The sequence below is a fragment of the Alteraurantiacibacter aquimixticola genome, from assembly GCF_004965515.1.
GTDB lineage: Bacteria > Pseudomonadota > Alphaproteobacteria > Sphingomonadales > Sphingomonadaceae > Alteraurantiacibacter > Alteraurantiacibacter aquimixticola.
Genome location: NZ_SSHH01000004.1, coordinates 223,280 through 279,945, shown reverse-complemented (window position 1 = coordinate 279,945; position 56,666 = coordinate 223,280). Strand labels below are relative to the sequence as shown.

53 protein-coding genes and 1 tRNA gene (2 of these 54 running past the window's edge) are annotated in these 56,666 nt (G+C 64.4%); 29 read left to right on the top strand and 25 right to left on the bottom strand.

Annotation, left to right across the window (positions count from 1 at the left end; all coding sequences use genetic code 11):
• From E5222_RS14970 to E5222_RS14945, 6 genes are all read right to left on the bottom strand, one after another.
• On the bottom strand, positions 1-254 hold the start of the coding sequence (locus E5222_RS14970; RefSeq protein ID WP_136694603.1) for an N-acyl homoserine lactonase family protein. The gene continues 556 nt to the left of window position 1, outside the view; only the first 254 of its 810 coding nucleotides appear in the window; it begins with the start codon at positions 252-254; the stop codon falls past the left edge of the window.
• A gap of 4 nt (positions 255-258) precedes the next feature.
• On the bottom strand, positions 259-1,440 hold the full coding sequence (locus E5222_RS14965; RefSeq protein ID WP_136694602.1) for a cytochrome P450: 1,182 nt from the start codon (positions 1,438-1,440) through the stop codon (positions 259-261).
• A 4-nt stretch (positions 1,441-1,444) separates the two neighbouring features.
• A complete protein-coding gene (locus tag E5222_RS14960; protein WP_136694601.1) occupies positions 1,445-2,338 on the bottom strand; it encodes an MBL fold metallo-hydrolase in 894 nt (297 codons plus the stop codon).
• Positions 2,339-2,446: 108 nt separating this feature from the next.
• A complete protein-coding gene (locus E5222_RS14955; protein WP_169053627.1) occupies positions 2,447-4,111 on the bottom strand; it encodes a GMC family oxidoreductase in 1,665 nt (554 codons plus the stop codon).
• A gap of 94 nt (positions 4,112-4,205) precedes the next feature.
• The gene (locus tag E5222_RS14950; RefSeq protein ID WP_136694599.1) at positions 4,206-4,616 is read right to left on the bottom strand and encodes a hypothetical protein; all 411 of its coding nucleotides are present in this window, start codon (positions 4,614-4,616) and stop codon (positions 4,206-4,208) included.
• Entirely contained in the window at positions 4,603-5,385 is a 783-nt protein-coding gene (locus tag E5222_RS14945; RefSeq protein ID WP_136694598.1) for a citryl-CoA lyase, read from the bottom strand. The genes E5222_RS14950 and E5222_RS14945 overlap by 14 nt, the downstream gene beginning before the upstream one ends.
• Positions 5,386-5,472: 87 nt before the next feature.
• On the opposite strand from E5222_RS14945, the gene E5222_RS14940 reads away from it, so the two are divergent.
• The 9 genes from E5222_RS14940 to E5222_RS14900 all read left to right on the top strand — a co-directional run bounded on the left by E5222_RS14940 (position 5,473) and on the right by E5222_RS14900 (position 14,283).
• Positions 5,473-6,603, top strand: a complete 1,131-nt coding sequence (locus E5222_RS14940; protein ID WP_136694597.1) for a CaiB/BaiF CoA transferase family protein — start codon at positions 5,473-5,475, stop codon at positions 6,601-6,603.
• A gap of 74 nt (positions 6,604-6,677) precedes the next feature.
• Positions 6,678-7,223, top strand: a complete 546-nt coding sequence (locus E5222_RS14935; RefSeq protein ID WP_136694596.1) for a VOC family protein — start codon at positions 6,678-6,680, stop codon at positions 7,221-7,223.
• 128 nt (positions 7,224-7,351) lie between these two features.
• The gene (locus E5222_RS14930; RefSeq protein ID WP_136694595.1) at positions 7,352-8,383 is read left to right on the top strand and encodes a 5-methyltetrahydropteroyltriglutamate--homocysteine methyltransferase; all 1,032 of its coding nucleotides are present in this window, start codon (positions 7,352-7,354) and stop codon (positions 8,381-8,383) included.
• Positions 8,380-9,501 (top strand): cobalamin-independent methionine synthase II family protein, encoded by a 1,122-nt coding sequence (locus E5222_RS14925; RefSeq protein ID WP_136694594.1) that lies wholly within the window; start codon positions 8,380-8,382, stop codon positions 9,499-9,501. The genes E5222_RS14930 and E5222_RS14925 overlap by 4 nt, the downstream gene beginning before the upstream one ends.
• A gap of 36 nt (positions 9,502-9,537) precedes the next feature.
• A tRNA-Leu gene (locus E5222_RS14920) sits at positions 9,538-9,624 on the top strand.
• A gap of 159 nt (positions 9,625-9,783) precedes the next feature.
• Positions 9,784-10,437: a PilZ domain-containing protein gene (locus E5222_RS14915; protein ID WP_136694593.1), complete on the top strand. Its 654-nt coding sequence runs from the start codon at positions 9,784-9,786 to the stop codon at positions 10,435-10,437.
• Positions 10,438-10,520: 83 nt separating this feature from the next.
• Entirely contained in the window at positions 10,521-12,110 is a 1,590-nt protein-coding gene (locus E5222_RS14910; RefSeq protein ID WP_136694592.1) for an NAD(P)/FAD-dependent oxidoreductase, read from the top strand.
• Between the two features lie 16 nt (positions 12,111-12,126).
• The gene (locus tag E5222_RS14905; protein WP_136694591.1) at positions 12,127-12,528 is read left to right on the top strand and encodes a GtrA family protein; all 402 of its coding nucleotides are present in this window, start codon (positions 12,127-12,129) and stop codon (positions 12,526-12,528) included.
• 12 nt (positions 12,529-12,540) lie between these two features.
• Positions 12,541-14,283 carry a hypothetical protein gene (locus E5222_RS14900; RefSeq protein WP_136694590.1) on the top strand — a complete coding sequence of 581 codons (1,743 nt, stop codon included), beginning with the start codon at positions 12,541-12,543 and terminating at the stop codon, positions 14,281-14,283.
• On the opposite strand, the gene msrB is transcribed toward E5222_RS14900, so the two are convergent.
• From msrB to E5222_RS14885, 3 genes are read right to left on the bottom strand one after another with little or no spacing between them, the layout of a single operon-like run.
• Positions 14,280-14,777: a peptide-methionine (R)-S-oxide reductase MsrB gene (msrB, locus tag E5222_RS14895; protein WP_136694589.1), complete on the bottom strand. Its 498-nt coding sequence runs from the start codon at positions 14,775-14,777 to the stop codon at positions 14,280-14,282. The two genes, E5222_RS14900 and msrB, sit on opposite strands and share 4 nt — an antisense overlap.
• A 21-nt stretch (positions 14,778-14,798) precedes the next feature.
• Positions 14,799-16,052, bottom strand: a complete 1,254-nt coding sequence (locus E5222_RS14890) for an ABC transporter permease (protein WP_136694588.1) — start codon at positions 16,050-16,052, stop codon at positions 14,799-14,801.
• A complete protein-coding gene (locus E5222_RS14885) occupies positions 16,052-17,020 on the bottom strand; it encodes an ABC transporter ATP-binding protein (RefSeq protein WP_136694587.1) in 969 nt (322 codons plus the stop codon). Before E5222_RS14885 ends, E5222_RS14890 begins: the two co-directional genes overlap by 1 nt.
• Positions 17,021-17,064: 44 nt before the next feature.
• Between E5222_RS14885 and queG the strand changes: the two genes are divergently transcribed.
• Positions 17,065-18,138, top strand: a complete 1,074-nt coding sequence (queG, locus tag E5222_RS14880) for a tRNA epoxyqueuosine(34) reductase QueG (protein WP_136694586.1) — start codon at positions 17,065-17,067, stop codon at positions 18,136-18,138.
• On the opposite strand, the gene E5222_RS14875 is transcribed toward queG, so the two are convergent.
• The 5 genes from E5222_RS14875 to E5222_RS14855 all read right to left on the bottom strand — a co-directional run bounded on the left by E5222_RS14875 (position 18,122) and on the right by E5222_RS14855 (position 26,773).
• A complete protein-coding gene (locus E5222_RS14875) occupies positions 18,122-19,348 on the bottom strand; it encodes an NAD(P)/FAD-dependent oxidoreductase (protein ID WP_136694585.1) in 1,227 nt (408 codons plus the stop codon). The two genes, queG and E5222_RS14875, sit on opposite strands and share 17 nt — an antisense overlap.
• 52 nt (positions 19,349-19,400) lie before the next feature.
• Positions 19,401-24,116, bottom strand: a complete 4,716-nt coding sequence (locus E5222_RS14870; protein WP_136694584.1) for an NAD-glutamate dehydrogenase domain-containing protein — start codon at positions 24,114-24,116, stop codon at positions 19,401-19,403.
• 132 nt (positions 24,117-24,248) lie between these two features.
• Positions 24,249-25,253, bottom strand: a complete 1,005-nt coding sequence (locus E5222_RS14865; RefSeq protein ID WP_136694583.1) for an LLM class flavin-dependent oxidoreductase — start codon at positions 25,251-25,253, stop codon at positions 24,249-24,251.
• On the bottom strand, positions 25,250-26,020 hold the full coding sequence (locus tag E5222_RS14860; protein WP_136694582.1) for a tetratricopeptide repeat protein: 771 nt from the start codon (positions 26,018-26,020) through the stop codon (positions 25,250-25,252). The genes E5222_RS14865 and E5222_RS14860 overlap by 4 nt, the downstream gene beginning before the upstream one ends.
• A gap of 15 nt (positions 26,021-26,035) precedes the next feature.
• Complete coding sequence (locus E5222_RS14855; RefSeq protein ID WP_136694581.1) at positions 26,036-26,773, bottom strand: alpha/beta hydrolase; 738 nt, start codon at positions 26,771-26,773, stop codon at positions 26,036-26,038.
• A 300-nt stretch (positions 26,774-27,073) separates the two neighbouring features.
• On the opposite strand from E5222_RS14855, the gene thrS reads away from it, so the two are divergent.
• Complete coding sequence (gene thrS, locus E5222_RS14850; protein ID WP_136694580.1) at positions 27,074-29,074, top strand: threonine--tRNA ligase; 2,001 nt, start codon at positions 27,074-27,076, stop codon at positions 29,072-29,074.
• 14 nt (positions 29,075-29,088) lie between these two features.
• A complete protein-coding gene (locus E5222_RS14845) occupies positions 29,089-29,814 on the top strand; it encodes a sulfite exporter TauE/SafE family protein (protein WP_136694867.1) in 726 nt (241 codons plus the stop codon).
• Here E5222_RS14845 and E5222_RS16860 read toward each other — a convergent pair whose 3' ends face one another.
• The 3 genes from E5222_RS16860 to E5222_RS14835 are packed head-to-tail and all read right to left on the bottom strand — an operon-like array spanning position 29,815 to position 32,658.
• The gene (locus E5222_RS16860; protein ID WP_281276787.1) at positions 29,815-29,937 is read right to left on the bottom strand and encodes a hypothetical protein; all 123 of its coding nucleotides are present in this window, start codon (positions 29,935-29,937) and stop codon (positions 29,815-29,817) included. It lies immediately after the preceding gene.
• Between the two features lie 59 nt (positions 29,938-29,996).
• Positions 29,997-30,977: an agmatine deiminase family protein gene (locus E5222_RS14840; protein WP_136694579.1), complete on the bottom strand. Its 981-nt coding sequence runs from the start codon at positions 30,975-30,977 to the stop codon at positions 29,997-29,999.
• 4 nt (positions 30,978-30,981) lie between these two features.
• Entirely contained in the window at positions 30,982-32,658 is a 1,677-nt protein-coding gene (locus E5222_RS14835) for a M28 family metallopeptidase (protein WP_136694578.1), read from the bottom strand.
• A gap of 80 nt (positions 32,659-32,738) precedes the next feature.
• Between E5222_RS14835 and E5222_RS14830 the strand changes: the two genes are divergently transcribed.
• From E5222_RS14830 to E5222_RS14815, 5 genes are all read left to right on the top strand, one after another.
• Positions 32,739-35,156, top strand: coding sequence for a [protein-PII] uridylyltransferase family protein (locus E5222_RS14830; RefSeq protein WP_342773189.1), 2,418 nt, complete (start codon positions 32,739-32,741; stop codon positions 35,154-35,156).
• The gene (locus tag E5222_RS16895) at positions 35,134-35,397 is read left to right on the top strand and encodes a hypothetical protein (protein WP_342773188.1); all 264 of its coding nucleotides are present in this window, start codon (positions 35,134-35,136) and stop codon (positions 35,395-35,397) included. Before E5222_RS14830 ends, E5222_RS16895 begins: the two co-directional genes overlap by 23 nt.
• Positions 35,394-35,867 carry a peroxiredoxin gene (locus E5222_RS14825; RefSeq protein WP_136694577.1) on the top strand — a complete coding sequence of 158 codons (474 nt, stop codon included), beginning with the start codon at positions 35,394-35,396 and terminating at the stop codon, positions 35,865-35,867. The genes E5222_RS16895 and E5222_RS14825 overlap by 4 nt, the downstream gene beginning before the upstream one ends.
• A gap of 18 nt (positions 35,868-35,885) precedes the next feature.
• Positions 35,886-36,674: a ferritin-like domain-containing protein gene (locus E5222_RS14820; RefSeq protein WP_136694576.1), complete on the top strand. Its 789-nt coding sequence runs from the start codon at positions 35,886-35,888 to the stop codon at positions 36,672-36,674.
• A 156-nt stretch (positions 36,675-36,830) separates the two neighbouring features.
• Complete coding sequence (locus tag E5222_RS14815) at positions 36,831-37,517, top strand: M23 family metallopeptidase (RefSeq protein ID WP_136694575.1); 687 nt, start codon at positions 36,831-36,833, stop codon at positions 37,515-37,517.
• Positions 37,518-37,601: 84 nt separating this feature from the next.
• On the opposite strand, the gene galU is transcribed toward E5222_RS14815, so the two are convergent.
• Positions 37,602-38,477, bottom strand: a complete 876-nt coding sequence (galU, locus tag E5222_RS14810; protein WP_136694574.1) for a UTP--glucose-1-phosphate uridylyltransferase GalU — start codon at positions 38,475-38,477, stop codon at positions 37,602-37,604.
• A 134-nt stretch (positions 38,478-38,611) separates the two neighbouring features.
• On the opposite strand from galU, the gene E5222_RS14805 reads away from it, so the two are divergent.
• Positions 38,612-38,851 carry a hypothetical protein gene (locus E5222_RS14805; RefSeq protein WP_136694573.1) on the top strand — a complete coding sequence of 80 codons (240 nt, stop codon included), beginning with the start codon at positions 38,612-38,614 and terminating at the stop codon, positions 38,849-38,851.
• A 63-nt stretch (positions 38,852-38,914) separates the two neighbouring features.
• On the top strand, positions 38,915-39,418 hold the full coding sequence (locus E5222_RS14800; RefSeq protein ID WP_136694572.1) for a DUF305 domain-containing protein: 504 nt from the start codon (positions 38,915-38,917) through the stop codon (positions 39,416-39,418).
• Positions 39,419-39,427: 9 nt separating this feature from the next.
• Here the strand turns inward: E5222_RS14800 and E5222_RS14795 are convergent, their stop codons facing one another.
• Positions 39,428-39,670, bottom strand: a complete 243-nt coding sequence (locus tag E5222_RS14795; RefSeq protein ID WP_136694571.1) for a ribbon-helix-helix domain-containing protein — start codon at positions 39,668-39,670, stop codon at positions 39,428-39,430.
• A 113-nt stretch (positions 39,671-39,783) separates the two neighbouring features.
• Between E5222_RS14795 and E5222_RS14790 the strand changes: the two genes are divergently transcribed.
• Positions 39,784-40,554 (top strand): helix-turn-helix domain-containing protein, encoded by a 771-nt coding sequence (locus E5222_RS14790; RefSeq protein WP_136694570.1) that lies wholly within the window; start codon positions 39,784-39,786, stop codon positions 40,552-40,554.
• 37 nt (positions 40,555-40,591) lie between these two features.
• Here E5222_RS14790 and phbB read toward each other — a convergent pair whose 3' ends face one another.
• On the bottom strand, positions 40,592-41,314 hold the full coding sequence (phbB, locus tag E5222_RS14785) for an acetoacetyl-CoA reductase (protein ID WP_136694569.1): 723 nt from the start codon (positions 41,312-41,314) through the stop codon (positions 40,592-40,594).
• Positions 41,315-41,435: 121 nt separating this feature from the next.
• Positions 41,436-42,173 carry a hypothetical protein gene (locus E5222_RS14780; protein WP_136694568.1) on the bottom strand — a complete coding sequence of 246 codons (738 nt, stop codon included), beginning with the start codon at positions 42,171-42,173 and terminating at the stop codon, positions 41,436-41,438.
• Between the two features lie 415 nt (positions 42,174-42,588).
• Between E5222_RS14780 and E5222_RS14775 the strand changes: the two genes are divergently transcribed.
• From E5222_RS14775 to E5222_RS14755, 5 genes are all read left to right on the top strand, one after another.
• The gene (locus tag E5222_RS14775; RefSeq protein ID WP_136694866.1) at positions 42,589-43,044 is read left to right on the top strand and encodes a DUF3576 domain-containing protein; all 456 of its coding nucleotides are present in this window, start codon (positions 42,589-42,591) and stop codon (positions 43,042-43,044) included.
• A gap of 25 nt (positions 43,045-43,069) precedes the next feature.
• The gene (leuS, locus tag E5222_RS14770) at positions 43,070-45,616 is read left to right on the top strand and encodes a leucine--tRNA ligase (protein ID WP_136694567.1); all 2,547 of its coding nucleotides are present in this window, start codon (positions 43,070-43,072) and stop codon (positions 45,614-45,616) included.
• On the top strand, positions 45,616-46,116 hold the full coding sequence (gene lptE / locus E5222_RS14765; RefSeq protein WP_136694865.1) for an LPS assembly lipoprotein LptE: 501 nt from the start codon (positions 45,616-45,618) through the stop codon (positions 46,114-46,116). Before leuS ends, lptE begins: the two co-directional genes overlap by 1 nt.
• The gene (holA, locus tag E5222_RS14760) at positions 46,113-47,147 is read left to right on the top strand and encodes a DNA polymerase III subunit delta (protein ID WP_136694566.1); all 1,035 of its coding nucleotides are present in this window, start codon (positions 46,113-46,115) and stop codon (positions 47,145-47,147) included. The genes lptE and holA overlap by 4 nt, the downstream gene beginning before the upstream one ends.
• 130 nt (positions 47,148-47,277) lie before the next feature.
• Complete coding sequence (locus tag E5222_RS14755; protein WP_136694565.1) at positions 47,278-48,726, top strand: sugar transferase; 1,449 nt, start codon at positions 47,278-47,280, stop codon at positions 48,724-48,726.
• 13 nt (positions 48,727-48,739) lie between these two features.
• On the opposite strand, the gene fcl is transcribed toward E5222_RS14755, so the two are convergent.
• Both fcl and gmd read right to left on the bottom strand, forming a co-directional pair.
• Positions 48,740-49,666: a GDP-L-fucose synthase gene (gene fcl / locus E5222_RS14750; RefSeq protein WP_136694564.1), complete on the bottom strand. Its 927-nt coding sequence runs from the start codon at positions 49,664-49,666 to the stop codon at positions 48,740-48,742.
• The gene (gene gmd, locus E5222_RS14745; protein ID WP_136694563.1) at positions 49,666-50,736 is read right to left on the bottom strand and encodes a GDP-mannose 4,6-dehydratase; all 1,071 of its coding nucleotides are present in this window, start codon (positions 50,734-50,736) and stop codon (positions 49,666-49,668) included. Before gmd ends, fcl begins: the two co-directional genes overlap by 1 nt.
• A 219-nt stretch (positions 50,737-50,955) precedes the next feature.
• On the opposite strand from gmd, the gene E5222_RS14740 reads away from it, so the two are divergent.
• Complete coding sequence (locus E5222_RS14740; RefSeq protein ID WP_136694562.1) at positions 50,956-51,990, top strand: nodulation protein NodZ; 1,035 nt, start codon at positions 50,956-50,958, stop codon at positions 51,988-51,990.
• A gap of 103 nt (positions 51,991-52,093) precedes the next feature.
• Positions 52,094-52,696, top strand: a complete 603-nt coding sequence (locus E5222_RS14735; protein ID WP_169053626.1) for an FkbM family methyltransferase — start codon at positions 52,094-52,096, stop codon at positions 52,694-52,696.
• A gap of 15 nt (positions 52,697-52,711) precedes the next feature.
• On the opposite strand, the gene welK is transcribed toward E5222_RS14735, so the two are convergent.
• Both welK and E5222_RS14725 read right to left on the bottom strand, forming a co-directional pair.
• The gene (gene welK / locus E5222_RS14730) at positions 52,712-53,755 is read right to left on the bottom strand and encodes a beta-1,4-glucuronosyltransferase WelK (RefSeq protein WP_136694560.1); all 1,044 of its coding nucleotides are present in this window, start codon (positions 53,753-53,755) and stop codon (positions 52,712-52,714) included.
• Positions 53,752-54,291 carry a hypothetical protein gene (locus tag E5222_RS14725; protein WP_136694559.1) on the bottom strand — a complete coding sequence of 180 codons (540 nt, stop codon included), beginning with the start codon at positions 54,289-54,291 and terminating at the stop codon, positions 53,752-53,754. Before E5222_RS14725 ends, welK begins: the two co-directional genes overlap by 4 nt.
• Before the next feature lie 265 nt (positions 54,292-54,556).
• Here E5222_RS14725 and E5222_RS14720 point away from each other — a divergent pair, with 265 nt between their 5' ends.
• Together E5222_RS14720 and E5222_RS14715 are read left to right on the top strand one after the other, a co-directional pair.
• Positions 54,557-55,222, top strand: coding sequence for a polysaccharide biosynthesis/export family protein (locus E5222_RS14720; RefSeq protein ID WP_136694558.1), 666 nt, complete (start codon positions 54,557-54,559; stop codon positions 55,220-55,222).
• A gap of 13 nt (positions 55,223-55,235) precedes the next feature.
• On the top strand, positions 55,236-56,666 hold the 5' portion of the coding sequence (locus E5222_RS14715) for a GumC family protein (RefSeq protein ID WP_136694557.1). It continues 765 nt past the right edge of the window; the window shows 1,431 of its 2,196 coding nt (coding positions 1-1,431); the start codon lies at positions 55,236-55,238; its stop codon lies off the right edge, out of view.

The following is a 56,666-nucleotide window of genomic DNA, read 5'->3' as shown; positions in this document are numbered from 1 at the left end:
TGATCGATTCCCGCATCGCGCAGTCCCTGCTCGACCGGGCGGATCATTGTGCGCCCGCGCGCCGCCGCTGCCGCCTCGCCAAAACCGGTATCGACGATAACCGGCGGGCACCCCTCGCGATGGATGGCCCAGACGAAATAGTCGAGCGGCATGGGCAGGTCGTGATCGTCCACCGGCTCGGTGAAGTTGGCCGCGGCGGTCCGCTCATGCCGGGCGTATCGGATCGCCTGGATCTTGGTGACGGGCGCAGCCATCGGCTCAGGCGAAGTTGAGCTTCACGGGAAGTTTGATCGGGCCGTGACCGACCGTGGTCATCCATGGCTCGTACTCGCCCGCCAGTTCGAAACTCTCCACCTCACGGACGATCGTGCCGAGGAAGGCCTGGGCTTCGGTCTGCGCCAGCATCCGGCCGACGCAGCCATGCACGCCATAACCCCAGCCGAGCGAGTGCTTGGTGTCGCGCTCGATGTCATAGGCTTCGGGGTCGGACCAAAAGCGCGGATCGCGATTGGCAGCGGCGAACATCAGCCCGCAGCGCGTGCCGGCGGGGACCACGTAATCGTCGATTTCGACATCGCGCGTGGCGATGCGGCCCGCCATGCGGCTGGGAGAGTCCCAGCGCAGCGATTCATCGAAGGCATTGCGCAGCAGCTTCGGATTGGCGCGCAGCTTGGCATATTGGTCCGGGAACATGGCCCAGGCGCGGATGGCATTGGCCATGGTGAGATAGGTCGTGTCGGCCCCGGCGCTGAGGATCGTCTGCAGCAGCAGTTTGGCCTCATCCATCGTCACCTGGCCGTTGTCGGCGGCGGCGAAGATCGACTGGCCGATGCCGTCGGGTGAGAGCGCGTCGCGATCGCAGGCAGTGCCGAGCCATTCGATCACGGCGGAGTAATCGTGGCTCATCGCCTCGTCGAACAGCTCTCCCGGCGGGCCCATCGTGGCCCAGACCATTTGCGAAAAGCCGTGCATGTGATGCCGCCCTTCCCTGGGCAGGCCGAGCACTTCGGGCAGGACTTCGAAGATCCACGCCTGGGTGATCTCGCCCACGGCATCCACGGGCTCGCCTTCGCGGGTGCGCAGGCGCTCGACGAATTCCTCGGCGGACTTCTGGAAGGTCGCCTTCGCCCCCTCCAGCGCGCGCGGGCTGAGCGCGTCCTGCACCACCTTGCGCACCTGCGTGTGGCGGGGCGGATCGTCGGTGAGGAGGATTTCAGGGCGGGGCGAGTTGGGATCGTGCCACGGGCGGCTGGCGGAGGAAAAGCTCTTCCAGTCGAGCAGCCCGCTCGTCACATGCTCGTGCCGGGCGATCATCACCACGCCATCATGCAGGCGCACGGCGGGGGCGAATTCGCGGACCTCATCATCCACCGCGCGGGCATTCCTCACCGCATCGGGAGTGAAGATGTCATAGCCGAATTCGGGGATGTCCTTTGCCATGGCGCTACAGGCCCAGCCCGTGGAACCAGGTTTCGCCGTCGTCGCCCGTCTCGATATGGCCGGCGGTGGGATCGAAGAAATGCGCGCCGATCACCACCACGCCGCTGTCCTTGTACTTTTCGACAAAGCCCATGCGGGTGGCCTTGCCGCTGTCCTTGTCCATGTCGAAAGTCGCATGGCGGTGCGGCATGGCGCATTGCATCGGGTGGTGCATCAAATCGCCGGTAATCACCGCGCGCTCGCCCCTGCTCTCGATGCAGACATGGACGTGGCCCGGCGTGTGGCCGTGGCTGGGCTCGCAATGCACGCCCGGCGCGATCACGTGGTCGGCTTCGATGAACTCGGCGAGACCCAACTCCACGATCGGGTCGACGCATTCGACAAGATGGTTGTCCGAATGGTGCCCGTCATGGCGGATCACTTCCTGCCAGGCTTTGTATTCCTTCGCCCCAAACAGGTATTTCGCATTGGGGAAGGTCGGCTTGTATTCGCCCGTTTCCGGGTCCTTGTAGGTGTTCCAGCCGACATGGTCGAAGTGGAGATGCGTGCACATCACCGTGTCCACATCGTGCCGCGTGATGCCGAGGCTTTCCAGGTCCTCCAGGAATCCTTCGGGCAGATCGCAGAAGACATCGAAGTCCCGCTCCCGCCCCGCGCCGATGCAGCTGTCGACCACGATATTGCGATCCGGAGTCTGCACCACGAAACCCTGGAAGTTCATCCGCTGCAGCCCCTCGGGCGTGGCGTAGTGCGGATGCAGCCATTTCATCGCGATCACCTCCTCGGCGGTCGCGTCGGGCATGGTCATGTTGATGTTGTCGGTGAAGTTGTAGATCTCGACGATGCGGGTGATTTTCACGTCGCCCACCTGCCAGCTCATCATCGTGTCCTTGGCCATGGGCCTTCTCTCCCAATTATCCGTTCGTCATTGCGAGCGACCGAAGGTCGCGCGGCAATCCAGCTCCGGGACTGGATTGCTTCGCTTCGCTCGCAATGACGATGTAACTCATGCTGCCTTCGCCTTGTTCGGTTTGTAGCGCGCGACGCTTTCGGGTGGCAGCTCGGCTGCGGGCAGCGGAGGTTTGCCGAGGATGAAATCGGCGCAACGCTCGCCGATCATCACGCAGGGCGCATTGGTGTTGCCGCCGATGACCGTGGGCATGACGGAAGCGTCCGCCACGCGCAGGCCCTTGATGCCCTTCACGCGCAATTGCGGATCGACCACCGCCGTATCGTCCGTGCCCATCTTGCAGGTGCCGACCGGGTGGTGGACGGTATAGCCGGTCTCGCGGATATAGGCGTCCCACTGCTTGTCCGTGGTGCATTCCGGACCGGGCGCGATTTCCACGCCGTTGTACTTTTCGAAGGGTCGGGAAGCGAAAGCCTCCCGCGCGATCTTCAACGCACGGATCAGGGGCTGGATATCCTCAGGCTCCTCCAGCAGATGCGGGTCGATCAGCGGCGCGGCTGTCGGGTCATTGCTGGCGAGGCGGATGGTGCCGCGGCTCTTGGGATAAAGCGCCACCGGGCTGATCGCATAGCCATGGCCGACCGGGAAGGGCACGCCCTTCACCGTCAGCCGCTTGGCCGGCTGGAACACGAACTGGACGTCAGGCCGCGCAAGGCTCTTGTCGGTGCGCAGGAAGGCGACGCTTTCGAAGACGTTGCCCGCCAGCGGTCCCTTACGGGTGGCGAGGTAGTAGAAGAACCACATCACATCGCGCGGCATGGCCTTCCAGCTGATGCCGTAGCTGGTGGAATCGGAGGTCTCCATATGGATCGGGCTGGCGACATGGTCCTGGTAATTGCCGCCCACGCCGGGGAGGTCGTGCACCACCTCCACGCCCATGTCCTTCAGATGCGCGGCAGGGCCAATGCCGCTGAGCATCAGGATCTGCGGGCTCTGCACCGTGCCGGCAGAGAGCACGACTTCATGCCGTGCGCGGATCACGCGGCCATCGGTGAGTTCCACTCCGGTCGCGCGGCCATCCTCCACGATAATCCGCGCAACCTGCGCATTGGTCTGCACATGCACATTGCCGCGCTCCATGGCGGGGCGGAGCATGTTCTTGGCGGTGCTTTCGCGCTGTCCGTCGCGGATCAGGCCCTGGCGGCGGCCATAGCCTTCGGGGTCCGGCCCGTTGAAGTCCGGACAGGCCGGGAATTGCAGCGAGGCGAGCGCGTGCATGAAGTCGTAATTGAGCTGGTTGGGGTTCTCCACCACCTTGGCATTGATGGGGCCGTCCTTCCCGTGGAACACGCTTTCGGGATGGTCCTCGTTGTGCTCGGTGCGGGTGAAGTAAGGCAGCACTTCGGCATAGGACCAGCCGGCGCAGCCCGCATCCGACCAGTCGTCATAATCGGTGGGGTGGCCGCGGAAATAGACCATGCCGTTGATCGAGCCGCTGCCGCCCAGCACCTTGCCCCGTGGCACGCCGATCTTGCGGCCCGCCATGCCCGCCTGCGGCACGGTCTCGAAGCCCCAGTTCGTCTCCTTGCGGCCTATCGCGGCGGCGACGAAGCTGGGGACATGGATGAAGGGATGGCTGTCATGCCCGCCCGCCTCCAGCACGCATGTGGTCTTGGTGGGGTCCTCCCCCAAACGCGCCGCGACGCACGCGCCGGACGAGCCGGCCCCGATGACGACGTAATCGAATTCGCCTGCGATCATTGCTGTCTCTCTCCCGCCGCGCATCCTGCGAAGGGGGAGGGAGCATTGCAAGGCTAATTATAACGGGGGTTAGGGTTGATCCTTGTTGCTTGGTTCAAAGGCGACCGAAATATCGGTCATAGCTTCCGCCGTAATCGCGGACGATCATCTCGTAGGAATCCCAGGCAAGCTCGGCAGGACCGATGTCGAAATCAGGGAAAGCACTGCGGATACACTGGTCCGCCTCCCGGTTCGCCAATTCCTTGTCATGATCCGAAACCAAACCAAGGTCTTTGTCGCTTTTAAGATAGATGGTTCCCAGAGGTGAATCGAGCGTAGTTGGGTTAAAGAAGATGCTATGTACCCTGAGGCCCGAAGCGACCAAGCGACGGCGCAACTCTTGGGCTGCCTGCTTGAAACGGCTCGATTTCTCGTCTGGATAATTGCGTCCGAGCAACTCCATCTCTTTTTCAATGCGAGCCAATCGGGCCTTCCAAGCCTCGGGCGGCGAACTACTCCCCGTCATACTCGATCACCTTCGCCGCAGCGCCTGACATCACGAAGCCGATGGGCCGTTCCGCCTCTTCGGTCAGATGGCCGATCAGGCCGCCGGTGCGGCAGAGCAGGCCGATGCCTTTCAGCGCCGCGACGGGCCAGCCGAGGTCGAGCATGATCGCGGGGATCGGGCCGTTGACGTTGAGGGGCAAGGCTCGTCCGATGGCCTCGGGCAGCGCGGCCTGCAATGCGCGCATCATGGCGACGTGTTCGCCGCTCACCCCACGTTCGTCCGCTAGCTTGAGCAGCAGGTTCGCACGCGGGTCGCCTTCGGAATGTTGCGGGTGGCCGAAGCCGGGGACCGCCTTGGTATGCGTGCGCCATTCGGCGATCTTGCGCTTGGCGACTTCGTCAACCGGATCGCCGTTCTCACGCTGGTCGGCGACGCAATCGGCGTAGAACTTGCCGGCGATCTCCGCACTGCCCAGCACCACCGATCCGCAGCCGAGCAGTCCTGCCGCCACGGCGCCCTGCACCGCCTCCGGCGCGGCGGCGAGCGTCATGCGGGCGGCGACCACGGAGGGCACCAGTCCGTGCTCGGCCAGTGCACAGAGCACGGCGTTCAAAAAGAAGCTCTGGTCCTCGTCCGGCTCCTGCCCCGTCACCAGGAACCAGAAGTAGGAGCTGAAATCCATCTTGCCGATGATATCGCCCACCAGGTCCTTGCCCCTCACCGTGATGCTCTCTGCATCCGATGTGCAGATGGCCGAATAAGGCTGGTCCTGTTTGCCGATACGCATTTTGGTCTCCCTTGTGGTCCTGCTCGCTCAGGGGTTATGGCCAAGGCCAAGCGAGTGACACACAGTGTGTCGGGGAGAGAGTAGATAATGGCAAGACCGCTCGAAGGCGTACGCGTGCTCGACATGGGTACATTCATCACCGGGCCGGCCTGCGGCATGCTGCTGGCGGATCTGGGGGCCGAGGTGATCAAGGTGGAGATGCCCGAAACGGGCGATCCCTTCCGCGCTTTCAAGGGCGATCTCTATTCGCCGCACTACCAGACCTATAATCGCAACAAGAAGTCCATCACGCTCAACACCAAGACAAACCCGGAGGACCTTGCGGCGCTGGATGAGCTGGTGAAGACCGCCGACGTCTTCATCCAGAACTTCCGTCCCGGCGTGGCCGAGCGGCTGGGCGTCGATGCGGAGCGGCTGCAGGGCATCAACCCGCGCCTGGTCTATGCCGATATCTCCGGCTTCGGGAATGATGGCCCGTGGAAGGACCGCCCGGCTTTCGACACGGTGTCGCAGGCCTCCAGCGGTTTCCTGCGCCTGCTGGTCAATCCCAAGAACCCGCGTGTGGTTGGGCCCGCGATCGGTGACGCTGTGACCGGTTTCTATACCGCTTATGGCGTGCTCGCCGCGCTCTACGAACGCGAGAAGACCGGCAAGGGCCGCAAGGTCGAAACCTCCATGTTTGAGGCGATGAGCCACTTCAATCTCGACGATTTCACCCATTACCTCAGCGTCGATGAAGTCATGGGCCCGTCATCGCGCCCGCATGTCAGCCAGTCCTATGTCTTCCAATGCGCGGATGGCGGCTGGATCGCGCTGCACATGTCATCTCCGCCCAAGTTCTGGGAGAACCTCGCCACCGCCGTCGGCGAGCCCGACATGCTGCAGCGGCCCGAGTTCGAGAGCCGCCCGGCGCGGATCGAGAACTATGAGAAGGTGATCGACTTCCTCGCCCCGATCTTCGCCACCCAGCCGCGCGCATACTGGGAGGAGAAGCTGACCAGCCTCGAAGTCCCGCATTCGGCCGTCTACACCTCGAAGGAAGTGGTCGAGGGCGACCTTGCCAAACACCACCAGCTGGTGATCGAGGGCGAGGGCGCGCGCGGGAAGTTCCGCACGATCCGCAACCCGATCCGCTTCGATGGCGAAGTCGAAACCAGCGTGGTTCCGCCGCCCGAACTGGGCGCGGACAATGAGGAGATTCTCGGCCGAAAGGGCTGATTGCACCGGCGCGCGTCTTTGATAGACTGCACTCAAGAGAGGAGCCGGAAGACTCGGCCCGAGGGAGAGCAATGATGACCACCAAGCTGCCAAGCCGCCTGCATCACACCGCCTATGTCTCCAGTGACCTGGAGGCGACGCGCCATTTCTACGAGGACATTATCGGCCTGCCGCTGTCCGCCTGCTGGACGGAGATCGACCACCTGTTCGGCAAGGACCGCACCTATTGCCACCTGTTCTTCGACCTGGCGGACGGGTCCGCGCTGGCCTTCTTCCAGTTCGCCGATCCTGAGGACCAGGCGCTGTTCGGCCCCGAGCTGCCGCCTTCGCCCTTCCGCCATATCGCGCTGTGCGTCGACAAGGAAACTCAGGCCGGGATCGAGGAGCGGATCCAGAAGGCCGGGATACAGCCGCCCAAGACCTATGCGCTGGAACATGGCTATTGCCGCTCGGTCTATGTCGAGGATCCGGACGGGATGATCGTGGAATTCACCTGCGACGATCCGCGCGCCGCTTCGGGCGCCGAGGAACGCAAGGCAAAGGCCCATGCCGAGCTGAAGCGCTGGCTCGACGGTGATCATAGCAACAACAACCCCTTCCGCCACGAAGAGGCGGCCTGAGGGCTTTCCCGCATTTCCTCGTCATCGCGAGGAGTGAAACGACGAAGCGATCCAGGGGCCAAGCGCGCCGCCCTGGATTGCCGCGGGACCTTTGGTCCCTCGCAATGACGGTTTGAGAGGTTTCCTACATGTCACTCCCGCTCCTTCCGACCTCGCTGGTCGGCTCCTATGCCCAACCCGAATGGCTGATCGACCGGGCGAAACTCGCTGGCCGGTTCCCTCCACGAACCCGGCAAAAGGAGCTGTGGCGTATCCCCGAGGAATTCCTCGAGGAGGCCTGGGACGATGCCACGATCTACGCGATCCATGAGCAGGAGCGCGCCGGCCTCGACATCGTCACCGATGGCGAGATGCGGCGCGAAAGCTATTCCAACCGCTTCGCCACCGCGCTGAACGGCGTGGACATGGACAACCACGGCACCGCGCTCGATCGCTCGGGAGAGCCGGTTCCGGTGCCGCGTGTGACCGGCGAAATCAGCCGCCGCCACGCGGTGCAGGTGCGCGATGTGCAATTCATGAAGCAGCATACGGACAAGGCGACCAAGATCACCGTGCCCGGCCCCTTCACCATGAGCCAGCAGGCGCAGGACGATTACTATGGTGATCCCGAGGCGCTGGCGCTCGCCTATGCCGGTGCCGTGAACGAGGAGATCAAGGACCTGTTTGCCGCCGGGGCCGACGTGGTGCAGCTCGACGAGCCCTATATGCAGGCGCGGCCGGACAAGGCGCGCGCCTATGGCCTGAAGGCGCTGGAGCGCGCGCTTGAAGGTGTCACCGGCACCACCGCGCTGCATATCTGCTTCGGCTATGCGCACCTGATCCACGAACGCCCGGAAGGCTATTCCTTCCTGCCCGAACTGGCGGCGAGCAATGTAAAGCAGATCAGCATCGAGACGGCGCAGTCCAAGCTCGACACCAAGGTGCTGGAAACGCTGCCCGGCAAGACGATCATCCTCGGCGTGCTCGACCTCTCGACGCATGAGGTGGAAACGCCCGAGACGGTGGCTGCGCGCATCCGCCGCGGGCTCGAGCATGCGCCGAAGGACAAGATCATCGTCGCGCCCGACTGCGGCCTCAAATACCTTCCGCGCGAGGTCGCATTCGGCACGATGAAGGCCATGGCGGACGGCGCGAGAATCGTGCGCGAGGAGTTGGCGTGAGCGGTTTCAAGACGACACATACGGGCAGCCTGCCGCGGCCCGAATATTTGCTCCTGCTGATGTTCGCCCGCGAAAGCGGCGAGGATTTTGACGAGGCCGCGCTCGACGAAGCGATCGATCGCGCGACGGCGGAGGTCATTGCCGAGCAGGTCAAGGCGGGCATCACGGTGGTGGGCGACGGCGAGATGTCCAAGCCCTCCTATGCCACCTATATCAAGCACCGCCTGTCCGGCTTCGGCGGCGAGGCGGGGCAGTACGAGTTTCAGGACCTGGAGGATTTCCCCGGCGCCAAGGCGCAGGTCTTCGGCAATAAGGGACGCGCCAAGCGCTCCGCTCCCGCCTGCACCGCGCCGATCGAAGTGATCGACATGGACGCCCCGCGCGAGGATGCCGAAAGGCTCAACCGGCTGGCGGGAGAGAACGAGAAGTTCATGTCCGCCGCCAGCCCCGGCGTGACAGCGCTCTTCTTCCCCAACCAGTACTATGCCAGCGACGAGGAATATGTCTTCGCGCTGGCCGAGGGTCTTCGCCACGAATACGAGACCATCGCCAATGCCGGGATCACCTTGCAGGTCGATTGCCCGGACTTGGCCATGGGCCGACACGTGCAGTTCACCGGGCTGAGCCTGGAGGAGTTCCGCAAGCGCATCGGCATGAATATCGCTGCGCTCAACCATGCGCTGCAGAACATTCCGGCGGAGCAGTGCCGCATGCATCTGTGCTGGGGCAATTATCCCGGCCCGCATCATTGCGACGTGCCGCTCAATGACATTGCCGATATCGTGTGGAGCGCGAAGCCGCAGACCGTGCTGCTCGAAGGCGCGAACCCGCGTCACGCGCATGAATTCGCCTTCTTCGAGGAAAATTCCCTCCCCGAAGGGAAAATCCTCTGCCCCGGCATGATCGAGCCGCAGAGCACCTATATCGAGCACCCTGAACTGATCGCCCAGCGCATCGGCCGTTATGCCGACCTGCTCGGCCGCGACCGGGTGATGGCGGGCGTCGATTGCGGCTTCTCCGTCCATGCGGGCAGCAACAATCTCGATCCGCAGGTCGTGTGGGCGAAACTGGCTGCTCTGGCCGAAGGCGCCCTGTTAGCGAGCAAGCGCTACTGGTAAGCGTCGCTGCGCCGCGCTAGGCGCATGGCGCGCAATGCGGGCGTGGCGGAATTGGTAGACGCCGGGGACTTAAAATCCCCTGATCCACGGATCGTGCGGGTTCGAGTCCCGCCGCCCGCACCATCCATCCCGTTTCCGGGGCCGGCGGCCGCAATCTCCTGCCAAGGACAAATCGCAAGGTCAGGTTAGGCCTTCGGTAAGGTCGTTTCCGATATAGCGAAAGCTGTTCGAAGCAGCGGGCCGGTTGTTGGGGTAGCCACCTGCCACACTGATGGAGACACCATGGGCGACGTCCTTCGCCAAGAAGCCACTGTTTCACAGCCCGAAACTGGCACATCCATTCCCGACGATACCGGCCTCGCCGCGATCGAGCAGCGTGCCGCCCCGCGATTCACCCTGCTTATCCGCGCCGCGAAGCTGCTGACGAGCGAAGGTGAGTTCATGTGCGTGGTGCGCGATGCCTCCGAAACCGGCGTCAATGTGCGGCTGTTCCATCCCTTGCCCGATGTCGGGGATCTGGTGCTCGAGCTCCAGAATGGCGACCAGCACCGGCTGGAAGTTGTCTGGAAAGAGGATGACCGCGCCGGCATGCGCTTCCTCGATCCCGTCGATATCGTGCGGATCATCGAGAGCCCCAGCCGCTTTTCCAAGCGCCCGATCCGGGTCAATCTGCAGACCCCAGCCCGGCTCGCCGACCTGGAGCAGACTGCCCCGGCGGAACTTCACGATATTTCGCAACAGGGCGCGAAGGTCACCAGCGACACCCGCTTCGCCATCGACCAGCGCGTGCGCCTGTCCGCCGATGGGCTGCCCGAGGTCAATGCCAAGGTGCGGTGGCGGCGCGATGCCGAATATGGCCTGGTTTTCGAGGACACGTTCCAATTCGGCGACCTCGCCCGCATCATCGCCACGATCCAGCTTGGCCAGCGGGCCTGAAACGCCCGGCGCGGCCGCGCGAATTAACTGCCTCATAACCATTTTCGTTCACTCCCGGTCAGGACAGCAAATCGGGGGCATTCATGGACCAGCAGTCCACCGCTCAGACTGGTGAAATCGACGTAGACGTGGCAATCATCGGGGCCGGGCCGGCAGGCCTGACCGCCGGTTACCTGCTGACCAAGGCGGGCAAGCGCGTCGCTATCATCGAGAAGGACGCCACCTATGTCGGCGGTATCAGCCGCACGGTGGAACATGACGGCTATCGCTTCGATATTGGCGGCCACCGCTTCTTTTCGAAAAGCCAGCAGGTCGTCGACCTGTGGAACGAGATCCTGCCGGACGATTTCATCCAGCGCCCGCGGATGAGCCGCATCTATTACGAGGGCAAGTTCTACAGCTATCCGCTGCGCGCCTTCGAGGCGCTGCGTAATCTCGGCCTGTGGCGCAGCGCGCTGTGCATGGCGAGCTACCTTCAGTACAAGCTGTTCCCGATCGCGCATGTGAAGAGCTTCGAGGACTGGACCACCAACCAGTTCGGCAAGAAGCTCTATTCGATCTTCTTCAAGACCTATACCGAGAAGGTGTGGGGCATGCCGTGCGACGAAATGAGCGCGGACTGGGCTGCACAGCGCATCAAGGGCCTTTCGCTCTGGGGCGCGGTGGTCGATGGCCTCAAGCGCTCGCTCGGCCTCAACAAGTTGAATGACGGTTCGGGCAAGCAGGCGAAGACGCTGCTCGAAACCTTTCGCTATCCGCGCCTTGGCCCTGGCATGATGTGGGAAACCGCGCGCGACAAGATCCTCGCCACGGGCAAGGGGCAAGTGCTTATGGGCCATGGGCTGAAGCAGCTGGCATCTGACGGTCAGGGTGGCTGGCGTATGACCGCAAGCGGCCCCGATGGCGATGTGGTGATTAAGGCGAAGGATGCGATCAGCTCCGCTCCGATGCGCGAGCTGAGTGCGCGCCTCCATCCGCTGCCGCAGACGACGCTCAACGCCCAGGGCCTCAAATATCGCGATTTCCTGACCGTGGCGCTGATGATCCGTTCGGAGGACCTCTTCCCTGATAACTGGATCTATATCCATGACAGCAAGGTGCAGGTCGGCCGCGTGCAGAACTTCCGCAGCTGGTCGCCCGAAATGGTGCCGGACCAGGATATCGCCTGCGTCGGCCTCGAATATTTCTGCTTCGAAGGCGACGGCCTGTGGTCGTCCAGCGACGAGGACCTGATTGAACAGGCCAAGCGCGAGATGGACATCCTTGGCCTGTGCAAGCCAGAGGACGTGGTAGGCGGCGCGGTTGTGCGGCAGGAAAAGGCCTATCCCGTCTATGACGAGAGCTATGCCGACAATGTCGATGCGATGCGGGCCGAGCTGGAGGAGAAGTTCCCCACTCTGCACCTCGTCGGCCGCAATGGCATGCACCGCTATAACAACCAGGACCACGCGATGATGACCGCCATGCTGACGGCCGAGAACATCATCGCCGGCGAGCGCCTCTACGACACATGGTGCGTCAACGAGGATGCCGAATATCATGAGGCGGGCGATGAGGGTGACGAGAAGTCGCTGCCCGCGCGCGGTACGGTCAGCGAGGACCAGGCTGCAGCGCTGAATTCGGTGCGCGACGTTCCCGAACGGATTGCCGATGACGACCGCCGGGCTGCCTGAGCGAGGCGCGCGGTCCATGTCGGCCCTGCTGCTGCGCCTCAAGGATATCCGCTTCATCCGCTATGTGCTGGCAAGCGTCGGCGCACTGGCGGTGGATATGGGTTGTTTCCTCGCCCTGCTGTCCGCCGGCATGTGGGCCGCAAGCGCGAGCGCAATCGCCTATTGCGCGGGGATCATCGCCCATTGGCTGATGTCGAGCCGTGCGGTCTTCGTCGGCAATGTGGCGGAGCGCGGCGTGCAGCGTACGCGGCAGAAGGCGCTGTTCGTGATTTCCGCGCTGGTCGGCCTCGCGCTTACCACCGCCATCGTTTGGACGGGTGACGAGGCGGGGATGGACCCGCGTCTCGCCAAGCTGGTCGCGATCGCGGTGAGTTTTGCCGCCACTTGGGTGCTGCGCAGCAAGGTCGTTTTCCGCTAAAGCCCATTTCCGATGCCGGGTTCCGCTTCCTTCGACTGGAGAGCTTTCGCGTTCCGTCCCGCCGCCGTGTGGGCGGCATGGGGCCTGTGGTGCGTCGTCGTGCTCGTCCTGCTGCCGCTGCGCGGTTTCGAACCGCAAGGGCCGGATGACTATATGCGCCTGTTCGAAGTGCGCGACCTGCTCGCCGGGCAAGGCTGGTACGACGTCACCCAATATCGCGTGAACCCGCCCGAAGGCGCGAGCATGCACTGGTCGCGGCTGGTCGATATCCCGCTGGCGCTGGTGGCGCTTTTCGCGGGGGAGAGGGCGGCGCTGATCGTGGTGCCGTTGCTTTACCTGCTCGCCGCGCTGTTCGCCCTGCGCGCGATCCTGCGCAAGCTGGGCTTCGGCGCGCTGGCAACCGGCATCGGCCTCCTCATCATGCCGATGATGCCGCTGCTGGCAGAACAATTCATGCCGATGCGGATCGATCACCATGCGCCGCAGGCGGTGGTCGGGCTGGTGGCGGTGGCCCTGCTCGTTGACGGTGGCCGGGTGAAAGCAGCGCTGGCCGGTGTGCTGGGTGCTGCATGGGTGGCGATCTCGCTCGAAGGCCTGCCGATCATAGCCGCAATCGCGGGTGTGCTCGGCCTCGCCTATTGGTGGCATGACGACCGCAGGCTTGGCGCCTTCCTTGGCGCGCTGGCGATGGCCGCGCCTGCCTTCTCGCTCGCGACCCGGCCGGTCAGCGACTTCGCGCTGCCCTATTGCGATATCCTCATGCCTGGCCACATGGCGGCGTTCGCGGCGGCAGCGGTCACAGCTCTCGCCCTGCCGTTCGCTCCGGCGCAGCAGAGCCGCAATGGCCGGCTGGCGGGGCTGGCGATGATCCCGCTGGTCTGCGGGCCGCTCGCTTTCGTCATGCTGGGCGAATGCGCCGCCGATCCTTTTGCCCGGCTCGATCCCCTGCTGGAGCAATATTGGCATGGCTATATCACCGAAGGCCTGCCGATCTGGCGTCAGCCGCTCTCTGTGGCGGCTGTGCTCGCCTGGACCCTTGCTCTGGTACTTGTGGGCTGGCACAGGCTGCGTCTCGGCAAGAGTGAGGCGGAGGTGCGCCCGCTCGACACATTGGGCCTGATCGCCGTGCTCGCCTGCCTCTATTCCTTCATGCTGATGCGCGAGGGCGTGTTCGCGCAATGGCTGGCGATCCCCTTTGCGGCCTCCCTGCTGGCCGAATACCTGCCCAAGGCACGCGCACTCACATCACCCCTGCCGCGCATTGCTGCAACGCTTGCCTGCTTCGGTCTTGCGACGCCTATGTTCGTGAGCGCTTTGCTCAAACCGCTCGACCCGGTTTTCGCCAGCGACACCATGCGCGCCGGGATGGATGCGCCGATCGATCTGCGCGGATGCGACCTGTCGCAGCTCGCCCTGCTGGAGAAGGGACTGGTTCTCGCCCCGCTCGATATTGGTCCGGCCATCCTGGGCCAGACACCGCATAACATCGTGATGGCCAGCTATCACCGGAATGCCGAGGAGATGCACGACGTGCTCGCCTTCTATACCGGCAGCATGGAGCAGGGACGCGCTCTCGCGGATAAGATGCAGCCGGACTACGTCGTTGCCTGCGCCTCGAAAGCGGACCTCGCCCTCTATCGCACCGCCGCGCCGGATAATATGGCCAACCTGCTTGTCTCAGGCGAAGTGCCCGATTGGCTGGAACCGGTGGAGGGCTTCGCCGAGGGACCGCTCAGCGTGTACCGGGTGCGCTAAGCGGGCCGGAAATCCATCGCCACGCCGTTGATGCAATGCCGCTTGCCGGTGGGCGGCGGACCGTCATCGAAGACATGGCCCAGATGCCCGCCGCAGTCGGCGCAATGCACTTCGCGGCGCGGATAGCCGAGTTTGTAATCGGTTGAATAGCCCACCGCGCCGTTGTCGATCGGCTGCCAGAAGCTGGGCCAGCCGGTGCGGCTGTCATACTTCGTGCTGGAGGCGTAAAGCTCGTTCGCGCAGCCCGCGCAGACGAAAGTGCCCGCGCGCTTCTCGTCATTGAGCGGCGAGGTGAAGGCGCGCTCGGTGCCTTCCTGGCGCAGGATGCGGAATTCCTCTGAGGTCAGGCGGCGGCGCCATTCGGCTTCGGTATAATTGATGCGGAAGTTCTGCGCCTGGGCGGGGGAGGACCCGCATGCGGCCAAAGCGGGCAGGGCCACGCCCGCCCCCAGCCAGACCAGCGCCTTGCGGCGATCGCAATCATGTTCGCTCATGTCACTCTCCTGTGCGACCAACTACGAACCGATCCTGAACGTTCCCCTGATCAGGCTGCCGAGACCGCGCGACCTGGCGGCGCCTTGCGGACCTGACTTCATCACCTTCCTGCGAAACAGTGACGCTCCGGCACGGATGAACACGGCCACACAGACCGCCTGCCAGACAAGCGCCAGCAAATGCGGCCACAGCGCCTCGTCCACCGCGGCCCGCGCCAGCATGGCGAAGGGGGAACTGAGCGGAAAGGCTATGGCGAGGTATTCGAACCATTCCCCCGTCCTGGTTACAGCCAGGCTGGCAAGGAAAAACACCAGCACCTGCGCCATGGTCACCGGCATGGCCAAAGTCTGCACCTCGCGCACCGTCGTCGCCATCGAGCCGACGGCAAGGAAGATCGAGCCGAGCAGCAAATAGCCCATGCCGAAATAGACCGCGCCAAGCGCGAAGAACATCGGCCAGCCCACGCCCGGATTGGCGAATTCGGACAGCGAGCGCCCGCCCGCAAGCAGCAGGCCGGTGCCGACCGAGCCCCATACCGCGATGCCCACCAGCGAAATGGCGAGCATGGCGAAGAGCTTGCCCACGAACACCGCATCCATCGGGATCGCGGCGGCAAGGATCTCGATGATCTTGTTGCCCTTCTCCTCGACGAGGTTGGAGAGCACCATGGAGGCCAGCAGCATGATCAGCAGGAACAGCAGCAATTGCCCGGCCTGCGCGGTCTGGAAGCGGCCGCGATTCTCGCTCGCCCCGCTGGTGGCGACCGGGTGGGTGGTCACCGGCGGATAGGCCGTCGCCTCGCGGCTGGCGGCCTTGGCAGCGATCAGCGAGACGGTGCCCTGCCAGCGCGCGAGATTGGCTTCGGGTGCGGTCAGCTGCGGCTCTTGCACCGTGCCCGTCACGACGGCAGCGAAGCGTCCCTCGCCGCTCGACAGCAGCTCCTCGGCATCGAAGCTCTCGCCCGGTTGCAAGCGTTCGAGAGCGACGAAAGGCGGGATGGCGGGGCCGACCTTCTCAGCCAGTTCGTCGCGCGCGGCCATCATGGCATCGAGGTCGTCCGCGGGCATGGCAATGCCGACATCGGCGGCCATCGCCTCGCTCTGCACCTGTGCGCCCACTCCGCCGGCCAGCGCCGCCACGGCGACGGGGAAGAGCGGGCCGAGCAGGAAGAAGATGAAGGCGCGGCTGAACAGGATCGCGGTGAAATCGCGCCGTGCCACCACGAAGGCGGCGCGCCACAGCGACAGGCGGCCTGCGGTAGTAGTCCCCTGCATCACGCTTCCTCCCCTTCCGGGCTGGTGACAAGGTCGGCGGCGGCCGCCTCACCCGCAATGGCGACGAAGGCATCGTGCAGCCCGGCGCGTTCGATGCTGAGCGACTGGATACCGGCATTACCGTCGATCAGCGCGCGCAGCAGCGGCTCTATCCCTGTGTCGGGCAGCGGGAAGTACCAGAACTTGCCGACCTTGCGGCGGCTTTCGGGAAGAGCCGCCATCCACGGGCCGTCCTGTGCGCTCGTTTCCAGCCGTACCTGTGCGGGTATGCGGTCGCGCGCCTCGTCCACGCGGCCGGCGAAAGGCACCTTGCCGCCGGCGATGATGGCAATGCCTTCGCACAGCCGCTCTGCATGGGCGATGACATGGGTGGAGAAGATCACCGTCACACCTTTGTCGGCCAGCCCGCGAATCAGCACTTCCAGCTTGCCCTGGTTGATCGCATCGAGGCCGGAGAACGGCTCGTCCAGTACCACCAGCTGCGGATCGTGCACCAGCGTGCCGAGCAGCTGGACGATCTGCGCCATGCCCTTGGAGAGCTGGCGGATCTGCTTGTCCGCCGCATGGCCCAGGCCGTGGTCTTCAAGCAGCTTGCGCCCGCGCTCGCGCCCCTCGGGGAGCGGCAGGCCGCGCAATGCGCCCATGAAGCCGATCGCATCGGTCGCCTTCATCGCGGGATAGAGGCCGCGCTCCTCGGGCAAATATCCGATCAGCCGCGCGATATCCTTGGGATCGTCATGCCCCAGCACGCGCCGCATGCCTTCATCGGGATCGATAATGCCCAGCATCATGCGCAAAGTGGTCGTCTTGCCCGCGCCATTGGGGCCGAGGATGCCGGTGATCGATCCGCGCGGGACCAGCAGGTCCACGCCGTCCACCGCCAAAGTATCGTCGAAGCGTTTGACGAGGCCGCGCGCCTCAATGGCGAGTTCGGTGTCGACTGCAGTGTCGGATGTCGCAATGTCCATCGTCACCGGTTACATGCCAAGAATGAACACGGGCAAGATCGATTTTGGTTAAGGACGCCTCAATCGCAACACTGCAGGACGGTTTGCGCGCCAAGGCGGCGGAGCTGGGCTTTGCGTGCGTCGGCTTCGCCCCGGCTGAGGACGATCCGCTGCGCGCTGAGCGCCTGCATGACTGGCTGGGCGCGGGCTTCCACGCCACGATGGGCTGGATGCAGGACCGCGCCGATGTGCGGCAGGGCCCGCAAAGCATGTGGCCCGAGGCGCAGAGCGTCATTGCGCTCGGCATGTCCTATGCCCCCGATGGCGATCCGCTGGCTCTGGAAGGCGATGCAGAGAAAGCGCGCATATCGGTCTATGCGCAGGGCCGCGATTATCACGACGTAGTGAAGAAGGCGGAGAAGGCGCTCGCCCGCTGGCTGGTGGCGGAAGCGGAGGGCATGGGGCTGGAAGTCGCGCTCAAGGTCTTCGTCGATACCGCGCCGGTGATGGAAAAGCCGCTGGGAGAGTCGGCGGGGATTGGCTGGCAGGGCAAGCACACCAATCTCGTCAGCCGCGAACATGGGAGCTGGTTGTTCCTCGGTGCGATCTACTGCACGCTGCCCTTCGTGCCTGACGAGCCGCATGACGATCGCTGCGGATCGTGCCGCGCCTGCCAGGATGCCTGCCCGACAAACGCCTTCCCGCGCCCCTACCAGCTCGATGCGCGGCGCTGCATTTCCTACCTCACGATCGAGCACAAGGGACCGATCCCGGAGGAATTCCGCGAGGGGATGGGCAACCGCATCTATGGCTGCGACGATTGCCTCGCCGTCTGCCCCTGGAACAAGTTTGCCGATACCGCCGCGCGGCACCAAGCATTCGTGGCGCGGGAGGAGCTGGTCGAGCCGAATCTGGCCGAACTCCTCGCGCTCGACGATGCGGGCTTCCGGACGAAATTCTCCGGCTCTCCGATCAAGCGGATCGGGCGGGACCGCTTTGTCCGCAATTGCCTGATCGCGGCGGGCAATAGCGGCAATGCGGAGCTTCTGCCTGCTGTCAGCGCGCTGGCGAATGACGAGGATGGAGTGGTGGCCGAAGCGGCAGGCTGGGCTGCCACAAAGCTTACAGTAATTCCTTGAGCGGCGTTTCCGCATCCATCAGCGCTTCGGGATCGACTTCCGCGCGCGCCTTCACCAGCTTGGAGCCCTGCACGTAATCCTTGGTGCGATTGACCGCGTCGACCGCGATCACTTTCCCGTCGCGCAAGTAGATCACCGAGAAGCTCCGCTCCGCCGGATCGCCGCGCAACACGGTGGTGTCATGCCCGTGGCTGAGGCCAGCGGTCTGCAGCTTGATGTCATACTGGTTGGACCAGAACCACGGCAGCGCGTCATAGCGCTGCGGATCGCCGCAAATCGCCTTGGCCGCGGTGGTCGCCATGTCATGCGCGTTCTGCACGCTTTCCAGCCTGATCACCGCGCCATGGGCATAGGTGTTCGCATGGGCGGCGCAATCGCCCACGGCATAGACGTCCTCCAGGCTGGTGCGGCAATATTCGTCCACGTCCACGCCATCGGCACCGGCGGCGCCCGCCGCGATCAGCGGGCCCACGGCGGGGACGATGCCGATGCCGGCCACCACCATGTCGCACGGGATTTCCTCGCCGCTGGCCAGCTTCACCGCCTGCACCCGGTCGCCATCGCCGATTATGCTCTCGACCGATGCCTCGAGCCTGATTTCCACGCCATGGCGGCGATGCTCTGCCTCGAAAAAGCGCGAGAGGTCCTCGCCCGCGACGCGCGCCAGCACCCGGTCCAGCGATTCGATCAGGGTGACCTTGCAATCGAACTTGGTGAGGACGGCTGCTGCCTCCAGGCCGATATAGCCGCCGCCGACAACCACCACGCGCTTCGCCCCGCTCTGCAGGTCGGCGACCATGGCATCGACATCGGGCTTGTGGCGGACGGCGTGGATGCCATTGAGGTGCGCACCCGGGCAATCGAGCCGCCGCGCATCGCCACCTGCCGCCCAGATCAGCGTGCCGTAGCCGACCTTCTTGTCGCCGCTGAGCGTGATTTCCTTCGCCATAGGGTCGATTGCACGCACCGTGGTGCCCAGCATCAGCTCGATCTGCTTCTCCGGCCAGAACTTCTCGGGGCGGATCAGCAGCCGCTCGAACGGTTTGTCCCCGGCGAGATATTCCTTCGACAGCGGCGGGCGTTCATAGGGCGGCGCCTTGTCGCGCCCGATCATCAGGATCGATCCCTCAAACCCGTTCTGGCGCAAGGCGATGGCAGCTTGGGCGCCGCCATGGCCGGTTCCTACGATTACTACGTCGGCATTATCCATACAGGCAGGGTTTGCGGTTTCCGCCGCGTGCGTCAAGCGGGCAGCGACGGGTTCAGCGTTGCAGCAGGTTGCGCGCCTGGCTGGCGATCTGCGCCAGCACGGCGGACGAAACCGGGGCACTCGCCTGCGCGCGGGCGATCACGCGGCGGAACTGTGCAATCGCGGCTTCGTGGTCCTGCGCCCAATTGTCGATGCGCGTATCGAGCGGCGATTTGGCCGAACGCCCGCCCGAAAGATGGCGCAGGAAATCGAAACGCATCTGCTGGAAATCGCGCGCGAGGCCCGCCACCAGCAGCCGCTCCCACGGATCGGACGGCGTCATTACCGCCGCGCGCGCCTGCGCCCAGTCGAGGCCGAGAAGCGATCCCAGCGCGACGAAGGCGTTGACGAGATCGAGCGGCGCTACCTTGCTGTCGCGCGCCAGCATGGCGAGGCCGATCGCGCCGTCGAGCGCGTAGAGCCGGGCAACCCCCTGCGCCAGCTTGGCCGGGGCACCCTTGCTTTCCAGCTCCTCTGCAATGGCGGCGACGTGGCTACGCGCTTCGAGGCCCAGCAGCCCCTCGGCCTGGTCGGACAGTGCATCCACCAGCGGACCGATATCCGCCTTCAGCTTGGCCGGGCCGATGCCGCAACCACCAGCGCGAAGCAGGTCCGCCATATGGCTGCGCAGCGCCTGCGCCGCATGGCTGAACAGGGCAAGGCGCGCCTCCTCGCTCATCGCGGTGGCGTCGACCGAATCCCACAGCGCCTCCATGCCCAGCAAATTGCAGGCCGAGACGAAGGCGCAACCCACGCGGTCGAGCCCGGCGCCTTCTTCCTCTGCCAGTTCGAAAGGATGGACCATGCCCATGCGGTTGACGATGCGATTGGCGACCACCGTGCCGACGATCTCGGTCCGCAGGCGATGGTCGAGCAGGGCAGGGGCGAATTTTTCCTGCAGCTGTGGCGGGAAATCGTCGAGCACCAGCGCTTCGGCGGCCTTGTCAGCCGCCAGGCCGCTTTTCTCCACCGCATCCTGCAACACCAGCTTGGTGCTGGAGAGCAGCACGGCGAGCTCGGGCCTTGTCAGCCCGTGCCCGTCCGCCGCGCGGCGCGAGAGGACATCGCTGCCCGCGAGGCCTTCGGTCTTGCGGTCGAGCTCGCCCATCTCCTCCAGCGCCTCGATCAGGCGCAGCTGCGCGCCCATGGCATTGGCGCCGCCCTGTTGCGCGATGGACAGCGCGAGCGCTTGCAGGCGATTGTCCTCCAGCACCAGTTCGGCCACCGCCTCGGTCATATCCTCCAGCAGCACATTGCGCTTCGCTTCGGACAGGCGGCCGGCCTTGCGCGCCGGGGCCAGCGCGATCTTGATGTTCACTTCATTGTCGGAGCAATCGACACCGGCGGAATTGTCGATGAAGTCGGTATTGATGCGCCCGCCGATACCCTCGGCACCGCGCAGGGCGAATTCGATGCGCCCCGCTTGCGTCGCGCCCAGATTCGCGCCTTCGCCAATCACCTTGGCGCGGACCTCATGGGCGTTCACCCGCAGGCTGTCATTGGCGGGGTCGCCGACCTGCGCATTGGTCTCACTCTCCGCCTTGATATAGGTGCCGATGCCGCCGAACCAGACGAGGCCGACGGGCGCCTTGAGGATCGCCGAGATCAGGCTGTCGGGATCGAGTTCCTTGTCCTCAACGCCCAGAACCTTGCGCGCCTGCGCGGAGAGCGGGATGCGCTTCATGCTGCGCGGGAAGATGCCGCCGCCCTTGGACAGAAGGCTGTCGTCATATTCCGCCCAATTGCTGCGCGGCAGGTCGAACAGGCGCTTCCTCTCCTTCCAGCTCGCCGCCGGATCGGGATCGGGATCGATGAAGATGTGGCGATGATCGAATGCGGCCACGAGCTTGATCGCTTTCGACAGCAGCATGCCGTTGCCGAACACGTCGCCCGACATGTCGCCACAACCGACGACCTCGACCGGCTCTTTCTGCACGTCCACGCCCATTTCGAGGAAGTGGCGCTGGACGGAGATCCACGCGCCGCGCGCGGTGATGCCCATGGCCTTGTGGTCGTATCCGTTGGAGCCGCCAGAGGCGAAAGCATCGCCCAGCCAGAAGTCATGCTCGATGGCTATGGCATTGGCGGTGTCGGAGAAGGTCGCCGTGCCCTTGTCGGCGGCGACCACGAAATAGGGGTCCTCGCCATCGTGGATCACCACGTTTTCGGGATGGACGACCTTGTCGTCGACCAGATTGTCGGTGACCGACAGCAGCGTACGGATGAAGACCTTGTAGCTCTCGCGCCCCTCGGTGAACCACGCATCTCGGTCCAGCGCGGGATTGGGCAGCTGCTTGGGAAAGAAGCCGCCCTTCGCGCCAGTAGGCACGATCACTGCGTTCTTCACCCGCTGCGCCTTCATCAGGCCGAGGATTTCGGTGCGGAAGTCGTCGCGCCGGTCCGACCAGCGGATGCCGCCGCGCGCGACAGGGCCTGCGCGCAGATGGATTCCCTCCACCCGGCGCGAATAGACGAAGATCTCGCGCCACGGCACCGGCTTGGGCAGGCCGGGGACCAGCGCGGAATCGATCTTGAAGGCGAGCGCCTCTGCCGCAGCCGGGGCGAAGACATTGGTGCGCAGGATTGCCGCGATGGTCTGCCAGTAGAGGCGCAGGATGCGATCGTCATTGATCGCGTTGACATTGGCGAGGCCGACGCGAATGGCCTCCTCCGCCGCTGCCGTTGCTTTCTCGCGATCGCCCTTGAAGGCCGGATCGTGGCGCGTACGGAACAGCTCGATAATCGCGCGCGTCACTTCCGGCGCCGCCGCCAGCGCATCGACCACCGTGTAGATGGTGAAGGCGATATTGGCCTGCCGCAAATAGCGGTAGAAGGCGCGCAGCCACTCGGCCTCCTGCGCGGAAATGCCGGTAGAGATCACCAGCCGGTTGAAGACGTCGTTCTCTGCCCTTGCATTGAGGACGCCGCAGATCGCCTGCTCGATCGCTTCGGAGCGTTCGAGCAGAGGGGCGCTGTCCTCGCCCGGCGGCATGCCGAGCAGGAAATCGTGGATCGTGCCGATGTCCTCGCCCGCCAGCTCTGTGGGGATTTCGGACAGCACGCGAAAACCGAAATGTTCGAGCGCGGGCACGGCATCGGACAGCGGAAGGGCGCCGCTCGCCTGGTAGACTTTCAGCCGCAGCCGGTCCTCGGCATCGGCCGCATGGCGATAGAGGCGCGCATCGCGGCCCAGTTCGTGCCCGTCTTCGGGGGAGAGATGGCGCAGCCGCTCGATATCGCGCGCGGCCTCGAGAGGGCCGTAGGCGGAGCGATAGGCCGGCGGGAAGCTCCCGGCATGGCGCAAGGCGAGCGCCGCAGCCCGGCTCGGTTCCTCGCTTTCCGCAAGGGCGGATTCGACTGCATCGGTCCAGCCGCGCAGCATGTCCTGCAAATGCGCATCCACCGCATTGTCATCGGGCACGCCGGTGCTGTGCCGGGCATCGAGCACATAGCGCAGCAGTGCCAGGCTGCCGCCTTCGACCATCAGGCTCCAGTCGAGTGTGCTGGCACCGGTCTCGCGTTCCAGCAGCCCCTCGATCTGCAGCCGCACATCAGTGGAGAGCATGTCGCGCGGCAGCCAGACGAAGGCGAAGATATGCCGTTCGAGCGGTGCGGCGACCATGGCGACGCGGGGACGCGGCCGGTCGATCAGCGCCATCATGGTGGTGGCGACGCGCAAAGTGTCGCTTTCGGAAAAGCTGATCATCAGATCGTGCGGCAGAACCGACAGCGAATGGATCAGCGCCTTGTGGTCATGGCTGCCCGCCACGAAATCGAGCTCCTCGCCGATCGCCTCCAGCTGCTGGCGCAGGACCGGCACATTGGCGGGCGCGGCCATAAGTGCAGCGCTGGTCCAGATGCCAACATGGGTGGAGAGTGCGGCGACGCGGCCATCCTCGATCAGCGGCAAGATGAACAGGTCGAGCGGGGCGCGGCGATGCACCTTGGATAGGCGATTGGCCTTGACGATCAGCGGCGCGCGGCCGGGCCTGCCACCAGCGCCATCGAACCATGCGAAGGCGCGCTCCCACGTGGCATCGGCGAGCAGTTCGCGCGCGCTCTTGCGGCAGATGCCCAGCTGGTCCGCCTGCTTGCCGTCGCGATGGCGGGTGACATGGCCCAGCTGCGTCATCATCCCGCCGCACAGCCAGCGCAGCAGCGCGGCGCCTTCGGCATCGGAGAGCTTGTCCGCATCCCTTTCCATCAGCGCCTGCATTTGCGGCCAGTCCGCCACGGCGGCGCGCACATCGGCGATGGCGGCGGCAAGGTCGGCCTCAAGCGTGCGGCGCAGCTTGGCGTCCACGCGCTCGGTCTCGACATAGATGAAGCTCTCGCGCTTCTCGCCAGCTTCGGCGGTGTCCGGCAGGTCGGTGAGATTGCGCTTGGGGTCGCGGCGGACGGGGAGGATCGGGTGGACCAGCAGTTCCACCGTCAGCCCGCTATCGGCAATCGCGCGGCTGACCGAATCGACGAGGAACGGCACGTCGCGATTGACCACGGCGATACGGGTCATGCGTTTGCCGTCAGCCGAAGTGCGGATCAGGATCGAGGGCTTGCCATCCTCGCGGCTCTGCGCGGCTTCGAGCAGGAAGGAGGCCGCATCATCGAGCGCCTTGCCTTCCAGCCCGGTCTCGCCAGGAAGGATCGAATCGGCGATACGTTCGCGCAGAATCGCGAGGTGCTTCGCCTTGCCGGTGGGTTTTTTCGCGGCTGCCTTCGCCTTTGCCATATTCGGACCTCTCCTGGTCGCCCATTTAGCGGGCAGGTCTGAAAGTAGTAGTCGGGCCTGGCCCGTATTGTTCCGCAGCAGCCCTACAATGGGCCGGGAAGCTTCGCACCCGAAAACTGGTAGAGACTGAAACTATTTTGCCGATGCAGGTTGGTCGGCTCCCAGCGCTTCCATGGTCAGGCGCAGCGATTGCTGGCGCGCTGCGGGGTCGTAAGTGGCGCCGGAGACGATGATCTCATCCGCCTGCGTGCGCTCCACGAAACGCGCGATCCGCTCGCGTACCGTGGCGGGGGAGCCGACCGCGCGGGCGACATCGAGCCGTGCCAGCATGCCCTGCGCGCTCATGTCGAGGGTCTCGCGATAGCCCGCAACGGGCGGCGGCAGCTTGCCCGGATCGCCGGTGCGCAGGCGGACAAAAGCCTGGTCCTGCGAGCTGGCGAGCAGCACTGCGTCCCCGTCGCTGTCGGCGCAAATCACCGTCATCGCCGCCATGGCGTGGGGCTTGTCGAGATAGTCGGAGGGGCGGAATTCGCTGCGATAGGTGGAGAGCGCGGCGTCGAGATGGTCGGGCGCGAAATGACTGGCGAAGGCATAGGGCATGCCCAGCCGCGCGGCGAGCTGCGCGCCGAACAGGCTGGAGCCGAGCATCCATAGTTCGACCTTGGCACCGAGCCCCGGCGTGGCGGTGATCGGCAGCTCGATATCGCCGGTCAGCATGGCGCGCAGCTCGACCACGTCCTGCGGGAAATATTCCGCTGCCTGGCCGAGATTCTTGCGCAAAGCCTGCGCGAGCACCGGCGCGGCACCCGGCGCGCGGCCGAGGCCGAGGTCCACGCGCCCGGGGAAGAGCGCGTCCAGCGTACCGAACTGCTCGGCAATCACGAAGGGGTTGTGGTTGGGCAGCATGATGCCGCCCGCGCCTATGCGGATCGTGCTGGTGCAATGGCCGATGTGGGATATCGCCACCGAAGTCGCGCCGCCGGCAATGCCGGGCGACATGTGGTGCTCTGCCACCCAGAGGCGCTTGTAGCCCGCCTCCTCCGCCACTTTCGCTAGCGTCCCTGCTTCGGCGAGCGCGTCCGAAACCTCCTTGCCTTCGCGGATGGGTACAAGGTCGAGGACGGAAAGCGGGATCATTGCGGCAGCTGCTCCTCATCGAGCTGGTCGAGATAGAAACGCGCGGTCTGCCCTTCTGGCGTGCGCGGGGCGGTGTCTATCACGGATTGCCAGCTGCTGCGCGCGGCATCGTCGAACCCGCCCAGCGCGGCGACCAGACCGGCCTCAAGGCCGATGGAGAGATTACCCGGATCGAGCGCGGCGGCGGTTTCGATCCATTGCTGCGCGTTGGCGAGATTCTCCATCCGCCGGGCGAGGGTGGCCGAGAGCAGCCAGATGCTTGCATCCTGCGGCGCGAGGCTGCGCGCCTCTTCCAACGCGTTCGCGCCATCCGCCATGCGTCCTAGTCCGACCAGTGCGCGTGCCCTGTCCGAGGCGATGCTGCCGGCGAGAGTGGTATTCCCTACCGCTGTCGCATCGGCCTGGGCGGCTTGCAGCAGCACCAGCGCCTGCCCATGCTGCTCCGCGGCAATCGCCGCATTGCCTGCCATCGCGCCCAACCTCGCGCGCCCGGCGCTGTCGCTCTCCAGCCGCGCATCGCGCGCTTCGGTAAAGGCTTGGCGCGCCGCGTCCCAGCGTAGCAGGCTCATATAGGCAAAGCCGAGGCATTGTTGCGGTGCGCTGACGCTCGGGCCGCTGGTCCCCACCATCCAGTCCGAGACGTTGAGGATGGCCTGCGCCGGATCGTTGCGCGCCTCATCCATGCAGGCGCGCAACCGATCCTCCTCCAGTGTGGGCGGCAGGGCAAGCTGGGCGAAGATGAGCGAGGAAATGAGCGTGGTCAGCATGAAGCAGCTTCCGGGTCAGTGGATCGAGGCCATCGTGCGCAGCAGCAGCGCGATATCGCTGTCGCGCGAGAGGCGGTGGTCCCCGCCCTTGACCAGCACCACCTGCACATCCTCTGAACGCAATGCGTCACTGAGGTCGAGCGAGGTCTGCGGCGGCACGTCGGCATCCTCCTGCCCGTGCAGCAGCCGCACCGGGCAATCGAGCGGGATCTCGCTCTTCAGCTGCCGCTGCGCCTGCCCGTCCGCCCAGAAAGCGGGATGGGTGGGCATTGGATCATAGCCGTAATCGCTCTCCTCATAGACGGTCTCGCCGCGCTTCAGCGCCGCCTTCTGGTCCTTGTCATAGCCCCAGCTGGTGAAATCGGGGGCGGAGGCGATGCCGACGAGGCCCGCGATCCGATCGCCCAGTTCGCGCGCCGCCAGCAGCATCAGCCAGCCGCCCATGGAGGAGCCGACAATCACGATACGCTCATTCGCCAGCACTTCGTCGGCAAGGCCCACGACTTCCTCGCACCAGCGCGACAAAGTGCCGTCGGCGAAGTCGCCCGGGCTCTCCCCGCAGCCCGAGTAGTCGAGCAGCAGGCATTCGCGCCCGGCGGCCACACACCAGTCGAACACGGCAGTCGCCTTGCCGCCCGCCATGTCGGACATATAGCCGGGCAGGAAGACGATGGCCGGCCCGCTGCCCGGCGTGTGGCGATAGGCGATGCGGCGGCCCGCGATCTCGGCGAATTGAGTGTCTGTCCCGGTCATGCGGGCGGCAACATGGACCCTCAAATGCGGCGCGCCAAGGGGGCCTATGCGCCGGTTAGTGACTTCGCAGCAATCGCGCCCTATATGGGCAGACATGCCGCAAGCACGCATCACCACCACGACTACTACCACCCCGGTTCGCCGGGGGCGGTCGGTCGCGGCCTGATACGCGACTGCCGCCGCCCGGCTTCGGGCGGTGCGGCGTCACCCTCCCGAAGCTGTCTTGAACCCGACGCCGCCCCTTCCGGTGCGCGCCGCTCTGTGCCATGGCGCGCCCAAGAGAATTGAGAGCGAGTTTCGATGAGCGAGTTGTTGAAGATCAGCCTTCCCGATGGTTCGGTGCGCGAGATGCCGACGGGATCGACCCCGGCGGATGTCGCGGCGGCAATCGGCCCCGGCCTTGCCAAGGCCGCGATTGCGGCGAAGGTGGATGGCGAGCTGCGCGATCTCAACCGGCCGTTTGACGGCGATGCGGAGCTGGCGCTGGTCACGTCTCGCGATGAGGAAGAGGCGCTCGAACTCGCCCGCCACGATTATGCCCATGTGCTGGCGGAAGCGGTGCAGGCGCTGTGGCCCGGCACGCAGATCACTTTCGGCCCGGCGACCGATGATGGCTTCTATTACGACGTGATGGCTCCCGCCTCCCGCGAACCCTTCGGCATGGACGACCTGCCCGCCATCGAGGAAAAGATGCGCGAGATCATCAAGGCGGACAAGCCGCTGACGCGCGAGGCATGGTCGCGCGAAGCGCTGATCGACACGTGGAAGAAGCAGGGCGAGCATTTCAAGGCCGAATGGGCCGCAGAGCTTCCCGATGGCGAAGAACTCACGGTCTATTGGTCTGGCGAGGACTGGATGGACATGTGCCGCGGCCCGCATCTGCCCTCCACCGGCAAGCTCGATCCGCAGGCCTTCAAGCTGATGCGCGTCGCCGGGGCCTATTGGCGCGGTGACCAGAAGAACGCGCAGCTGACGCGTATCTACGGCACGGGCTGGCTCAACAAGAAGCAGCTCCAGGGACACCTCACGCGGCTGGAAGAGGCCGCCAAGCGCGACCATCGCAAGCTGGGCCGCGAGATGGACCTGTTCCACTTGCAGGAAGAAGCGCATGGCTCGGTCTTCTGGCACCCGAACGGCTACAAGATCTGGCGCGAGCTGGAAGCCTATATGCGCCGCGCGATCGATGCGGCGGGCTATCAGGAAATCAAGACGCCGCAGGTGATGGATGCGCGCCAGTGGGAGCAGTCCGGCCACTGGGGCAAGTATCGCGAGAACATGTTCGTCATCCCCGACGAGGTGCCGAATACGGAGGATGAAGGCGAAATCATCAGCGGCGATGCCGACTGGATGGCGCTGAAGCCGATGAACTGCCCGGCGCACGTGCTGGTCTTCAAGCAGGGCATCACTTCCTATCGCGACCTGCCGCTGCGCCTCTATGAGAATGGCTGCTGCCACCGCAACGAACCGCATGGTGCCTTGCATGGCCTGATGCGCGTGCGCCAGTTCACGCAGGACGATGCGCATATCTTCTGCCGCGAGGACCAGATCGTGTCCGAGGTCCGCGCTTTCTGCGAGCTGGCCGACCGGATCTACAAGGATTTCGGCTTCACCTACGAGATCAAGCTGGCCCTGCGCCCCGAACAGCGTTTCGGCAGCGACGAGGACTGGGACAAGGCGGAGGCCGAATTGCGCCAGGCGGTGGTCGATGCCGGCATGGCGACGGAAGAATTTGGCTGGGAAGAACTTCCCGGCGAGGGCGCCTTCTATGCTCCCAAGCTCGAATGGCACCTCACCGATGCCATCGGCCGCACCTGGCAGGTCGGCACGATCCAGTCCGACCGCGTGCTGCCCGAACGCCTCGATGCGACCTATATCGGCGAGGATGGCGAGAAGCACCGCCCGGTCATGCTGCACCGCGCGATCTTCGGTTCCTACGAACGCTTCATCGGTATCCTGATCGAACACTTCGCCGGTCGCCTGCCCGCATGGCTCGCGCCGGTGCAGGCGGTGGTGGCGACGATCGTGTCCGACGCCGATCCTTATGCCAAGGAAGTGGCCGCGAAGCTGGAAGCGGCGGGCATTCGCGTCGAGACCGATTTCCGCAACGAGTCGATCAATTACAAGGTGCGCGAGCACTCGGTTGCCAAGGTTCCCTACATCCTCGTGCTGGGCAAGCGCGAGGCGGAGGAAGGCACGGTCGCGCTGCGCACACTGGGTGAGAAGCAGCAGCAATTCCTGCCTGTCGAGGAGGCGATTGCGTTGGTTACCGGCGCGGCCACCGCGCCCGACAGGAACGGCTGACCTTCTTGCCCGCGATGCCGCCCGAAGCATGGGCCGCAGCCATCGCCGCCGCGCTGGCGGCGGGCTTTGTGCGCGGGCTGGCGGGCTTCGGGCTGTCGGTCGTGCTGGTGCCGGTGCTGCAGCTGGCGATATCGCCGCAGGTGGCAGTGTTCGTCGGGCTGGTTTCGCTGTTCCTGATCGGCCTCACCGATATCGGCCGCATTCGCCGCGATGCGGACAAGTCGGCTATTCCCATCACCGTGATCGCCATTGCCGCGACGCCGCTTGGCATGTGGGCGCTGACCGCGCTCCCGGCGGATTGGGCGCGTGTGCTGATCGCGATGGTCTCGCTCGGTGCCTTCGTGCTGGTGGTTATCCCGCTCGGGCGAGTGAAGCTGGCACGTCATCCGGCGATGGCGATTTCGGGCGTGGCGACCGGCTTCCTTGGCGGATTTGCCGGAATGCCGGGGCCGGGCATGGGGCCCTTCTATCTGCGCGGGCGGCTGGAACCGAAGGTGGCGCGGGCGAGCATGATGGCGATCTTCCTCCTCCTCACCCCGCTATCGGTGGCCTTCTTCCTCTGGCGCGGCGTAGCCACCTGGCAGGACATGCTGCTGGCGCTCGCCCTGTTCGTGCCGGTGCTCATCGGGGACTGGTTCGGCCACCGCGCCTTCGGCCGCGTCAGCGCACGGCAATGGCAGGCGGCCACCGCACTGGTGCTGGGCAGTGCGGCGACTATCGCGGTGTCGCGACTGGTCTGATCAGAAGGGAAGGACCTGGCCGGCCGCAATCAGCGCGCAGCCGCAAATGGTCACGATCGCGAAGCGGATCGCTTCGGCGCTGCGAGCGGCATGGGCGCGGGTGAGGGCAATGGCCTTGGTCATCCCGCCACTTTCCGCTGCAATCCCTAACAAAAAGTTAACAATCCATCATGCCTTGGGCCTCATGCCCGCGGCACGTGCTGGCTGCAGCAGTGGAAGCTGCCGCCGCCGGTCAACACCGCATTGGCAGGCCGTCCGACGGTCTTTCGGCCCGGGAACAGCGCGCCTATCGCCTCCACCGCCGCATCGTCTTGGCGCGAGCCATAGGTCGGCACTACCACCACGCGGTTGGCGATGACGAAATTCATGTAGCTGGCAGGCTCCACATCCTTGCCTCCTCCCATCGCGCCGGGTGAGGGAATGCGCGCAACTTCCAGCCCGAAATTGGCCGCGCGCTCTGCCGCATCCTCATAGGTGTCGGCATTGGGATCGCCATCGTCCATGGCCTTCGGGATGGCGATCCTGCCGGGCCCGTAGAAGCGGGCGAGGTTGTCGACATGGCCATCGGTGTGATCGCCGAGCAGGCCATTGCCGAGCCACAGAATACGCTTGAAGCCGAGGTCACGCTCCAGCCGCCGCTCGATATCGTTGCGCGAGAGCTTGGGATTGCGGTTGGGATTGAGCAGGCATTGCTGCGTGGTCACCACAAGTCCCGTGCCGTCGGTGTCGATGGCACCGCCTTCGAGGATCCAGTCCGCCTTGCCCAAGTCCTTTAGCTTGCCGGCCTTGACGAGTGAGGCGCCGGTTTTCTGGTCGCCCTTGAGCACATATTTCTCGCCCCAGCCGTTGAAGCCGAAGCGCCGTGCCGCGCGGCCGCCCTTGCCGAGCAGCGTCAGCGGGCCGGTATCGCGCAGCCAGATATCGCCATAGGGATGGTGCTCGAAGATGATGGAGGGATGGGTGAGCTGGCGCGCGGCGGCCGCGCTCTCTTCGTCGCGGACCACCATCCGGACCTGCTGCCCGCTCCTGGCGATGACATTGGCGAAGGTGGCGACCTGCCGCTGTGCGGGAACCAGATCATCCTCCCACAAATCGGCGGCCGCGGGAAAGCCGATCCAGATCCATTCCTGTTCGGCCCATTCGGCGGGCATGGCGTATGGCATGGGCTCAGCAGCCTCCCTCGCCAGCGCAGCTGGCATCGCGGATCATCCGGAATTCGTCCTGCGGATACCAGTTGGGCCAGTCGCTGCGATTGCCCAGGTCGCGGCCGATTGCGTAGTAGAGTTCGAGGTCCATCATCACACCGCGCCAGTCCCAGCTCTCGTTATATTCATCGTCCGGCCCATGATAGGCATGGGCGGTGTATTCCTCATCCATCGCCATGCCTGCCTCCGTGCCGCCATCGACCAGGTCGATCCCGGCCTTGAGGTAGATCATCGGCACACCGCGCTTGGCGAGGCCGAAATGGTCGGAGCGGTAATAGCGCCCGGCCTGCGGGGACGAATCGGGCGAGAGGACGCGGCCCTGCGCCGCCAGTGCCTCGGTCACCACGAAGTCGAGCTCGCTCTTGCCCGAGCCGATCGAGATCACGTCGCGTGCGGGGCCGGTCACATGGAGCGCATCGATATTCACCCCGCCGACCGTCTGCGACAGCGGGTAGATCGGGTTGGCGCCGTAATATTCCGCGCCCAGCAGGCCGGATTCCTCGGCGGTTACGGCGAGGAAGACCTGCGAGCGCCCGGTGCCGCCGGCCTCCTTATGCGCTTCGGCCAGCGCGATCAGCGCGGCGGTGCCGGTGGCATTGTCGATCGCACCATTGCAGATGTCGTCGCCTTCTTCATTGGGCGTGCAGCGGCCGAGGTGATCCCAATGCGCGGTGTGCAGCACATATTCGTCCGGGCGGCTATTGCCCGGCAGCACGCCCACCACGTTGCGCGAGGTGAAGCGGCGGAAATCGTTGTCGAAGGAGGTGGAGACGGCGAGGTTCATCGGAACCGCCTCGAAACCCGGCTCACTCGCGGCGGCAGTCAGCGCTTCCATGTCGAGCCCCGCGGCATCGAACATCGCTTTCGCCGCATCGAGTGTGATCCATCCGTTCATCGCCGTCTGGTCCATCCCGCCGGTGCCGGTATCGGCATAGGCCTGCGGGCCAGACCAGCTGCTTTCGACAACGTTCCAGCCATAGGCGGCGGGGAAATCCTCGTGAATGATGATCGCGCCGGTCGCACCCTGGCGCGCGGCCTCCTCATACTTGTAGGTCCAGCGCCCGTAATAGGTCATCGCGCGGCCGTTGAACGGGCCTTCCAGAGTTTCGGTGGAATAGTCGGGATCGTTGACGAGGATCAGTGCGGTCTTCCCGCGCATGTCCACGCCTTCATAATCGTTCCAGCCCTTCTCCGGCGCATTGATGCCGTAGCCAACGAAGATGAGCTCGCTTCCATTGATCGCCGTACGCGGCATCTGGCGGTAGCTGACGCCGACCCAGTCTGTGGCATAGTCGAAGGAAAGGGAGACACCGCCACCTGAGAGCTCCAGCGGCGCGAAATTGCTACCGGTGATCTCCACCAACGGCACGTCCTGGAACCAGCTGCCGTCATTGCCCGGCTCAAGGCCGGCAGCGGCGAATTGCTCGGCCAGGTAGGCAATAGTCAGCCCTTCGCCGCGAGTGCCGGGTTCGCGGCCCTCGAACTCGTCGGAAGCCAGCGTGCGCGTCGCTTCCTGCATCGTTGCGAGCGAGATTCCCGGTGCGGCGGGCGGGGGCAAAGTGGCGGTGGTGGTGCAGGCTGCGAGCGAGCCGGTTGCGATGATGGACAGGAGATGATGACGTCTGGGGAGCGTTTGCATGGCGCCCATCTGGCAAACTGTGGGCCCTGCGGCAAGCGCTGGCTTGTGCCACGCGAAAAGAGGTTGCAGGGAAGGCTGCGATGACTGCCGATTGGGACAATGCCCTGCGCCGTGCACGTGACCATGCGCCGTTTCTGGCGCTGGCGATGAAGCGCCTGCCGCATCTTGCTGAACTCCTTGAACAAGGGCGCGCCGACGAGGCGCTGGCGCTGGCCAAGGCGGTGGATGAGGGCGACCTCGGCAAGGCGCTCAGGATCGAGCGGCTGGGCCTGGCACTGGTGCTGGGGGTGGGAGACCTCGCCGGGCATTTCCCACTGGCAAGAGTCACTCTGGAGCTGTCGCAATGCGCCGACCGCGCGCTCGACAAGGCGATTACCCATGTGATCGCACGCCGTGTTCCCGATGCCGAAGCGCGGGGCATGACCGCCATCGCCTTGGGCAAGCAGGGGGCGGGCGAACTCAATTACAGCTCGGACATCGACCCGATCCTGCTGTTCGATCCGGAAACGCTGCCCCGGCGCGAGAAGGACGAGCCGGGCGAGGCGGCGCAGCGCTATGCCCGCGGACTGGTGGAGCTGCTCGCGCACCAGACCGCCGACGGCTATGTCTTCCGCGTCGATTTGCGGTTGCGTCCGGCATCCGAGGTCAGCCCGCTGGCGATCAGCTTTGCCGCCGCGATGAGCCATTACGAATCCTCGGCGCTCGCATGGGAACGGGCCGCCTATATCCGTGCGCGCGTGGCCGGCGGGGACGTAGCGGCGGGCGAGGCTTTCCTCGACCAGTTGCGCCCCTTCATCTGGCGCCGCAGCCTCGACTTCACCGCGATCGAGGAGATCCGCCGCCTCACTGCGCGCATCCGCAAGGCTTATAGCGGCCCGCTGGAGCCTGGGGCGGGTTTCGACCTGAAGCGCGGGCGCGGCGGCATTCGCGAAGTCGAATTCTTCGCGCAGACACACCAGCTGATCTATGGCGGGCGACTACCTTCGCTGCGCCATCGGGGGACGCGCGCCGCGCTCGATGCGCTGGCGGCGGAAGGGATCATCAAGGGCGAGGATGCGCTGGTTCTGGGCGAGGCCTATGACCGGCTGCGCGAGGTCGAGCACCGCCTGCAGATGGTCGAAGACCGGCAGACGCATGAGATACCTGCCAAGGCGGAGGCGATCGACAATGTTGCCCGGCTCGATGGGCTGGCCGACAGCGCCGCGCTGCTGGCTGAGTTGAAGGAGGTCTGCGCCGGTGTGGCCGAGCGCTATGATTCGCTGCTGGGTGATGACGAGGAAATTGCGGTCGCTTCGGCCGGGGCGTCCGCACCGCAACTGCCCGTCGATTTCCTGCGCCATGTCGAGCGCTGGAAGGAGACGATCCGGGCGCTGAAGGGCACCGAGGCGCGGCTCGCGCTCGATGCAATCCTGCCGACATTGCATGAGGCATTGAGCCATGCCTTCGATCCCGCGCGCGCCATGGCGCGGTGGGAGACGCTGCTCTCCCGCTTGCCGACCGCGATCAACCTCTTCCGCCTGTTCGAACAGCGCCCCGGCCTGCTCGAACAGGTGCTGCGCGTGCTGACGCTCGCGCCGCCGCTGGCCGATGAGCTGGCGCGGCGGGTGGACCTGCTCGATGCGCTGATCGATGCGAGCGCGCTCGACCTGCCGGAGGATGTTGCGACGCTGGCGGCGCGCATGGCGGCAAGCGAGGAGGACGATTACGAATCGCATCTCGACCGTGTGCGGCAGATCGTCGGGGAGGAGCGCTTTGCCCTGGGCGTGCAGCTGATCGAGGGCGCGCATGACCCGCTCGATATTGCCGAGGGGCTTTGCCGCGTGGCTGAGGCTGCGCTGCAATCGGGGGCAGAGGCGGCGATTGCCGAGTTCGAAGGCAAGCATGGCCGTATCGAGGATGGCGAGTTGCTTGTGCTCGGCCTCGGGCGGCTGGGCGGCGGGGCGCTGACCCATGCCTCCGATCTCGACCTCATCTACCTGTTCGACGCGGAGCCGGGCGCCGAATCGGATGGGCTCCGCCCCCTCACCACATCGCTCTATTTCAATCGCCTCGCCACGCGGGTCACTGCCGCGCTCAGTGTGCCGACGGCCGAAGGCGCGCTGTATGAAGTGGATACGCGGCTGCGACCGCAGGGGAACCAGGGGCCGCTCGCGGTCAGCCTCGAAAGCTTTGCGAAATACCAGCAAGAGGATGCCTGGACCTGGGAGCATATGGCGCTGTGCCGTGCGCGCCCACTATTTGGTCCGGATGCGGCGCGCGCGCTTGCGGCAGATCGTGTGCGATGTGCTGGAGGCCCCACGCGATCCGGCGGTGCTCAAAGAAGATGTCCTGAAGATGCGCGGAGAGATGGCGCGCCACAAGCCACCGCGTGGGCCGCTGGACGTGAAGCTGCTGCGCGGCGGGCTCGTCGATTGCGAATTCCTCGTCCATTATCTGCAATTGCGGGAGCGGATTGCGCTTGCGCCGGGTATCGAGGTGGCGATTGCCGGATTGGTTGAGGCGGGGCACCTGCCTGCCGGTTTCGGCGAGCATTTCTCGACCCTCGCCCGCCTGCTGATCGCCGCGCGCCTGCTCGCGCCCGAAGGCGAGCCGCCACCGCCGGCGGCCCGTATTGCCCTGGCCAAGGCCTGCGGGCAGGAGAGCTTCGAGGCGCTGCTGGCCGGGTTTGGCGAAGCGCGCCGCGCCGTGGCCGCGCAATGGGTCCACCATTTTGGACAGGAACTGGAGATAGACGAATGAGCACCCGCCCCGATGTTGGAGACGCCATGCCCGACGTGGCGATGGAAACCCCCGAAGGCGGCACGGTGAAACCGTCCGATTTCAAGGGCGGCAAGCTGGTCGTCTTCTTCTATCCCAAGGACAACACGCCCGGCTGCACCACCGAGAATATCGACTTCTCCGCGCTGGCGAAGGATTTCGAGAAGGCGGGCACCAGCCTGCTAGGCGTCTCCAAGGATTCGGCGAAGAAGCACCAGAACTTCATCGCCAAGCATGATTTGAAGGCCCCGCTCGCCAGCGATCCGGAGGAAAAGGGTCTGGCCGATGCGCTGGGGATCTGGGTCGAAAAGAGCATGTATGGCCGCAAATATATGGGCATGGAGCGCTCGACCTTCCTCGTCGATGCCGACGGCAAGATCGCGCAGGTCTGGCGCAAGGTGAAGGTTAAGGGCCATGCCGCCGAGGTGCTGGAGGCGGTCAAGGCGCTGTAACCGCGCTGCCTGACGGCAATGAGCGATCTTTCGACAGCCATCCGCGCCACGCTGCTGACCGGCGAGCCGCGCGCCAAGGTCAAGGCGACGCGCCAGCTGGTGCGCGACTGGCGGCGCGGGCGGCTGCCCACCGGCTTTTCCGCGCCAATGCCCGACAGGCCGCGCTGGCCGGACCGGCTTCAACTGCTGCCGCCATCGCAAATGCCCAAGCGCGGGCGCGGCGGATCGGATAAGAACCGCATCGCCCTGTGGCATTCGCTGGCGCATATCGAATTCGCCGCGATTGACCTGGCGCTCGATATGGTCGGGCGATTCGGTGGAGAGATGGACGAGGCGTTCATCGCCGATTTCCTCCACGTCGCCGCGGACGAAGCGATGCATTTCGCTCTGATCGAACGGAAACTCGCGAGCATGGGCGCGTCCTATGGCGACTTGCCGGTGCATGACGGGCTGTGGAGTGCCGCGCAGGAAACGCAGCATGACGTGGCGGCGCGGCTGGCCGTCGTGCCCATGGTGCTGGAGGCGCGCGGGCTCGACGTTACCCCGGCAACGCTGGAGCGAGTTCGCGCGCAAGGCGATGAAAACGGGGCGAAAATCCTCGAACGAATCCTTGACGATGAAATCCGCCACGTGCGCGCGGGATCAACCCATTTCGCGCGGATTTGCGTTAAGAGAAGAGAAGTGCCGGAAAAGCATTGGAAATTTCTGGTGCGGCGCCATTTCCGAGGCAAACTTAAACGACCGTTCAACGACTCAGCGCGTCTTGCTGCCGGTTTGTCGCGTGACGCGTATCACGGTCTTGCTTAATTAACTTTTCCCCGCATACCTCCTAATCACGCAGACGGGCGAAGGTTCCCGACTGTAGGAAGATTTTCGGACGGGAGGCCCTTTTGAAAGGGCAAATGGGGTCCGGCGAAAGAGTTGACGGCGCGCCGAAAGGTGCAAGCAAAACAAAGGGATCGTATGCTCGTCAAAACCGCAATCGGTATCGCCGCTGCCCTCGGTATGGGCGCGACGCCCGCCCTCGCGAAGGAAGGCATGGCCTCCGCCGCTACCCAGATCGCCAGCAGTATCGATCAGGCCGAAGCCGGCCCCGCCGCTGCGTCGGACGAGGAATTCGGCGCGCTGTTCGCCAGCTGGGAAGCGCTGGATGATGGCGGCCGCATCACCTCCAGCGGCGAAATCGCTCCTGCTCCGCGCAACAGCGTCTCGGTTCCCTCGCGCATGCCGGTGGAAGGCGTTCGCCTGACCAGCGGTTATGGCATGCGCAACCACCCGATCCTGCGCCAGCGCCGCCAGCATAATGGGGTTGACCTGGCCGCCGGGCACGGCACGCCGGTCTATGCCACCGCCGATGGCCGCGTGGGCCGCGCGCAGTGGTTCGGCAGCTATGGCAATTACGTCCAGATCGAACATGGCGGCGACTTGCAGACGCGCTACGCACATCTGTCGTCCTACACTGTTGCGGCGGGCGAGCGGGTGCAGAAGGGCGACCTGATCGGCTATATCGGCTCCACCGGCCGCTCGACCGGTCCGCACCTGCATTACGAAGTCCGCCTCGATGGGGAGCCGGTCGATCCGATTCCCTATATGACCGCGCAATATGCCGATCTCGATCACGGCGAAGGCGCCGTCGGCGGGCCCGAATAAGAACAATCCCTGGACGGGAATGGAAAAGGCGGCAGTCCCCTGCCGCCTTTTTTATGTTCATTGCCGGCCGGTCAGGCCCGCGTGTCAGCCTTCCAGCAGCCGCTTTGCGATCGCGCGCACTTCCTCGCCCATATCGTCACGTTCGAGCGCCAGGGCCAGCGTCGCTTCGACAAAACCCGTCTTGCTGCCGCAATCGAAGCGGCGGCCGGCGAAAGTCACTGCGTGGAAGGGCTGGTTGCCGATCATCCGCGCCATGGCATCGGTCAGCTGGATTTCCCCGCCCGCGCCCTTGCCCTGCGTTTCCAGCGTGCGCATCACTTCGGGCTGCAGGATATAGCGGCCGGAGATGATCTTGTTCGACGGTGCTTCGGCGACAGGCGGCTTTTCGACCAGCCCCTTTACCTCGGTCAGTGCGCCGTTCTCTGCCCCAGGGTCGATCACGCCATAGCTGGAGACCTCGTCCTTGGGCACTTCGAGCACCGAGATGAGGTTTCCGCCCACTTCATTATAGGCTTCCACCATCTGCGCCATGCAACCGGGCTCGCCCACCATCAGCTCGTCCGGCAGCATGATGGCGAAGGGTTCGTCCCCCACGATGGCGCGGGCGCACCAGATCGCGTGGCCCAGCCCCATCGGCACTTGCTGGCGCACGGTGATGATATCGCCCGGCGTCGCCCTTGTCGGCCCCAGCACGTCGAGCGACTTGCCGCGTTCCGACATGGTGCTTTCCAGCTCGTAGGCGACGTCAAAGTGCTCGACGATCGCCGTCTTGCCGCGGCCGGTGACGAAGATCATCTGCTCGATCCCCGCCTCGCGCGCTTCGTCCACCGCATACTGGATCAGCGGCCTGTCGACGATCGGCAGCAGTTCTTTCGGAATGGCTTTGGTCGCAGGAAGGAAACGTGTGCCGAGGCCCGCGACGGGAAACACGGCTTTGCGGATCGGTTTCTTTTCGCTCATGCACAATAGGGATAGGGCGGCATTCGGCGCGGTCAACTGCCATTTGCGTCGAAGGAATAGTTGGCCGCATTCGAAACGTTTTCCCGAACCTTTTCGCGTTTCGCTCGTTGATCGCGAAAGGAAGGAGCAAGACCATGCTTTTGAAGACCGCATTGCTCGGCGTCCTGGGATTTGCCGGGTACAAATATTACGAGAAGCACAAAGGCCGTCAGAACGAGGCGTTCGCTGAAGGCCAGGCAGGCGGGGCCAACTTCGCCCAGATCCGCGATGCCGGTCCCGAGGCCATGGCGGACAAGCCGAAGCGCGAATGGACCAAGGTGGACGAGGCGGCGGACGAAAGCTTTCCCGCCAGCGATCCCCCGGCCAATTACTGACGCCGCGGGCACCGAACGACGAAGCGGGCGGAACCCTTTGCAGGTTTCGCCCGCTTTTTTGTCATGGATAGCAAGAACGACAGCAAATCACCCTACCCCCGCTTCTTCGCGATGACCGCCAGTTCGGGCGTGCTGATGTACGGACTGATGTATCTCCACACCTATGCGTGGGATCACGTCTTCTTCAGCCAGACGCGCCTGTGGATGACGCTCATCATGGTCGCCGTAATGGCGGTGGTGATGCTCACTTTCATGCTGGGCATGTATCGCAACAGGGCGATGAACCTGGCGATCTACGGCGGCGCTATTTTGCTCTTCCTCGCCTCGCTGGGGCTGGTGCGCAGCCAGGAAACGGTCGGCGACATCGCCTATATGAAAGGCATGATCCCGCATCACTCGATCGCAATCCTGACCAGCCGCCGCGCCCATATCAGCGATCCGCGCGTGCGCGAGCTCGCCAATGGAATCATCGAGGCGCAGGTTCGCGAGATCGACGAGATGAAGGCGCTGATTGCCGATATCGAAGCCAATGGCGATGCGCCGGGAGAGCTCGCTCCGGTCCGGTAAAGCGGAGCGCTACTCGTCTTCCAGCACCCAGCGGGCGGCGAGCCACAGGCGGATCGCGCTGGCAAGGCCCGGGGGCGTGTCCGCCTTGATCCGCTCCGCATCGATCTGCGCCACCAGCGCATTCACCGGCAGCTGCGCATCGGCTGCTTCCTTGCGCAGCAATTCCCAGAACAGCGGTTCGAGGCTGATCGAGGTCTTGTGTCCGGCAATTTCGACCGAGTGCTTCACGGGGGGGTGGTAGATGTCGGGCATGGGCCGATCCCATAGAGCTCTTGCGGCCTGGCATATACGATTTTTTTGGGGTGTCGGCTGTGGGTCACCCGGCATAGGTTGGCAAAGCGGTTTCGCAGGGAGAAGGCGAGCGGATGGTGGAAGGATTGCTGGCACTGACCGCGAAGGAGAAGGAGACGCTGCGCCTCGTCATCCAGGGCTATGACGCGAAATCCATGGCGCGCCAGCTCGACCTGTCGGTGCATACGATCAACGAGCGGCTGCGCCATGCGCGGCGCAAGCTGGCCGTGACGAGCAGCCGCGAAGCCGCGCGCATGCTGGCCGAAGTAGAGGCGCCTGCGGCCAAATCGCCTCCCCCCAATTCCTTTGCGTACAAGCCAATGGGGGATGATCGCCCGGCGTCGGGCATGACATCCGAAATCCAGCAACGACCGGGGACCCTCCCCGGCTGGATAATCGGAGGTACCATCATCATGTCACTCATTCTGGCAACGCTCGCGATCGTGAATCTCGCGCAAGGCTCGGCACCGGCGACCGCTGACACCCACCCGTTCGAAGCCAACTTGCCCGCAGAGCAGGCGGCTGCCGTCGCGCAATCGGCGCGCGATTGGCTTGCGCTGGTGGACGCCGAGCAGTGGGAGGAAAGCTGGCAGGCGACCGGCACGGTGTTCCGCGAGCTCAATACCAGCACCGTATGGGCAGAAGCTTCGGAACAGGCGCGCGGTCCGCTGGGCGCGGTCGAAACGCGACTTCTGGCTGAGGTGGAAACCGTGCCCGCCCCGCCGCGCGGCTACCAGATGGTGCGCTTCCGCACCGATTTCGCCAATCGCAGCGGCGTGATCGAGACGGTCATACTGCAGCGCGAGGACGAGCAATGGAGAGTGGTCGGCTACTGGATTTCCTGACGCCGCAAGGGACGATCAGGGAAGGGCGGCCGGCACTTCAATACATGTGCTGGCCGCCATTGATCGACATGGTTGACCCGGTGACGAAGCCGGCATCCTCGGACGCAAGGAAGCTCACGCCGCGGGCGATTTCTTCCGCATGGCCCAGCCTTCCGACGGGGATCTTGGCGACGATCTTCTCCAGCACGTTTTCGGGCACGGCGGCGACCATGTCGGTATCGATATAACCCGGCGCAATCGCGTTGACGGTGATGCCGAAACGCGCGCCTTCCTGCGCCAGCGCCTTGGTGAAACCGTGGATGCCGCTCTTCGCTGCGGCATAGTTCACCTGCCCGTACTGGCCCGCCTGTCCGTTGATCGAGCCGATATTGATGATGCGGCCCCATTTCTGGTCGCGCATATGCGCAAAGCACGCCTTGGCAAGGTTGAAGCACCCGCCAAGGTTGGTGTTCACCACATCCATCCAGTCTTCTTGGCTCATCTTGAGCAATGTGCCGTCGCGGGTGATGCCGGCATTGTTCACCAGCACATCGATCGGGCCGACATCCTCGGCGATCTTGGCGCAGGCTGCCTGCACCGCATCGTAATCGGCCACATCGAACTTGTAGGCGGGAATGCCCGTTTCTTCGGTAAAGGCGCGCGCCTTTTCGTCATTGCCGGCATAATTGGCGACCACGGTCATGCCATCGGCCTTCAGGCTTTCGCAGATTGCCTTGCCGATGCCCCGCGTTCCGCCGGTAACGATTGCGACACGTGCCATAAAATTCCCTTTCGAATCATCAGATCGAGCGATTAACCCCGTCTTAGGCAGTCCGCTGTTGCAAGGTAAAGAAAAACCCCGCCGAAGCGGGGTTGTCCGATGGTCCGTATTGATCTGCCGGTCAGAAGCGGAACTGCGTGCCGATATAAACGGCCTGGCTGTCCTTCTGCTCCAGGTCGGGGAGCGTCGTGCGCCCGTCGCGATCCTGCTGGTAGCGGATGCCGGCGCGTACATCGAGATTGCGCGTTAGGCGATAGCTGCCCGCGACATCGAGTGACTGGTCGCCGAGCGAATCCAGCGTCTGCGGGGCAGAGGTTGCGGGACGCTCCGCCTCTTCCAGCGCGATGCGGGCGGCGAAGCGGCTCGGCTCCTCACGCACGCCGGGCGCGGGCTCGAATTCCGAAAGGTCGGGGATGGCCGCATTGCTGAGCGGCTGCGAAAGGGCAGGTGCCGCCTGCGCAAAGCTGCGATAGCCGCGTGCCAGGCCAAGATTGTAGCGCGAGGTTGCAATCTTCGCGCTGGCTTCGGCCACCGCTTCGCTGCGCGCGCTGGAAATGGCATTGCGGACCGAGATGGCCTGCGCCGTTTCCTCATCCACGCGGACAGCCACGGTTACCGAACGATCGCTGGTGGCATCCGACCCGGCTGGCGTGAAACGCACCAGGCCCGACGTCGCAACGCCGCGCGATTCGAGCATGCGCACCATGCGCGGATCGGCAGAGGACGGGGTGAAGGATGCAAGACCATTGCGCGCCGCGGCCACCGCATCGGCATCGAGCAGGCCGACAGCGAGGCCGGCGCTGGGCACGCCGACCAGCATGACGATCCCGGCAATGCCGGCCGCCAAGCGGTTCTTCATACCTGATGTCGCCATCCTGCTCACGCGATCACCTAATCCTTGACCAGTCCACAACTCCGAACCTTCCAGCCCGAAGCCGTATCCAAGGAAACCATATCGCAGCTGAACATCAGCTGATGCCCCGATACTGCGACTCTCTCCTCTGAGTCGTTTATTTAGACCGAGTCCGGCACTTATGCCAGTTCCGTGCAACAGGGCAGTGCTGTTTTTTCAAACTGTTGCCATAGCTCAACATTAACCACTTGCTCCCGCTGCCAATTCAGCAGTGGTTCACTGGCCGGGCATGCAGTAGGGGACGCGGGGCCGCAGTGCCTTGCCGCAGGGCGCTGGCGAGCTATAGAGGCGCTTCGGGTGCCTTGTGCGCACCGTACGAAACAGGAATACAGGACCAAGAATGGCACTCTCCAAAATCCGCATGGCAACTCTCGGCACTGCTCCGGCAGCAGGCCTCGCACGTTCGTTTGCAGCGGGCCTGCTGGCACTCGGCGTGACGGCATGTGGGGGTGGCGGTGATCGGCCGCAGGCGGATATCGCCGCTTCGCAGATCACCAATATCGGCGTGAATTCCTATCTCTGGCGCGCCAGCCTGGAAACGCTGTCCTTCATGCCGCTGACGCAGGCGGACAGTGCAGGCGGCGTGATCGTGACCGACTGGTATGCGAACCCTGACAGCCCGGAAGAGCGGGTGAAGGTGTCCGTCTCCATCCTCGATGCGGATTTGCGCGCCGATGCGCTGCGCGTCGCCGCCAGCCGCCAGGTGCTGCAGGGCGGCGTCTGGGTGGAGGCGCCGGTTCAGGCGGCCACCGTCCAGCGGCTGGAGGACATCATCCTCACCAAGGCGCGCGACCTGCGCCGCTCCGCCATCGGCTGACCCGTAAACACCACAAGGCTTTTCCATGACTGATTCGCGTTTCAATGTCCGGTTCGATGCCGGGCAGGCCGACTGCCGTTGGCAGAAGGCGTGGGAAGAGGTGCGCTGCTTCGAAGCTGATTCCACCAGCGACAAGCCCAAGAGCTACGTGCTGGAGATGTTTCCCTATCCCAGCGGGCGCATCCATATCGGCCATGTCCGCAACTATACGATGGGTGACGTGCTGGCCCGCTACAAGGCGATGCGCGGGCATGAGGTGCTGCATCCGATGGGCTGGGACGCCTTCGGCATGCCGGCGGAAAACGCGGCGATGGAAAAGGGTGTCCACCCCGCCGGCTGGACCTATGACAATATCGCCACGATGAAGGGCCAGCTGAAGCAGCTGGGCTTCGCGCTCGACTGGTCCCGCGAATTTGCGACCTGCGACCCTGAATATTACGGCCACGAACAGGCGCTGTTCCTCGACCTTTACGAGGCAGGCCTCGTCTATCGCCGGACAAGCGCGGTGAACTGGGACCCAGTGGACCAGACCGTGCTCGCCAATGAGCAGGTGGTGGATGGGCGCGGCTGGCGCTCGGGCGCGCTGGTGGAGAAGCGCAACCTCAACCAGTGGTTCCTCAAGATCACCCATTTCGCGCAGGACTTGCTCGACGGGTTGGGAGATCTCGAAGGCTGGCCCGAAAAGGTGCGGCTGATGCAGGAAAACTGGATCGGCAAGAGCACCGGCCTGCAATTCGCCTTCGACCTTTCGAATGGCGAAAAGCTGGATGTCTACACCACGCGTCCGGATACGATCTTCGGTGCGAGCTTCGTCGCGGTCGCGGCGGACCATCCGCTGGCGCAAGGTGTTGCCGATGGCAATGCAGAGGCGCAGGCCTTTATCGAGAAGTGCCGCGAAGGCGGCACCACCGCTGCCGAACTGGAAACTGCGGAGAAGCTCGGCTTCGATACCGGCATCACCGCGAAGCATCCGTTCAGCGGTGCGGACCTGCCCGTCTACATCGCCAATTTCGTGCTGATGGATTACGGCACCGGCGCGATCATGGCCGTGCCGGGGCATGACCAGCGTGACTTCGATTTCGCGACCAAATACGGCCTGCCGATCACGCGCGTGATTGCCGCCAATGCCGATGAGGCCGACGCACCGCTCACCGAAGCCGAGGCGGGCGATGGCGTCTGCGTCAATTCCGACTTCCTCAATGGCGTGAGCGTCGCCGATGCCAAGGCCGAGGTCATCAAGCGGATCGAGGCTGCGGGCTCTGGCGAGGGCAAGACCGTGTGGCGCCTGCGCGACTGGGGCGTTTCGCGCCAGCGTTACTGGGGCACGCCGATCCCTTTCGTCCATTGCGGTGCCTGCGGCGTGGTGCCGGTGCCGAAGGACCAGCTGCCGGTGAAGCTGCCCGAGGATGTGGACTTCTCCACTCCGGGCAACCCGCTATTGCGCCATCCGACCTGGAAACATGTCGACTGCCCGAAATGCGGCGGCAAGGCGGAGCGGGAGACCGACACGCTCGACACCTTCGTCAATTCCAGCTGGTATTTCCTGCGCTTTGCGAGCCAGCCGGCAGACAAGCCTTTCGATGCAGCCGAAGTCGCGCAATGGATGCCGGTCGAGCAATATATCGGCGGGATCGAGCACGCGATCCTGCACTTGCTCTATGCCCGTTTCTGGACGCGCGCACTGGCCCATTGCGGCCTCGTCGATGTGCAGGAGCCCTTCGCTTCGCTGTTCACGCAGGGCATGGTCACGCATGAGACCTACAGCCGCAAGGATGGCGCGCGCGAGACTTATTTCACGCCCGCTGAAGTCGATCGTTCGAGCGATGGCGCGGTGCTGAAGGCCGATGGTGAGGCGGTCGATATCGGCAAGGTCATCAAGATGTCCAAGTCGAAGAAGAACGTCGTCGACCCGGAAGACATCATTGCCGATTACGGCGCCGATGCGGTGCGCTGGTTCATGCTGTCCGATAGCCCGCCCGAGCGTGACCTGCCGTGGTCCGAAGCCGGGATCGAGGGCTGCGGCCGCTTCGTCCAGCGCCTATGGCGGCTGTTTGGACAGATCGGCGCAGGAGGGGCAGGAGCAGATGCCAATCAGGATGTCGCCCTTGAACGCAGACTGCACCAGACTATCGCTGCGATGGCCGAGGATTTCGAGGCTTTGGCCTTTAACAAGGCCGTCGCGCGGATTTACGAGCTTACGAGCGCGATAGAGAAGGCGGAATATTCTGCCAGCCGTTCCGAAGCGATCAGGAAGTTGCAGCTCTTGGTGGCACCGATGATGCCGCATCTGGCCGAGGAGGCCTGGGCCATCAACACCCATGGCCAGTTTGGCCTCATTGCCGAAGCGGCATGGCCGGACGTGGACGAGGCCATGCTGGTCGAGGACGAGGTGACCATTGCCGTCCAGCACAAGGGCAAGCTGCGCGATACGCTCACCGTCGCCAAGGGCCTGCCGAAGGAAGAGCTGGAGGCGCTTGCACTCAGCAGCGAGAAGGTCCAGCGTTCGATCGACGGAGCCGAAGTGCGAAAGGTGATCGTGGTGCCCGACAGGCTGGTGAATATCGTCACGTGATGAAGCCGCTGCGCCTTGCCCTAGCCCTCGGCCTGCTTGCCGCGACTTCGGCTTGCGGCCTCAGGCCGATCTATGCCGGCGGGGCCGATGGCGCCGTAGCGCAGGGGCTGGCGGCGGTCGAGGTCTCACCCATTGAGGGGCGCGAGGGCTGGCTGGTGCGCAATGCGCTGGAGGACCGGCTGGGCCAGACGGGCAAGGATGCGCCGACGCGCTATCGCCTCGACGTGCTGCTCGACGACCAGCTCGAAGGCCTCGGCCTCCTCACCGACGATACGATCGGGCGCGAGCGGCGGACTTTGCGCGCACGCTACCAGCTCGTCGATATCGAGAGCGGAGCGATCCTTGTCGATGCGACGGCGGGATCGGATGCCGGCATCGATATCGTCTCCTCCGAATTCGCCACCATCGCGGCCGAGCAGACGGCGCTGGAAAACCTCGCGCAGCAGGTCGCCGACCGCATTGTCTCGCGCCTGACTTTGGCGCTCAGCGCGCCGTCGTGAAGGCGACGCAGCGCGACTTCCTGGCGGTAGCGCAGCGCGCGGGCCCCGGTTGTGCGATCTGGTTCTTCTGTGGACAGGATGAGGCGGGGGCGTCCTCCGCCGCCGCCAAGGTCATCGCCATGCTCCCCGATGCCGGCGAGCGGGTCGACCTTTCCGGTGCGGATCTCAAGTCCGATCCCGTGCGGCTGGTGGACGAGGCGCGCTCGACCTCGCTCTTCGGCGGAGCACGGCATATCCTGGCGCGCGTGGCGGGCGAAGAGGCGCATGACGCTGTCCGCACTTTCCTCGAAATGGCGGATGTGGGCGAAACCGCGGGCGCCTGCCCGATCTTCATCGTCGCCACTTCCGCCACCGACAAGTCGCGCACCGCCAAGCTGCTGCTGAAGCGCGATGACGGTGTGGTGGCGATGTTCTACCCGCCCGACCTGCGTTCCGTGACCGGCGAAGTGCGCACCATGGCCGATGCTGCGGGCGTGCGTCTGGGCGGTGACCTTGCCGAACGGATCGCGCGCGCGGCCAGCCTCGACGTGCGGCTTGCGCAGTCCGAGGTCGAAAAGCTGGCGCTCTATCTCGATGCCTCGCCGCAATCGCCCAAGCTGGCCGAACCTGCCGCCTATGAGGAAATCGGCGCGAAGACAGAGGAGGACGGCTTCATGTCGCTGGTCAACGCCGTCCTCTCAGGTGAGGTGCGCAAGCTGCCGGCCGAACTGGCGCGAATGAGCGAAGTCGGCCTCAATGCCGTGGGCGTGGCGCTGGCTTTGGAGCGGCGCGCGGCGCAGCTGGCGGGCCTTGCCGCCAAGCTCCAGCCGGGTGAGGACATCAACGCGCTGCTCGATCGCCAGCGCGTATTCTTTCGCGACAAGCGCGACCTTGGCGTGCAGTTGCGGCGCTGGCCCGCGCACAAGCTGGAACGGCTGGTCCCGCGCCTTGCAGAGCTGCATCGCAGCCTGCTGAGCAACAGCCAGACGGCCGATTTGCTGCTGGCGCAGACACTTACGCAGATTGCCCGCGTCGCAGCCAGCCGACGCTAAATCACTCAACAACCCGCATTTTAGCACGCGTCACCGCATTTCACCTGCGGATGACTGGTCAACGCGGGTTGACGGGATATTAGGTATATCTACGTAATTCCTCAGCTGGAAGCAGGGGGCACGACGCGCAATGGATCTCACTCCGGCCAGGGCGGAGATCGACAACGCTGCAGCTGACCTGACAGCTGACGGCACAGTCGACGCCATTCCGCGGCGTATCCCGAACCCGCCGCGCAACGGGCTTGCCATGCCGCTCGAGCGCAGGCGCTTGCGGCTTCACGTGATGCAAATGCTGCTCGATGGGCTGGTGCTGCTCGTCAGCTTCTGGCTGATCCGCGAACTCTATCCGCGTGCGGGCAGAGATGCGATGCTGGCAGTCTACTTGCTGCTGCCGATGTTCCATACCATCGCCTTCTACAATTCCACCTATTCACGCGATGGACTGACCGACTGGAAAATGGCTGCCGGTCGCGCTCTGTCCGCGCTTCTCGTGTCTGCCATCCTTCTCAATTTCGTTGCCTTCTTCGCAAAGTTCAATGCCGAGTTCTCGCGCGTGGTGTTCGTCGGCGGAATGATCCTCTCCGGGATGGTCATGGTCGCGGTCCGCTATCTGGCGGCCCGGGCGATCCGGCACGCCTGGGGACCGAGCGCGACCAATCGCCTGCTGATCGAAGCCGGCGGGCCGAAGGTTGCCATCCCGCACCTCTACCGGGTGGATGCGCGGGATCATGGCTTGCGGCCCGATATCGCCGATCCCGCGGCGCTGGACCGACTGTCGCGCTATTTGCGCAACATGGACCAGGTCATCGTCAGCTGCCAGCCCGAGCAGCGCATTGCCTGGTCCGAAGTGCTCAAGGGTTCGGGCATACATGGCGAAGTTATCAGCGAATATGCCCAGCAGATCGGCGCGCTTGGCATTCGCCACTATCTCGATACCGGTATGGCCTCGCTGATCGTGTCGACCGGGCAGCTGGGCATTCGTGCGCGGATCATGAAGCGCTGTTTCGACCTTGCCCTGACCCTGCCCGCGCTGGCCGTGCTGTCCCTGCCGATGCTGCTGGTGGCGCTGGCCATCAAGCTGGAAGACGGCGGGCCGGTGTTCTTCCTGCAGCGCCGCATGGGCAGGGGAAACACCTTCTTTGACATCATCAAGTTCCGCTCGATGAGTGTGGCGAAATCAGATCCCGACGGCGGGGTTTCAGCTTCGCAGGACGATGCGCGAGTGACGCGCGTCGGTAACTTCATCAGGCGCACCAGCATCGACGAACTGCCGCAGCTCATCAATGTGGTGCGCGGCGACATGAGCCTGGTCGGGCCGCGTCCGCATGCGCTGGGATCGCTGGCGGGAGGCAAGACCTTCTGGCAAGTCGATCGCAAGTACTGGCAGCGCCATTCGCTGCGGCCGGGCATTACCGGGCTGGCGCAGGTGCGCGGCTATCGCGGTGCGACCGATACCGAAAGGGACCTGGTCGACCGGTTGCACTCGGACATGGAGTATATGAGCCGCTGGAGCCTGTGGCGGGACGTGCATATCCTGGCCTCTACGCTGCGCGTGCTGGTACACCACCGCGCGTTTTAGGCGACGCGGATCGCTAGGCCGCTAGGAAGGCGCGATAGGCATCGGCAATGCCATCGCGGAGGGCGATGCGCGGTTTCCACCCCATCGCAGCGATCCTGTCTCCGCTCATCAGCTTGCGCGGCGTGCCGTCGGGTTTGCTGGAGTCCTTCGTGATCGTTCCCTCGAAGCCGACGACATCGCAAACCATCTGCGCCAGTTCGATAATTGGCAGGTCGCTACCGGAACCCAGGTTCACATGCTCCTCGCCCGAATAGGTCTTGAGCAGGAACACGCAGCCATCGGCCAGGTCATCGACATGCAGGAATTCGCGTCGGGGCGTTCCCGTGCCCCAGATCTCGATGGAGGGCGCCCCCGCCAGCTTGGCCTCATGCGCCTTGCGGATCAACGCGGGCAGGACGTGACTTGACGCAAGGTCGAAATTGTCGCCGGGGCCATAAAGGTTGGTCGGCATCGCGCTGATGAAGTCGCAGCCATATTGCCGGCGATAGGCCTGGCACAGCTTGATCCCGGCGATCTTGGCAATGGCATACCATTCATTCGTCGGCTCCAGAGGGCCGGTCAGCAGCGCCTCTTCGGGGATCGGCTGCGGCGCCAGCTTGGGATAGATGCAGGAGGAACCGAGGAAGAGCAGCTTCTCCGCCTCGTTGCGCCAGGCAGCATCGATGACATTCGCCTCGATCATGAGGTTGTCGTAGAGGAATTCCGCCGGATAGCTGTCATTCGCAAGAATGCCGCCAACCTTCGCCGCCGCGACTATTACCGCATCGGGCCGATTGTCGGCGAACCAGCTGCGCACCGCCGCCTGTTCGCGCAGGTCGACCGAACGATCTGCAGTCAGGACCTCGCATTCCTCCGAAGCCAGCCGTCGGACGATGGCCGATCCCACCATGCCCTTGTGCCCGGCGACATAGATGCGCTTGCCGGCGAGGTCATATGTCATCAGTCGCTCCCGGAAATGGTTTCGTTGCGCATCACCTGCATGTCCGCCTCGACCATTTCGCGGGCCAGCTCGCGCACGCTGGTCTCGTGCCGCCAGCCGAGCTTCTGGTGCGCCTTGGCCGGGTCACCGATCAACAGGTCGACCTCGGTGGGCCGGAAATAGCGCGGATCGACCTCCACCAGCAAGCGGCCGTCGGATTGCGCATAGCCCTTCTCCTCCACGCCCTCGCCGCGGAATTCGATGGGGATGCCTGCGTCCTCGAAAGCCCAGCGCACGAAGTCGCGGACATAAGTGGTCTCGCCCGTTGCAAGGACATAGTCGTCGGGCTCGTCCTGCTGCATCATCAGCCACATGCCGCGGACATATTCCTTGGCGTGGCCCCAGTCGCGCTGCGCATCGAGATTGCCGAGATAGAGCTTGTCCTGCCGTCCCAATGCGATGGCGGCGGCGGCGCGGGTGATCTTGCGGGTGACGAAGGTCTCTCCGCGCAGCGGGCTTTCATGGTTGAACAGGATGCCGTTCGAAGCATGCATGCCATAGGCTTCGCGGTAATTGACCGTGATCCAGTAGGCATAGAGCTTGGCCGCGGCATAGGGGCTGCGCGGATAGAAGGGCGTCGTCTCGCGCTGCGGGACTTCCTGCACCAGGCCATAGAGCTCCGAAGTGGAGGCCTGGTAGAAGCGGCAGCTCTTCTCCATCCCCAGGATGCGCATCGCCTCCAGCAGCCGCAGCGCGCCGACGGCATCAGAGTTGGCGGTATATTCGGGCGTTTCGAAACTCACCGCCACATGGCTTTGCGCGGCGAGGTTGTAGATTTCGGCGGGTTTCACTTCCTGCACGATGCGGATGAGGTTGGTGGAATCCGTCAGGTCGCCATAATGCAGGTGGAAGCGCCGGTTATCGACATGCGGATCCTGGTAGATATCCTCGATCCGGCCGGTGTTGAAACTGGAGGAGCGGCGCTTGATGCCATGCACCTCATATCCCTTTTCGAGCAGCAGGTGCGCGAGATAAGCGCCATCCTGCCCGGTAACGCCAGTGATAAGTGCTGTCTTCGAAGATGATTGCATGCCTGGCGCTGGAACCTCGCTGCTGTGTGCCCGGCGCAGGGATCCGTCTGACTTCTGGACCAACCTGGCGGCTTGGGGATTGTCTGCCGAAGGCCTCGGCAAGAGTCTGCGGAATCACTAGCTTTGCCGTCGTGGCATGGCAATTCGAAACCGGCTGAAGATTGGTGCGATGCAGCAAGGCTGTTGCCGAGACTGCGAAATTGCATCTATGGGTCGGCCATGGCGTCGCGTGTTCCCGAAAAGGCTTCCCCTGTAGATGCGGGCGATGTCGTATCGACCGGGGATGCAGACCTGCGGCGCGTCTTGCTGGTTAAAGCCAAGGGCGGGCTGGGCAACCGGATCCTCTCGGCCGTCACCGGCTGTGTGTATGCGCGGCTGCATGGAAGGCAGCCGTGTATAGACTGGCGCGATGGCGCCTATGTCCCGGAAGGCGTCAATCTCTATCCGCTGCTGTTCGATGCGCAGCATAGCGGCGACCCTGCCCTGTACGACGGCGCGGACATTGCCGCTCCGCCCGTATGGTCGGGCCAGCTGCACAAGCAGCCCGTCGATATCATTCGCGCGCGATATCCGCGCTCGCACCGCAGCCCTTTCGTCTATCGCAAGCTGTGCGTGGACCTTTCGGCGCCGGATTCGGACGCGCCAGTGGCTGTCTTCTGGTCCTATCTTCCCAAGATGCAGCGGCTTGCCGGCGTCCTGTCGCGAGACAAGCGTTTCGTCGGCAGATCGGAAGACGAGATCACCAAGGAGATGCTGCACCGCTATTTCACCCCGGTTGCGGAGGTGCGAGAGGCGGTCGACGCGGCCTTCGCGCATATTGAGGGCCCGCTGATCGGGGTTCACCTGCGCTTCACCGACCGCAAGGTGCCTATTGCCAAGATTCTGCACCGGATCGACCGCATGCGCGAAGCCCAGCCCGATGCGGCGCTGTTCCTCGCAACCGACAGCAGCGAGGCGCAAGAGGCGGTCCTGTCACGTTACGAGCGGGTGCATACGCTGCCCAAGACGCTTTCGCAGGACGGTGCCGCGCTGCATTTCAGCCAGGATGAATTCGCCGACCCCGTGCGCGAGGCGCGCGCGGCGCTGGCCGACATGGTCGCGCTGTCGCGTTGCGACTGGCTGATCCACAGCCGCCACTCGACCTTTTCGGTCACGGCGGCGCTGATGGGAGATATTCCGGTAGAGCGGCAATTCGATGTTGACCGCTTCAACGTGAAAGTGGTCGCCAAGCGCTGGTTCCAGGCGCGCGCGTGACGCAGGCCGGTTTGAGGGATCCATAATGCTATCAAGAACACTCGGCAGGGCCTGGCGGCGGGCCAACAGGCTGGTTTCCCGGCGCTGGCTGCAGGGGCAGGTCGTGAAGAACGCCGTCGAACTCAGGCAATATGGCCAGGGGCATGCCGCATGGTGGGTTCCCGCAGACCTCGCGGCAGGATCGGTTGCCTATTGCGGCGGCGTCGGCCTTGATGCCACCTTCGATTTCGCGCTGGCCGACGAGATGGGCCTGGAAGTGCACAGCTTCGATCCCACGCCGCGCGCGCTGGAATATATGGAGCGCGAGAACAGGGGGCGGGTCCGGATGCATCCATGGGGTCTGCTCGACCGTGACGAAGTGGTTCGCTTCCATGCGCCTGCCGACCCGCGCCATGTCAATTTCTTCGTCGAGAACCTCCATGGCACGGAGGAATATTTCGAGGCCGAATGCCTCACCATTTCGACCGTCATGGAACGGCTCGGGCATGAGCGCATCGACCTGCTCAAGATCGATATCGAAGGCAGCTGGGGCAAAGTGATCGACCGCATGCTGGACGATTCCATCCTTCCCGGCACGCTATGCGTGGAATTCGATTCACCGGCGCCGCTCTGGCGTGTGCGGCCTATCGTCAGGCGACTGCAGAAGGCGGGCTATTCGCTGGTCCGGCGCGACAAGGAAAACTGCGTCTTTGTCCATACGCGCTAGGCGTGGGCAATGGATCTAGCCGGTAAGGGCGGTCCCGCTGCGCCGAGGCACGACGCTCTCTACGATGGGCCGCAGGGCGGCGATCATCTCTGAATAATCGGTCGTCACCGCTTGGGGCCGGTGGTTCCTCGCCTTTTCGAGCGCTTCGGCGAAACTTTCCTGATCGTGCGCGACCAAGATCAGGCCGCGCGCGGCAAAGGCCTCGGCGATTTCCACCTGGTGGTTGTCGTAATGCTCGCCCAGCGCGAACTGGCGCGGGATCACAATCACTCGGCAGTGTTGTTGCAGGGCGGTGATTATGGAGCCGGTACCGCCATGGCAGACGACGAGCTTCGCCTTGGTCAGGGATTGCCTGATTGCATCGAACGACAGTTCCTTTACCGTCTCGACACCGTCGATGCCTTCGCCCCCCTCTCCGTCCTCGCCCACCTGCAGCAAGACGCGTTCGGGTATATGCCCTGCTTCCTTTGCCGCAGCTACATAGTCGACCAGGCGTGCGAAGGGCAGCGTCGCGCCCACCGTCGCAAGCAGCAGATCCTCCTTTTCTGGTGCCGGTGTGTCGATATGCTTGAGCGGGTCGAAAGCCACCGCGCCATTCCATGACCGGGCCGAGCCTTCCGACTGGGCGAAGCGATGGTGCGCCAGGAAACCCGCCATGCGTGCGAAGGCGCTGGGGGCGTCGAACCGCGCGAAACTGTCGATCAGGATGATGCGCGCGCCAAGCAGGCGCGCCCAGAAGAGGATGAAGACCTGCGATCCCGCGCCGGTGGTGATGACGATATCGGGCCGGCGCTTCAGCACGATACGCAGCGATGTCCACAAGCTGGACAAGGCTCGGCCCAGCATAAGGAAGGGTGCGCCGAGCTTCGCTTGCCCGAGGGCGAAATGGGGCACGAAGCTGGTGTCGAATTTCTCGCTCAGCGAACGGCCGAGTGCGGTCGCCTCGGTCACGAGGAAATGCGGATACTCATCCCATAACGGCGCGAGATCGAGGATCTGGCGGACATGCCCGCCGCCGGATGCGGCAAGACAAATAACGGGCCGGCCTTCGCGGGTCATGATGGCTGCCTCCCCCGACGCATAACCCGTCGGCCATAATAAAAAGCACTTGCGGCGACCACCAGGGCCAGTCCGCCATCGACGACCCAGTTCACCTTCACGGGTCCATAATAAAGCAGCACGTCCGTCAGATGCAGCGATACGATGCGCAAGGCATAGAGCGGCAAATAGCCGAGCGTTGCCATGGCAGCTACCCACACGGCACGTCGCGATCTTGAGTTTGTGATGCGGAGCCGGTGCCAGGCAAGCCAGCCGGCCGCTGCGGCGAGAAGCACGGTCACGAGTGCGAGCGGCATCTGGAACTGGCGGCGGTTCGCATACCAGCCTTCGGTCCGCGAAAGGCCGCGCAGCCACTGCCGCAGCGATTCCTCAACGCCTTCGAGGCGGATCACGATCAGCAGTGCGAAGGCGATTGCGATGACGGCCCAGAGCACGCGATCCGGCTTCGGCATATGCTGCACTGCAGCAAGAGCTGCGGCGCCGAGGCATGTTAACGCCACGACGCCGTAAATCAGGACGATCAGGACAGTTGTCATTTCGAGTGCAGAGGATTCCCAGTGGCTGGCGAAGCGAACCGCAACGGGCAGTCGGTTCCTTTTTTGGCACGGCTCATGCTGCGCCGATACCGGTTTTGGCCAGGGGGCATTGCTTTGCAACATGAAACATGCTTGTTGATAACTCAGGTAATTTTACTTATCGGCTTTTGCGGGGTCGTCGATGGTGCGCTTTACGGATGATAGGGGGGCTGTTTTGCAGCATCGAAAGCTGGTTGCCCGGACAAGGGCGTGTCTCGTTGTCGCTATGTGCGGGGCCACCATGGCATGCTCCTCCGGGCCGAATATAGGCCCCGGCAGGGCGGTCACCGAGCCGCTTGCCGCTCTCAACCAGCAGCATTTTTCTTACGAAGCCCCCGAATATTACGCGCTGCGCCCGTCCGATGTCATCGACGTTACAGTTTTTCGCGAAGAAGAGCTGTCTGCCACCGGCTTGCAAATTGGCCCTGACGGAAAGGTCTCCCTTCCCCTGATTGGGACGATGGACGCAGCCGGGCTGACCGCTGTGCAATTCCAGGAGGCTGTGGAGACGGCGCTCGGGGCGCGCTACCTGCGCGATCCCAGCGTGGCAGTGAACGTCGCCAGCTATGCTTCGCACCTTGTGACGGTGGAAGGCTCGGTAGGTAATCCGGGCTTGTTCCCGTTCCAGCCCGGCACTCGTCTGAGCGGCGGGATAGCGCTTGCCGGCGGTCCTGAACGTGTTGCGAACGTGGAACAGGTCGCAGTTTTCCGCCAGACGCCGGAGGGTATGGAGATCGCCAAGTTCGATTATGGTGCGGTGCGGGAAGGTACCATGCTCGATCCGCTGCTGATGCCTGGCGATCGCATCGTGGTCGGCAGGGATGGATTGTCGCAACTGTATCTCGACTTGCTGCAATCCCTGCCGATTTTCGCCGTGTTCACCCGTTTCTAGGTTGGGGTAGCCGATGCAAACCGAGCAGACTGCCGCAAACGGCCGAAGCAACAGGATGGACCGCTATATGCCGCGGCAGGATGGTTATTATTCCGATGGGCCAGTGCCCATGCAGCTCAGCCTGACGGCTATCCGCGCGATCATTTGGCGGCAACGGTTCATTTTTGCAGGTGTCATCCTCCTGGTGGTCGTCGGGACCCTGATCTGGACGCTGCTGCAGACTCCGATCTACCAGGCCGAGGCAAAGATCCGCGTGAACCTGTTCGGTACTACGATCGTGGAAGGGCAGGACGTTAGCGATCCCTTCGTCCCCACGACCCAGGTGGGCGACTACCTGATTACCTTGTCCGAGGTGATCCAGAGCAGAAGCATGGCCCTCAAGGTGGCGGATGCGATGAATCTGCATAACAATGCGCAGTTCATCGCAGATGCCGGCATCGGTGGCGACGATACCTTGAGCGAGGAGGAGCGGCGTCAGATCGCAGCGTCAATACTGCAAGGCAATCTGGAGGTGACTCCGCCGGCGAGGTCGCAAATTCTTGCAGTCGGGTATTCCTCCTCCAACCCGGTCCTCGCGGCCGAGATCGCGAACGGGTATGCCGAGAATTTCCTGACCGACGACATAGATCAGTCCGTGGCTGCCAATGCGTATGCCCAGGAATATCTCGAGGAGCAGATCGCCGATGTCCGCAGGCAATTGCGCGAAGCGGAAATCACTTCCATCGACTATGCCAGGTCGAACCAGATCATCGGTCAGTCCTCCGATGCGGGCGCACAGGCGGCCACGTCCGGCACGGCGCCGACACTGACCGCAAGCAACCTTGCGAGCATCAACACTCGCTATATCGAAGCGCGCGCAGAGCGGCTATCTGCCGAAGCGCGCTGGAATGCCGTTGCCAACGTGCCGGCGGCGCAAATCGCCGAAGTCCAGCAGGATGCGGCAATCCAGCGTTTGCTGGGTGAAAGGGCACAGCTGGAGGGGCGGCTTGCCGATCTTCGCGTGCGCTATCGCGACGATTATCCCGCCGTGCAGGAGTTGCAGTCCCAGATCGAGGAACTGAACGGGCAGATAGCCAGCATGCGTTCGGACGTGAAGCAGCGTCTGCGTAACGAGTACCTGGCGGCGGTGCGAGAGGAGAACATCCTGTCAGACGAACTGCGCCGTGTTTCCCAGAACTCGCTCGAAGAGCAGGATCGCCGCGTTCAGTTCAACCAGATCGATCGGGATGTGCAATCCTTGCGCAGCCAGCTCGATAGCTTGCTGGCCCGCTACAACCAGATTGCGGCTGCAGCGAATATCCAGAGCAGCAAGTTTACCCTGCTCGATCCTGCGCGAATCCCGACCGGTCCTTCCTCGCCCAATCTCTGGCGCAACCTGTTGGTCGCGCTGGTCCTGGCAATCGCCCTTGCGATCGCGATCGCCGTGCTGCGCGAGATCCTCGAC

Coding starts and splice junctions, on each gene's coding strand:
- E5222_RS14965 (WP_136694602.1), bottom strand. CDS start 1,440: ATGGCAAAGGACATCCCCGAATTCGGCTATGACATCTTCACTCCCGAT.
- E5222_RS14960 (WP_136694601.1), bottom strand. CDS start 2,338: ATGGCCAAGGACACGATGATGAGCTGGCAGGTGGGCGACGTGAAAATC.
- E5222_RS14955 (WP_169053627.1), bottom strand. CDS start 4,111: ATGATCGCAGGCGAATTCGATTACGTCGTCATCGGGGCCGGCTCGTCC.
- E5222_RS14950 (WP_136694599.1), bottom strand. CDS start 4,616: ATGACGGGGAGTAGTTCGCCGCCCGAGGCTTGGAAGGCCCGATTGGCT.
- E5222_RS14945 (WP_136694598.1), bottom strand. CDS start 5,385: ATGCGTATCGGCAAACAGGACCAGCCTTATTCGGCCATCTGCACATCG.
- E5222_RS14940 (WP_136694597.1), top strand. CDS start 5,473: ATGGCAAGACCGCTCGAAGGCGTACGCGTGCTCGACATGGGTACATTC.
- E5222_RS14935 (WP_136694596.1), top strand. CDS start 6,678: ATGACCACCAAGCTGCCAAGCCGCCTGCATCACACCGCCTATGTCTCC.
- E5222_RS14930 (WP_136694595.1), top strand. CDS start 7,352: ATGTCACTCCCGCTCCTTCCGACCTCGCTGGTCGGCTCCTATGCCCAA.
- E5222_RS14915 (WP_136694593.1), top strand. CDS start 9,784: ATGGGCGACGTCCTTCGCCAAGAAGCCACTGTTTCACAGCCCGAAACT.
- E5222_RS14910 (WP_136694592.1), top strand. CDS start 10,521: ATGGACCAGCAGTCCACCGCTCAGACTGGTGAAATCGACGTAGACGTG.
- E5222_RS14905 (WP_136694591.1), top strand. CDS start 12,127: ATGTCGGCCCTGCTGCTGCGCCTCAAGGATATCCGCTTCATCCGCTAT.
- E5222_RS14900 (WP_136694590.1), top strand. CDS start 12,541: ATGCCGGGTTCCGCTTCCTTCGACTGGAGAGCTTTCGCGTTCCGTCCC.
- msrB (WP_136694589.1), bottom strand. CDS start 14,777: ATGAGCGAACATGATTGCGATCGCCGCAAGGCGCTGGTCTGGCTGGGG.
- E5222_RS14890 (WP_136694588.1), bottom strand. CDS start 16,052: ATGCAGGGGACTACTACCGCAGGCCGCCTGTCGCTGTGGCGCGCCGCC.
- E5222_RS14885 (WP_136694587.1), bottom strand. CDS start 17,020: ATGGACATTGCGACATCCGACACTGCAGTCGACACCGAACTCGCCATT.
- E5222_RS14875 (WP_136694585.1), bottom strand. CDS start 19,348: ATGGATAATGCCGACGTAGTAATCGTAGGAACCGGCCATGGCGGCGCC.
- E5222_RS14870 (WP_136694584.1), bottom strand. CDS start 24,116: ATGGCAAAGGCGAAGGCAGCCGCGAAAAAACCCACCGGCAAGGCGAAG.
- E5222_RS14865 (WP_136694583.1), bottom strand. CDS start 25,253: ATGATCCCGCTTTCCGTCCTCGACCTTGTACCCATCCGCGAAGGCAAG.
- E5222_RS14860 (WP_136694582.1), bottom strand. CDS start 26,020: ATGCTGACCACGCTCATTTCCTCGCTCATCTTCGCCCAGCTTGCCCTG.
- E5222_RS14855 (WP_136694581.1), bottom strand. CDS start 26,773: ATGACCGGGACAGACACTCAATTCGCCGAGATCGCGGGCCGCCGCATC.
- thrS (WP_136694580.1), top strand. CDS start 27,074: ATGAGCGAGTTGTTGAAGATCAGCCTTCCCGATGGTTCGGTGCGCGAG.
- E5222_RS14845 (WP_136694867.1), top strand. CDS start 29,089: ATGCCGCCCGAAGCATGGGCCGCAGCCATCGCCGCCGCGCTGGCGGCG.
- E5222_RS16860 (WP_281276787.1), bottom strand. CDS start 29,937: ATGACCAAGGCCATTGCCCTCACCCGCGCCCATGCCGCTCGCAGCGCC.
- E5222_RS14840 (WP_136694579.1), bottom strand. CDS start 30,977: ATGCCATACGCCATGCCCGCCGAATGGGCCGAACAGGAATGGATCTGG.
- E5222_RS14835 (WP_136694578.1), bottom strand. CDS start 32,658: ATGCAAACGCTCCCCAGACGTCATCATCTCCTGTCCATCATCGCAACC.
- E5222_RS14830 (WP_342773189.1), top strand. CDS start 32,739: ATGACTGCCGATTGGGACAATGCCCTGCGCCGTGCACGTGACCATGCG.
- E5222_RS14825 (WP_136694577.1), top strand. CDS start 35,394: ATGAGCACCCGCCCCGATGTTGGAGACGCCATGCCCGACGTGGCGATG.
- E5222_RS14820 (WP_136694576.1), top strand. CDS start 35,886: ATGAGCGATCTTTCGACAGCCATCCGCGCCACGCTGCTGACCGGCGAG.
- E5222_RS14815 (WP_136694575.1), top strand. CDS start 36,831: ATGCTCGTCAAAACCGCAATCGGTATCGCCGCTGCCCTCGGTATGGGC.
- galU (WP_136694574.1), bottom strand. CDS start 38,477: ATGAGCGAAAAGAAACCGATCCGCAAAGCCGTGTTTCCCGTCGCGGGC.
- E5222_RS14805 (WP_136694573.1), top strand. CDS start 38,612: ATGCTTTTGAAGACCGCATTGCTCGGCGTCCTGGGATTTGCCGGGTAC.
- E5222_RS14800 (WP_136694572.1), top strand. CDS start 38,915: ATGGATAGCAAGAACGACAGCAAATCACCCTACCCCCGCTTCTTCGCG.
- E5222_RS14795 (WP_136694571.1), bottom strand. CDS start 39,670: ATGCCCGACATCTACCACCCCCCCGTGAAGCACTCGGTCGAAATTGCC.
- E5222_RS14790 (WP_136694570.1), top strand. CDS start 39,784: ATGGTGGAAGGATTGCTGGCACTGACCGCGAAGGAGAAGGAGACGCTG.
- phbB (WP_136694569.1), bottom strand. CDS start 41,314: ATGGCACGTGTCGCAATCGTTACCGGCGGAACGCGGGGCATCGGCAAG.
- E5222_RS14780 (WP_136694568.1), bottom strand. CDS start 42,173: ATGAAGAACCGCTTGGCGGCCGGCATTGCCGGGATCGTCATGCTGGTC.
- E5222_RS14775 (WP_136694866.1), top strand. CDS start 42,589: ATGGCAACTCTCGGCACTGCTCCGGCAGCAGGCCTCGCACGTTCGTTT.
- leuS (WP_136694567.1), top strand. CDS start 43,070: ATGACTGATTCGCGTTTCAATGTCCGGTTCGATGCCGGGCAGGCCGAC.
- lptE (WP_136694865.1), top strand. CDS start 45,616: ATGAAGCCGCTGCGCCTTGCCCTAGCCCTCGGCCTGCTTGCCGCGACT.
- E5222_RS14755 (WP_136694565.1), top strand. CDS start 47,278: ATGGATCTCACTCCGGCCAGGGCGGAGATCGACAACGCTGCAGCTGAC.
- fcl (WP_136694564.1), bottom strand. CDS start 49,666: ATGACATATGACCTCGCCGGCAAGCGCATCTATGTCGCCGGGCACAAG.
- gmd (WP_136694563.1), bottom strand. CDS start 50,736: ATGCAATCATCTTCGAAGACAGCACTTATCACTGGCGTTACCGGGCAG.
- E5222_RS14740 (WP_136694562.1), top strand. CDS start 50,956: ATGGCGTCGCGTGTTCCCGAAAAGGCTTCCCCTGTAGATGCGGGCGAT.
- welK (WP_136694560.1), bottom strand. CDS start 53,755: ATGACCCGCGAAGGCCGGCCCGTTATTTGTCTTGCCGCATCCGGCGGC.
- E5222_RS14725 (WP_136694559.1), bottom strand. CDS start 54,291: ATGACAACTGTCCTGATCGTCCTGATTTACGGCGTCGTGGCGTTAACA.
- E5222_RS14720 (WP_136694558.1), top strand. CDS start 54,557: ATGTGCGGGGCCACCATGGCATGCTCCTCCGGGCCGAATATAGGCCCC.